49 protein-coding genes and 1 tRNA gene (1 of these 50 running past the window's edge) are annotated in these 57,671 nt (G+C 42.5%); 30 read left to right on the top strand and 20 right to left on the bottom strand.

All coding sequences use genetic code 11. The features are described from left to right. From I3252_RS10530 to I3252_RS10515, 4 genes are all read right to left on the bottom strand, one after another. Positions 1 to 455: the 5' portion of a MipA/OmpV family protein gene (locus I3252_RS10530; protein WP_060491661.1), read on the bottom strand. The gene continues 358 nt to the left of window position 1, outside the view; 455 of the gene's 813 nt are visible here — the first part of the coding sequence; it begins with the start codon at positions 453 to 455; the stop codon falls past the left edge of the window. Between the two features lie 229 nt (positions 456 to 684). Continuing rightward, positions 685 to 1,659, bottom strand: a complete 975-nt coding sequence (locus I3252_RS10525) for a rhomboid family intramembrane serine protease (protein ID WP_238035153.1) — start codon at positions 1,657 to 1,659, stop codon at positions 685 to 687. A gap of 300 nt (positions 1,660 to 1,959) precedes the next feature. Then, positions 1,960 to 3,147, bottom strand: coding sequence for an alpha-hydroxy acid oxidase (locus I3252_RS10520; RefSeq protein ID WP_275949302.1), 1,188 nt, complete (start codon positions 3,145 to 3,147; stop codon positions 1,960 to 1,962). A gap of 23 nt (positions 3,148 to 3,170) precedes the next feature. Next, positions 3,171 to 3,506 (bottom strand): glutaredoxin family protein, encoded by a 336-nt coding sequence (locus I3252_RS10515; RefSeq protein ID WP_238035152.1) that lies wholly within the window; start codon positions 3,504 to 3,506, stop codon positions 3,171 to 3,173. A gap of 227 nt (positions 3,507 to 3,733) precedes the next feature. On the opposite strand from I3252_RS10515, the gene mtgA reads away from it, so the two are divergent. The 6 genes from mtgA (at position 3,734) to I3252_RS10485 (ending at position 8,522) form a co-directional block, all read left to right on the top strand. Beyond that, the gene (gene mtgA / locus I3252_RS10510; RefSeq protein WP_238035151.1) at positions 3,734 to 4,420 is read left to right on the top strand and encodes a monofunctional biosynthetic peptidoglycan transglycosylase; all 687 of its coding nucleotides are present in this window, start codon (positions 3,734 to 3,736) and stop codon (positions 4,418 to 4,420) included. 250 nt (positions 4,421 to 4,670) lie between these two features. Continuing rightward, the gene (ppk1, locus tag I3252_RS10505; protein WP_238035167.1) at positions 4,671 to 6,878 is read left to right on the top strand and encodes a polyphosphate kinase 1; all 2,208 of its coding nucleotides are present in this window, start codon (positions 4,671 to 4,673) and stop codon (positions 6,876 to 6,878) included. A 354-nt stretch (positions 6,879 to 7,232) separates the two neighbouring features. Next, positions 7,233 to 7,403 (top strand): hypothetical protein, encoded by a 171-nt coding sequence (locus tag I3252_RS10500; protein ID WP_238035150.1) that lies wholly within the window; start codon positions 7,233 to 7,235, stop codon positions 7,401 to 7,403. 75 nt (positions 7,404 to 7,478) lie between these two features. After that, complete coding sequence (locus I3252_RS10495) at positions 7,479 to 7,730, top strand: hypothetical protein (protein WP_238035149.1); 252 nt, start codon at positions 7,479 to 7,481, stop codon at positions 7,728 to 7,730. A gap of 115 nt (positions 7,731 to 7,845) precedes the next feature. Then, entirely contained in the window at positions 7,846 to 8,238 is a 393-nt protein-coding gene (locus tag I3252_RS10490; protein ID WP_238035148.1) for a hypothetical protein, read from the top strand. A gap of 80 nt (positions 8,239 to 8,318) precedes the next feature. Then, entirely contained in the window at positions 8,319 to 8,522 is a 204-nt protein-coding gene (locus tag I3252_RS10485; protein ID WP_055125155.1) for a hypothetical protein, read from the top strand. Positions 8,523 to 8,677: 155 nt separating this feature from the next. Here I3252_RS10485 and I3252_RS10480 read toward each other — a convergent pair whose 3' ends face one another. After that, positions 8,678 to 9,430, bottom strand: coding sequence for a tRNA-(ms[2]io[6]A)-hydroxylase (locus tag I3252_RS10480; protein WP_238035147.1), 753 nt, complete (start codon positions 9,428 to 9,430; stop codon positions 8,678 to 8,680). Between the two features lie 632 nt (positions 9,431 to 10,062). On the opposite strand from I3252_RS10480, the gene I3252_RS10475 reads away from it, so the two are divergent. From I3252_RS10475 to I3252_RS10425, 11 genes are all read left to right on the top strand, one after another. Then, positions 10,063 to 12,261: a malate synthase G gene (locus I3252_RS10475; protein WP_238035146.1), complete on the top strand. Its 2,199-nt coding sequence runs from the start codon at positions 10,063 to 10,065 to the stop codon at positions 12,259 to 12,261. A gap of 733 nt (positions 12,262 to 12,994) precedes the next feature. Further along, positions 12,995 to 14,077, top strand: a complete 1,083-nt coding sequence (locus I3252_RS10470; RefSeq protein ID WP_060491653.1) for a porin — start codon at positions 12,995 to 12,997, stop codon at positions 14,075 to 14,077. A 195-nt stretch (positions 14,078 to 14,272) separates the two neighbouring features. Then, entirely contained in the window at positions 14,273 to 15,907 is a 1,635-nt protein-coding gene (locus tag I3252_RS10465; RefSeq protein ID WP_238035145.1) for a CTP synthase, read from the top strand. Between the two features lie 229 nt (positions 15,908 to 16,136). After that, on the top strand, positions 16,137 to 17,012 hold the full coding sequence (kdsA, locus tag I3252_RS10460; protein ID WP_109589412.1) for a 3-deoxy-8-phosphooctulonate synthase: 876 nt from the start codon (positions 16,137 to 16,139) through the stop codon (positions 17,010 to 17,012). A 30-nt stretch (positions 17,013 to 17,042) separates the two neighbouring features. Next, the gene (locus I3252_RS10455; RefSeq protein ID WP_060491650.1) at positions 17,043 to 17,297 is read left to right on the top strand and encodes a cation transporter; all 255 of its coding nucleotides are present in this window, start codon (positions 17,043 to 17,045) and stop codon (positions 17,295 to 17,297) included. A 248-nt stretch (positions 17,298 to 17,545) separates the two neighbouring features. Further along, positions 17,546 to 17,770, top strand: coding sequence for a cation transporter (locus I3252_RS10450; protein ID WP_011280902.1), 225 nt, complete (start codon positions 17,546 to 17,548; stop codon positions 17,768 to 17,770). Between the two features lie 219 nt (positions 17,771 to 17,989). Then, complete coding sequence (locus I3252_RS10445; protein ID WP_238035144.1) at positions 17,990 to 20,350, top strand: cation-translocating P-type ATPase; 2,361 nt, start codon at positions 17,990 to 17,992, stop codon at positions 20,348 to 20,350. A 320-nt stretch (positions 20,351 to 20,670) separates the two neighbouring features. Continuing rightward, positions 20,671 to 21,987, top strand: a complete 1,317-nt coding sequence (gene eno, locus I3252_RS10440; protein ID WP_055125148.1) for a phosphopyruvate hydratase — start codon at positions 20,671 to 20,673, stop codon at positions 21,985 to 21,987. Positions 21,988 to 22,111: 124 nt separating this feature from the next. Next, a complete protein-coding gene (locus tag I3252_RS10435) occupies positions 22,112 to 22,420 on the top strand; it encodes a septum formation initiator family protein (protein ID WP_055125147.1) in 309 nt (102 codons plus the stop codon). A 150-nt stretch (positions 22,421 to 22,570) separates the two neighbouring features. Continuing rightward, positions 22,571 to 23,362 (top strand): 2-C-methyl-D-erythritol 4-phosphate cytidylyltransferase, encoded by a 792-nt coding sequence (ispD, locus tag I3252_RS10430; protein ID WP_238035143.1) that lies wholly within the window; start codon positions 22,571 to 22,573, stop codon positions 23,360 to 23,362. 387 nt (positions 23,363 to 23,749) lie between these two features. Continuing rightward, positions 23,750 to 24,382 carry a BLUF domain-containing protein gene (locus I3252_RS10425; RefSeq protein ID WP_238035142.1) on the top strand — a complete coding sequence of 211 codons (633 nt, stop codon included), beginning with the start codon at positions 23,750 to 23,752 and terminating at the stop codon, positions 24,380 to 24,382. 373 nt (positions 24,383 to 24,755) lie between these two features. Here I3252_RS10425 and I3252_RS10420 read toward each other — a convergent pair. The 4 genes from I3252_RS10420 to pyrC all read right to left on the bottom strand — a co-directional run bounded on the left by I3252_RS10420 (position 24,756) and on the right by pyrC (position 27,401). Beyond that, a tRNA-Glu gene (locus tag I3252_RS10420) sits at positions 24,756 to 24,831 on the bottom strand. Between the two features lie 53 nt (positions 24,832 to 24,884). Beyond that, complete coding sequence (locus I3252_RS10415; protein ID WP_238035141.1) at positions 24,885 to 25,082, bottom strand: hypothetical protein; 198 nt, start codon at positions 25,080 to 25,082, stop codon at positions 24,885 to 24,887. A gap of 297 nt (positions 25,083 to 25,379) precedes the next feature. Then, positions 25,380 to 26,039: a ribonuclease T gene (gene rnt, locus I3252_RS10410; protein WP_201600334.1), complete on the bottom strand. Its 660-nt coding sequence runs from the start codon at positions 26,037 to 26,039 to the stop codon at positions 25,380 to 25,382. 291 nt (positions 26,040 to 26,330) lie between these two features. Further along, the gene (gene pyrC, locus I3252_RS10405; RefSeq protein WP_238035140.1) at positions 26,331 to 27,401 is read right to left on the bottom strand and encodes a dihydroorotase; all 1,071 of its coding nucleotides are present in this window, start codon (positions 27,399 to 27,401) and stop codon (positions 26,331 to 26,333) included. 327 nt (positions 27,402 to 27,728) lie between these two features. Here pyrC and I3252_RS10400 point away from each other — a divergent pair, with 327 nt between their 5' ends. Further along, positions 27,729 to 28,967: an argininosuccinate synthase gene (locus I3252_RS10400; RefSeq protein ID WP_238035139.1), complete on the top strand. Its 1,239-nt coding sequence runs from the start codon at positions 27,729 to 27,731 to the stop codon at positions 28,965 to 28,967. 145 nt (positions 28,968 to 29,112) lie between these two features. Here I3252_RS10400 and I3252_RS10395 read toward each other — a convergent pair whose 3' ends face one another. Continuing rightward, positions 29,113 to 30,411, bottom strand: coding sequence for a hypothetical protein (locus I3252_RS10395; protein ID WP_238035138.1), 1,299 nt, complete (start codon positions 30,409 to 30,411; stop codon positions 29,113 to 29,115). 146 nt (positions 30,412 to 30,557) lie between these two features. On the opposite strand from I3252_RS10395, the gene I3252_RS10390 reads away from it, so the two are divergent. Together I3252_RS10390 and I3252_RS10385 are read left to right on the top strand one after the other, a co-directional pair. Further along, positions 30,558 to 31,097 (top strand): L,D-transpeptidase, encoded by a 540-nt coding sequence (locus I3252_RS10390; RefSeq protein ID WP_238035137.1) that lies wholly within the window; start codon positions 30,558 to 30,560, stop codon positions 31,095 to 31,097. Between the two features lie 214 nt (positions 31,098 to 31,311). Continuing rightward, positions 31,312 to 31,926, top strand: a complete 615-nt coding sequence (locus tag I3252_RS10385; protein WP_238035136.1) for a nitroreductase family protein — start codon at positions 31,312 to 31,314, stop codon at positions 31,924 to 31,926. Between the two features lie 334 nt (positions 31,927 to 32,260). On the opposite strand, the gene I3252_RS10380 is transcribed toward I3252_RS10385, so the two are convergent. Continuing rightward, positions 32,261 to 33,958, bottom strand: coding sequence for a CYTH and CHAD domain-containing protein (locus I3252_RS10380; protein ID WP_238035135.1), 1,698 nt, complete (start codon positions 33,956 to 33,958; stop codon positions 32,261 to 32,263). Positions 33,959 to 34,209: 251 nt separating this feature from the next. On the opposite strand from I3252_RS10380, the gene I3252_RS10375 reads away from it, so the two are divergent. Continuing rightward, entirely contained in the window at positions 34,210 to 35,442 is a 1,233-nt protein-coding gene (locus tag I3252_RS10375) for a DUF4349 domain-containing protein (RefSeq protein ID WP_238035134.1), read from the top strand. 137 nt (positions 35,443 to 35,579) lie between these two features. Here I3252_RS10375 and I3252_RS10370 read toward each other — a convergent pair whose 3' ends face one another. After that, the gene (locus tag I3252_RS10370; protein ID WP_045444527.1) at positions 35,580 to 37,166 is read right to left on the bottom strand and encodes an isocitrate lyase; all 1,587 of its coding nucleotides are present in this window, start codon (positions 37,164 to 37,166) and stop codon (positions 35,580 to 35,582) included. Between the two features lie 690 nt (positions 37,167 to 37,856). Between I3252_RS10370 and I3252_RS10365 the strand changes: the two genes are divergently transcribed. After that, entirely contained in the window at positions 37,857 to 38,846 is a 990-nt protein-coding gene (locus I3252_RS10365) for a LysR family transcriptional regulator (protein ID WP_045444529.1), read from the top strand. A gap of 419 nt (positions 38,847 to 39,265) precedes the next feature. Next, on the top strand, positions 39,266 to 40,648 hold the full coding sequence (locus I3252_RS10360) for an NAD-dependent succinate-semialdehyde dehydrogenase (protein WP_238035133.1): 1,383 nt from the start codon (positions 39,266 to 39,268) through the stop codon (positions 40,646 to 40,648). Between the two features lie 150 nt (positions 40,649 to 40,798). On the opposite strand, the gene purN is transcribed toward I3252_RS10360, so the two are convergent. Both purN and purM read right to left on the bottom strand, forming a co-directional pair. Next, complete coding sequence (gene purN / locus I3252_RS10355) at positions 40,799 to 41,491, bottom strand: phosphoribosylglycinamide formyltransferase (protein WP_201502676.1); 693 nt, start codon at positions 41,489 to 41,491, stop codon at positions 40,799 to 40,801. Next, entirely contained in the window at positions 41,491 to 42,540 is a 1,050-nt protein-coding gene (gene purM, locus I3252_RS10350; protein WP_201502675.1) for a phosphoribosylformylglycinamidine cyclo-ligase, read from the bottom strand. The genes purN and purM overlap by 1 nt, the downstream gene beginning before the upstream one ends. A gap of 341 nt (positions 42,541 to 42,881) precedes the next feature. On the opposite strand from purM, the gene I3252_RS10345 reads away from it, so the two are divergent. The 3 genes from I3252_RS10345 (at position 42,882) to I3252_RS10335 (ending at position 45,889) form a co-directional block, all read left to right on the top strand. Beyond that, positions 42,882 to 43,988: an AI-2E family transporter gene (locus tag I3252_RS10345; protein ID WP_238035132.1), complete on the top strand. Its 1,107-nt coding sequence runs from the start codon at positions 42,882 to 42,884 to the stop codon at positions 43,986 to 43,988. 332 nt (positions 43,989 to 44,320) lie between these two features. Continuing rightward, the gene (gene hda / locus I3252_RS10340) at positions 44,321 to 45,124 is read left to right on the top strand and encodes a DnaA regulatory inactivator Hda (protein ID WP_060491634.1); all 804 of its coding nucleotides are present in this window, start codon (positions 44,321 to 44,323) and stop codon (positions 45,122 to 45,124) included. A gap of 75 nt (positions 45,125 to 45,199) precedes the next feature. Continuing rightward, on the top strand, positions 45,200 to 45,889 hold the full coding sequence (locus I3252_RS10335) for a DUF2057 family protein (RefSeq protein WP_238035131.1): 690 nt from the start codon (positions 45,200 to 45,202) through the stop codon (positions 45,887 to 45,889). A 95-nt stretch (positions 45,890 to 45,984) separates the two neighbouring features. On the opposite strand, the gene I3252_RS10330 is transcribed toward I3252_RS10335, so the two are convergent. Next, positions 45,985 to 46,461 carry a Dps family protein gene (locus I3252_RS10330; protein ID WP_045453127.1) on the bottom strand — a complete coding sequence of 159 codons (477 nt, stop codon included), beginning with the start codon at positions 46,459 to 46,461 and terminating at the stop codon, positions 45,985 to 45,987. Positions 46,462 to 46,836: 375 nt separating this feature from the next. After that, complete coding sequence (locus tag I3252_RS10325) at positions 46,837 to 47,496, bottom strand: YcxB family protein (RefSeq protein WP_045453124.1); 660 nt, start codon at positions 47,494 to 47,496, stop codon at positions 46,837 to 46,839. A gap of 433 nt (positions 47,497 to 47,929) precedes the next feature. Between I3252_RS10325 and serS the strand changes: the two genes are divergently transcribed. From serS to I3252_RS10305, 4 genes are all read left to right on the top strand, one after another. Then, positions 47,930 to 49,216: a serine--tRNA ligase gene (serS, locus tag I3252_RS10320; RefSeq protein ID WP_238035130.1), complete on the top strand. Its 1,287-nt coding sequence runs from the start codon at positions 47,930 to 47,932 to the stop codon at positions 49,214 to 49,216. Positions 49,217 to 49,497: 281 nt separating this feature from the next. Beyond that, positions 49,498 to 51,495: a transketolase gene (tkt, locus tag I3252_RS10315; RefSeq protein WP_238035129.1), complete on the top strand. Its 1,998-nt coding sequence runs from the start codon at positions 49,498 to 49,500 to the stop codon at positions 51,493 to 51,495. A 128-nt stretch (positions 51,496 to 51,623) separates the two neighbouring features. Then, positions 51,624 to 52,280, top strand: a complete 657-nt coding sequence (locus I3252_RS10310; RefSeq protein ID WP_055125127.1) for a LysE family transporter — start codon at positions 51,624 to 51,626, stop codon at positions 52,278 to 52,280. 75 nt (positions 52,281 to 52,355) lie between these two features. After that, a complete protein-coding gene (locus tag I3252_RS10305) occupies positions 52,356 to 53,396 on the top strand; it encodes an NERD domain-containing protein (RefSeq protein WP_238035128.1) in 1,041 nt (346 codons plus the stop codon). A gap of 171 nt (positions 53,397 to 53,567) precedes the next feature. Here I3252_RS10305 and I3252_RS10300 read toward each other — a convergent pair whose 3' ends face one another. The 4 genes from I3252_RS10300 to I3252_RS10285 are packed head-to-tail and all read right to left on the bottom strand — an operon-like array spanning position 53,568 to position 57,498. Then, the gene (locus tag I3252_RS10300) at positions 53,568 to 54,521 is read right to left on the bottom strand and encodes a DUF4424 family protein (RefSeq protein ID WP_238035127.1); all 954 of its coding nucleotides are present in this window, start codon (positions 54,519 to 54,521) and stop codon (positions 53,568 to 53,570) included. A gap of 10 nt (positions 54,522 to 54,531) precedes the next feature. Then, positions 54,532 to 55,503, bottom strand: coding sequence for a peptide ABC transporter ATP-binding protein (locus I3252_RS10295; RefSeq protein ID WP_238035126.1), 972 nt, complete (start codon positions 55,501 to 55,503; stop codon positions 54,532 to 54,534). Beyond that, positions 55,500 to 56,582 (bottom strand): ABC transporter ATP-binding protein, encoded by a 1,083-nt coding sequence (locus tag I3252_RS10290; protein WP_238035125.1) that lies wholly within the window; start codon positions 56,580 to 56,582, stop codon positions 55,500 to 55,502. Before I3252_RS10290 ends, I3252_RS10295 begins: the two co-directional genes overlap by 4 nt. A 1-nt stretch (position 56,583) precedes the next feature. Then, positions 56,584 to 57,498, bottom strand: coding sequence for an ABC transporter permease subunit (locus I3252_RS10285; protein ID WP_193008727.1), 915 nt, complete (start codon positions 57,496 to 57,498; stop codon positions 56,584 to 56,586). Positions 57,499 to 57,671: the final 173 nt, after the last annotated feature.

Below are 57,671 nucleotides of genomic sequence, written 5' to 3'. Positions count from 1 at the left end.
GTCGCGATTTGAGCACGGAAACCACCGACGGGCGTGCGACGCAAATAAGTCAGGCCAGCAGCGACTGATGCTTCACGCTCATCAAGACCTTGTAATGCGCCTCTAGCATCATCAGGATCGAAATCGTTGCCAGCGAGCTGAGCATAAGCCGACAGCTGATTTTTGCCATCATTAATGATATAAGCACCCGCTTGGGCGCCGCGCACATAGAATCTATTGTTGTCATAAAAAGCGCCCGGCAACACACGTACATCGAGGCTGTCTTCCATATCGTAGGCTGAGTTGACGGCTATGACGTTGACGCCCACGCTTAATACAGCGTCTTGGTCAGTAGGTAAATTGTCCTTAAAAAGTGCAGCATTGGACATACTGGCGACACTAAATAACGCGGTAGCCGTTAATGCGCTAAGCATGACGCGCGTAGAAATATGAGGTAGCGCTACAGGTTTAAACATAATAGAGTCTCGTGAATGGATGAAATAATTGGGGGCAATTGTGTATAGTCAAGGAATTTTAGAATCGCTACAAGGCGACCGACCGCAGATAGTAAACTGAGTACATCTAGAGCGGGTAACACCGTAGCGGTTTAAAAGTGCTCTGACTGTAGCAAGAAGCGAGTAAGGAAAACCTAACCAATAAGCTGTTATCATGAACTATTTAGCAATGATAAATAACTATGAAAGTTTACTCAATGGTTTTTAATACTTGTAGTATTTGATCATGAATATCTTGCCACCACCAAATAAAGCCAATGCTAATCAGTAGCATCATTAGCCATGGTAGTAATTGCCAAATAAGGATAGATTTGGTCGGTGTTTCTTGTTCACTAAGGTGGCTGTGATTAGCATGAGTATTTAAGTGTGAGTTTACAGCAGAGTCGGGGTGGAAACTGCTGTTATTGTCAAAATCAGCATTATTAAAGTGCTCATTATTAGCAGAAGAATCAGTATCGCTGCTTACTGGAAAATTGATATAAGTCGTTCGATAATGGTCTTCATAAGTAGCTGGGTTAGGCATATTCTGTAGCGCTATTGTCATACGCTGACGGTAGGCGATTGCGAATGCCAGGGCAATCACTAAGCCAGTCACCGCGCCGCCAATATGCCCCGCATTATCAATACCCGGTACGGCAAAACCATAAACAAGGTTAATGCCCATGATAAATATCAAGCTCTTAAGGTTGAGTACCATGCCATTGACCGATATTTTAAACAGCGCAGCTATTAATAATGCCGCGCCGATACCCATGATGCCACCTGACGCCCCAGCCGATAGACCCGGTTGACCAGTTCCTTCTACAATACTATGCCACGTGACATAGTTATTCAGTAAGTTGCCTCCGATCGCCGCCAGTAAAAACAATGCCAAAAACTTGGCTGAGCCAAACATCGGCTCGGCAATCTGCCCAAAGAAATACATGGCAAATCCATTGAACAATAAATGCATCAAGCCAATGTGTAAAAAGGCACTGCTGACCAAGCGCCACGGCTCATCGCCCATGGTAAATGGCAATGCATTGGCACCCCATTTCAAGAGCGCCTCAGTCGATGGATTATTGGCATCGACGCCTGTCAGTACTTGCATGATGAATAACCCAATAAAGCTGGCTAGTAATAGGGTGGTGACAGGGGCTGTTTTTAATAATTGTTGAATGGTCATAAAGGTGAGATATCATTAGAATGTTATAAATAGAGTATAAAGGGTCTGGTCAAATAATGTCATACATCTGTATGACATTATGATTTGATGAGTAGGGCATGTCTTCAATTCAATCAATTACTCTCTAAATAGGCTAAACATGGCTAAATTTTGTTAAACATCGTCAAATAGCTTATCAATATCTCGATATTAACTGTGCTATCTTCCTTGTTTGACGGCAATTTATCTCATTTTTATCACCATTTTTAAAATGAGGATGCGCCCTAGTACTCTTAATAGTGGATAGTTTTAATGACAAATTTAACGATTAGCAACTTTGAGGTTCTCATAAGTGCATTTTACCAATATATCAGTGGTGACCTTATTGATATCGGTATGACCACAGAACGCCATCGATAGATCGCATTCTTTATGGATGATTTCCAGTGCACGGCGCACGCCATCTTCGCCATAAGCGCCCAGACCGTAAAGAAAAGCGCGACCAATCATCGTGCCTTTTGCACCCAATGCGCGCGCTTTTAGCACATCCTGACCCGAGCGAATGCCGCTGTCTAACCACACCTCGATATCGCTATTTTCAGCATGCACCGCTTGTACGATATCAGATAGCGCCGAGATGGAGGAGAGGGCGCCATCTAATTGACGACCACCGTGGTTTGAGACGACCAGTGCATCGGCACCGCTACGAGCAGCCATAATGGCATCTTCAGGTTCCATGATACCTTTAATAATTAATTTGCCACCCCACATATCTTTGATGCGTGCCACGTCATCCCAGCTCAAGCGCGGATCAAATTGCTCTTCCGTCCAAGCGGTGAGAGAAGATAAGTCGTCCACTCCTTTTGCATGACCGACGATATTGCCAAAGCTATGACGTTTGGTGCCCAGCATATTCATACACCACTGCGGCTTGGTCATCAAGTTGACGATATTGGCAAGTGTAGGTCTAGGCGGTGCAGACAAGCCATTTTTGATGTCCTTATGGCGCTGTCCCAGCACTTGTAAATCCGCGGTAAGAATCAACGCCGAACAATTGGCGTCTTTTGCCCGTTGAATGAGATTGGCAACGTATTCGTGGTCACGCATCACATATAGCTGAAACCAAAACGGCTTGCTAGTATGGGTGGCGATATCTTCGATAGAGCAGATACTCATGGTCGATAGCGAAAACGGCACGCCGAATTTTTCTGCTGCCCGCGCTGCATGAATCTCGCCATCCGCCCACATCATACCGGTAAAGCCAGTGGGCGCGATGGCGACGGGCATTTTTACCTCTTCACCAATCATCTGGGTTGCTAGACTGCGATTGTCCATATCTACCAATACCCGTTGGCGTAACTTGATACGGTCAAAGTCGGTTTCATTGCTACGATAAGTCGTCTCAGTCCATGAGCCTGAATCGACATAATCATAAAACATACGCGGTACTTTACGTTCGGCAACGCGGCGCAGGTCTTCAATTTCAGTAATTTTGCTCAAATTTTTCATTATGTTCTCACTACATCGTTTTTTTATTGTTGGTTTGCTATGTATGATTGCATGAAAAGTTGCTGCAAATCCATGACTGAAAATGGATAATTTAATCGTGTTGATGGTGTCAAAATCACCGGAATAGTGGTGGCAAATTCCATCATCAATGGTTCATCGAAATGAGCGATATCGACCTGTTGATAGGCAATCGGCTGTACGGCTTGAAATTGAGTCAGCACTTGCTTCGCGATGTCGCACAAATGACAGCCAGACGTTCCAAGTAGCCACCATTTATCATTATTTTCAGCATAACCAAGATCGGGGTTTGCAGCAACCATACGTTCCCGTAAGGCTTTTATATTATTATCATCGTACATATTTATTCTCTTGTCTTAATACTTGTCACAAAGTTTCGGTTGTTAGGACTTCGATTGCCAGCATAAATACTGCCTGATCTTGTTTACGTAGACTCTATGGCATGATAAAGAAGTGGGGTAAATAATGACAGCGATTGTGAGATTAGGTAAGATGACCTGCTGTTTTTAATTACTGGCTCTTCAGCTCATCTTATCTTATTACCTTTTCAATCACTTGGATATCGCGCATGGCAAGTTTTGGCAAATTTTTCAAACGATTATTGATGGCAATCATGCTATTGGTCGTCGCATTTCATGTATTAGTCGCTGGGCTACTATTAATTTGGAAAACGCAGCCGATTAATAACAGCATGTTTATGCTGACTCATCGTTTGACGGGTGGTACTGTCACCCAGACTTGGGCTGAATACGATGCCATCGCAAAATCTGCCAAACAAGCCGCGATAGTGAGTGAGGATTCGACATTTAGTCAGCACAATGGTTTTGATTTCAAAGGCATTGAAGCGGCACGTAAGAAAAATGAAGAGACGGGTAAGATGTCCGCTGGTGGTTCAACGATTACCCAGCAGCTAGCAAAAAACTTATTTTTGACCTCGCATCGCTCGTATGTTCGTAAAATTGAGGAAGCGATTATCACTGTCATGATTGAAACATTATGGGACAAGCAGCGTATCTTGACCGCTTATCTCAATGTGGCAGAGTTTGGCAATGGTATTTATGGTATCGAAGCAGCAGCTCAGCACTACTTTAATAAGTCTGCTGCCAAGCTGAACCGTGATGAATCAGCCTTACTTATTGCTATGTTAACCAATCCAAAATACTACGAAGACAATCAGGGTGATAGACGTTTACGCAATAAACAACGTATTATCAAAAAGCGAATGAGCAATGCGGTGTTACCACAATCAGCTTAATGGATTGTACCTAATACTATTTAACAAATAGCGCCGTGTTTTTGAATGATAGTTTTAAGTGACGGTTTTAAGCGATAGTTTTAAGTGATAGTTTTAAGTGATAGTTTTAAGTGATAGTTTTGAATGGCAGTTTCGAGTAGTAATGAATGAAGAAAGAACCCTGATAAATTTCTTAGTGAAAAAGCAATTATAAAAGACAATTGGTATTGAAGATGATGGCATATCGATAACGCAAAGGAGTAGTGACGTGATGGATGTGAATAATAAGCAGGACACTGATAGCAATAATACAGTGATAGCAGTTGATAATAAAAGCCATACAGAGAGTCGCAATGACAATTTAACTGAGGTTGCATGGCAGCGTTCAGAAGACGGCAGCTATTCACCCAGCAGTTATATCAATCGCGACTTATCTTTATTACAGTTTCATTTACGTGTCTTAGCGCAGGCGGCAAGTCCTCGTCATCCGCTACTTGAGCGCTTGTTTTTCTTGATTATTTTCTCATCGAATATCGATGAGTTTTTTGAGATTCGTGTCGCAGGTATTATGCAAAAGCTCAATATGGGTGATGTCTCGACCAGTGTTCATGGCATGCGTCCCAGTGAGGTGCTGAATGAGATATCCACCGTAATGCACGATGCCATCGCTGAGCAGTATCGTATTCTCAATGAAGATATCTTACCAGCACTGGCGCTTGAGGATATCCGTTATCTAAAACGCGATGAGCTAAATGCTGAGCAATCGGCATGGATGAAGCGCTACTTCACTGAGCAAGTATCGCCAGTGTTGACACCGATTAGTATCGATCCAGCGCATCCGTTTCCGCGTTTGGTCAATAAGAGCTTAAACTTCATCGCTACCTTAGAAGGTAAAGATGCCTTTGGTCGTGATATCAATCTAGCGATTGTGCCCGCACCGCGCAGTTTGCCGCGCGTAATTCGCCTGCCTGATGAGCTGACAGGTGGCAAAGAACACCATGTCATGCTCTCAGCTATTATCCATGAGCATATCGGTGAGCTGTTCCCTGGGATGAGTGTGACTGGCTGCCATCAGTTTAGACTGACGCGCAATGCCGATTTAGATTTGGCTGATGATGTTGAAGATATTGCTAAGGCTCTGGAGGGCGAGCTAGAAAACCGCCGCTTCGGTGATAAAGTGCGGCTAGAAGTCACAACCGATTGTCCAACGCCTATCAGTGATTATTTGCTCAATGAATTTGAGCTGCATGACAATCAGCTGTACCGCGTCAATGGTCCTGTCAACTTAACGCGCTTATTGTTTGATTTCAATATTCCAGCGCTGCGCTATCAGCCCTTTACCCATGTAGTGCCAAAAGAGTTCCGCCGTGAGATGGATAAGCTGGACAAAGCAACCAGTATGTTTGCCGCCATGCGTAAAAGCGATGTGCTGGTGCATCATCCTTTTCATGCATTTTCACCGATTATCAATCTGCTTTGGCAAGCGGCGAGCGATCCAAAAGTGTTAGCGATTAAGCAGACATTGTACCGCTCAGGCACCAATTCAGAAATCGTTAAAGCATTGGCTGCTGCTGCTCGTAATGGCAAAGAAGTGACTGCCGTCATCGAGCTGCGTGCGCGTTTCGATGAAGCCTCTAATATCGCCGTCGCCAATTATTTGCAAGAAGCGGGTGCGGTCGTTGTTTACGGGATTGTCGGCTATAAAACCCACGCCAAGCTGATGCTTATTGTGCGCCGTGAGGATGATAGAATTCGCCGCTATGTGCATTTAGGGACGGGCAACTATCATGCCGCCAATGCCAAAGTTTATACCGATTATGGTTTATTTAGCGCAGATCCTGATATCTCAGAGGATGTACATAATATATTTCAAGAGCTGACGGGAATGGGTAAGCCTGCCAATCTCAAAAAGCTGCTGCATGCGCCTTTTACCTTGCATGATAAGTTGATAAGCTTTATCGATGATGAAATTGCTCATGCAAAAGCCGGCAAGCGCGCTCATATTATCGTTAAGGTTAACGCTTTAACCGAACGTCGATTGATTAGCAAGTTATATGATGCCTCGCAAGCAGGCGTCAAAATCGAGCTCATTTTACGCTCCATGTGTTGTTTGCGTCCGCAAGTAAAAGGTCTGTCAGAAAACATTACTGTACGCTCTGTTATCGGGCGTTTTTTAGAGCATACGCGTGTTTATTATTTCTATAATAATGGCGACGAGCGCTTATATTGTGGTAGTGCAGACTGGATGGATCGTAATTTATTCCATCGCGTCGAAGTGGCGTTTCCAATCGAAGACAAAAAACTGTTTAAACAAGTATATCAAGACGGTCTACTTAACTATCTGAAAGACAATACCCAAGCGTGGATACTTAGCGGTGATGGTGTTTGGCAGCAGCTGCAACCAGCCGCAGGTGAAACGCCGCATACTGCTCAAGAGTATTTATTAAAAGTGATTAATGGCGTTGACGCATCAAGCTAGCTTAATATTTCAACGACATCTTCAAAGCGGTAAAGACGTTTTTACAATCAATAAATATCAAGCAAAAAACCAAGTATAGAGTATTCTCTATGCTTGGTTTTTTTTGGACAAACGATTTGTCTAAGTTACAAACTGTCTTGTAACCTCACATTTATTCACATATTGATACGGCAGCACACTGGTGCAATCCGTTATCTCATCCTTATAATCAAGGTCAGCCCTTACGCTATTATTAAACGGATTTGATGGTTTAATAAACCATTAGCACTCTAGTAATTCATGCAAAATTGATCGTATGACGATAAAGAGCAGGGACTGCATAAATCAGCGAATTATAAAAATAGGAAACACCTTATGAGCAATACCGATAACGACACATCAGATATCAAAAAAGCTGCTGAGCAAGCAGATAGTCAGCAAATTGCGCGGAATCTCAAAGATAATAAAGGGGTTGATGTGCCTGAGGCATTAAATAAAGACGAGCAAACTTCTTTTATTGAAGATGATTTACGTACGGATAAATGATAAATAAGCTGTGACATGAATATTCGGATTAACTTATTTTATCTATTAATGACATATTGATGCGAGGGATCTGCAATGCCAAATAATACCCATCCAAATCACGAAGAAGCGGTACCAGTTCGCGATCCAGCCGCCTTACGCCCAGACAATGCACAAGACAGTTATGAAGGTCGTAAGCACGAACCTAATATCGATGGTCCACAACAAGAGTCGCAAGAAACCGACGAGATATATGTTGACCCTCGTAAAGAAGAGAATTTACCCGCTGGTGGCAAGAACGTCGCAGATTTGAATGCCTATGACCTAAGCCAAGAAGGCAATGAATAGTATAAATTGCCGGCTAGGTTGAGATGGGTATTAAATTAGTCTCACCATTTGCTAAACCGCCATCAAAACTTTAAGCAGTTGCCAAAACACGAATAACAATAATAAGGAGATAGCCATGCAAACCAACGATCCAGCACTCACCAAGACACGCATCAGTGAAAATGATGACTCAATCAATAGTCATGATTCTGCTAATAGCTTCTCTAGTAGTCCTACTTCTAATGAGCATAGTGATGCTGATAGTGGCATTGAAAAGAACATCACTGAAAATAAAGGAACGGATACTTTTAAAGAAGGCGTCGTCAACTCAGAGCATATCAATGATAATGACAACCCTGCACGTCAGCCTGGTCGCCGAGACCAAGAAGGTAACGCCTTTGATGATGGCGTGAATGAGCATACGATGGTTAGCGAGACATCCAAAAGTGAAGGTATTAACAACATGAATCGTTATGCAAATATCGATAATGCCCAAACGCGAGTGTTAAATCCTGATGAAAAAGATTAATAGCTTTTTATGAAAAATTGATTAAATACAGATTTTTTATCTTTATAGAATGATTATGATGATAATAATAAGGAGTAATGATGAATACGCCAGATGACAAGGCTGTCAACCAAGAAGACCGTCAGTTAAGAGATGCGAACGATAACCATGGTATCGTACCTGATGATGCGCTACAAAAAGTCAATCCAGCAGCAGCAGAAAGGGCAACCGATGATCACGATCCTCATCATGTTGCGAAGGATAGTAAACAGTATGACAGCTCATTAATGAAAGATGATAAATAACCATTCATTTTTCTATAACGAAGTTCAAATAAAAGGCTAATAAGTGAATTAGAAGACCAGAGGATGAAGCTTGGTTAGTTACTTCACTTATTGTCTGTATAATTTTTATTGTATAAGAGAGTATCTAATCGAAAATGATACCTAATATTATGTATTTAAGCAGGTGTGCCGCTATGAAAGCGTAGCTCATGATCTGGGCTAGAAATTAGTTCTGCTTCTACTTCTTTGAAAAATGCGACACGCTCGTCAATATCATCCTCAGACAGTGATTGAGCCAAGGCTAAATAATCCTCAAAGTGACGACTCTCCGACTTAAGTAAGTAGCGATAATACTTTGCCAAACGTTCGTCGTCGATGACCTCAGCAAGGGCGGCAAAACGTTCACAAGAGCGTGCTTCGATAAATGCGCCAATTATCAATACATCAACCATCGCTGCTGGCTCATAAGTACGTTTGTGTTTTAGCATGCCTTTGGCATAACGTCCGGCACTCAGATATTTCCATGCCTGACCACGGTCATTCATAATACCTAAGACCTGCTCATAATGCAGCATTTCTTCACGTATCAATTGCGCCAATTTACGCTGCAAATCATAAGAAAACTCATAGCGGAATATGAGATTCATGGCAGTGCCAGCGGCCTTTTTTTCGCAATTGGCATGATCTTGAATGATCAGCGGCACATTCGCAATCGCCGCATCAACCCAAGCTTGTGTTGTGCGCGCACCCAAAAAATTATAAACAGCAGATAGGTCAACCTTAATCGGGGTGCGTAGCTTTGCGATATCGACATCGTCCTCATCTATCTCGTCTTTTACTATACTAGGTTCTTCTATATTGCTGTCTTTCATAACTTTGTCGTTACTGTTCTTGGTTCTTATATCTTCTTTATTCATAGTTTTTGCCATAATCGAACGTTTAAAAGGTCTTTTTCTAATATTAAATAGATAACAGTTAAGCATAAATCCGTGAGGTAATGATTACTGACAGTTTGTCTATGCGATATCAGGTACTAATCAATGAGTACTAATAAAGCCTCTTAGCGCCTGTGTCACATAGGTTATCATTATAATACAACCCCAGTATTTATTTAATGAATGATGTTTTCTTGTTTATTTCTTTATTTGATAGTAGGATGATATTTTGCTTAAGCGCTATTTTGCCTTACTATTGATGTGTCGCTATATTGTGTTGTCGCAGTGATGATGCTTGCCAATGTTATGCAGTTGAAGCCGTTTACAGTAGGTGCAAGGCAACCGAGCTCAAATCATACACTGAGCACGTTAAGCAAGGTTGATACCATCATCCGTTATAAATGCTTTGACCATGCTAATGGCTAATGGCTAATGCGGCAAGAATATAGGTTAATAGCATAGCATAAATAGTTAATTCGCTATTCACCACAAGCTTGTATGATATATCAGTAGGTTTGCTTAGTATTTCATCTAAATTTGGAATAGATGTCTAAGACCGACAATGTGTAATCATTGCGGTAGCAACTTCGTATTCACACCCCTCACGAACAGATAAGGATAACAACATGAGCCAGTCTTCTAACGCTAATCGTATTCAAAAAGGCATTCTTGCCATCGACCAGCAATTGTATGACTTTATTGAAAACGAAGTGCTGCCGAAAGTCGGTGTTGATTCAGATAGTTATTGGTCAGGTTTTGAAAAAGTCATTAAGGAGTTTACGCCGCGCAATAAAGCATTGCTTGCAACTCGTGACAAGATTCAAGCGCAGATTGACCAGTGGCACCTGCAACATCCTGCCAAAGACGGCAACATTGATTATCCTGCTTACAAAGCATTCTTACAAGAGATTGGCTATCTGTTGCCAGAAGGCGATGATTTTAAAGTTAGCACAGAAAATGTCGATGACGAGATTGCTCATATTGCAGGCCCGCAGTTGGTCGTACCAGTACGTAATGCGCGCTACGCATTGAACGCAACCAACGCTCGTTGGGGCAGCTTGTATGATGCTTTATATGGTACTGACGTTATCAGTGACGAAAATGGTCAAGAAGCAAAAGGTGGTTACAACCCAACTCGCGGTGCTGCTGTCGTTGCTTATGCCAAACAATTCCTAGATGAAAACTTTGCCTTGGTGTCAGGTTCATATAACGATGCAACCGGCTTTAAAGTGGTCGATGGTAAGCTTGAAATTGTCCAAGGTGATAGTAGTACTGAGCTAAAAGATGCCGAAAAATTCGTTGGTTTCGTCGGTGATGCAGAAAGCCCAACGGGTATTTTATTAAAAAACAACGGTTTGCATGCAGAAATTCAAATAGATGCCAACCATCCAGTCGGTAAAGACGACCCTGCACATATCAAAGATGTGTTGCTAGAGTCAGCTATTACGGCAATTCAAGATTGTGAAGACTCAATCGCTGCCGTCGATGCAGAAGAAAAAGTGGAAGTGTATCGCAATTGGCTTGGTCTCATGAATGGTGACTTGCTAGAAACCTTTGAAAAAGGTGGCAAAACCCGCACACGTCAGCAAAATCCAGATCGTGAATACACTACCCCAGATGGTGGTAAGCTTATCCTGCCAGGTCGTTCGTTATTGCTGATTCGTAACGTCGGTCACCTCATGCAAAACCCTGCAATATTGGTCGACTTGGGTGATGGTCAAGAACAAATATTTGAAGGCTTAATGGATGGCTTGATTACACCACTATTAACGCTCAATGACCTTAAAGGTAAAAATGCGCTATCGAATTCACGTAAAGGTTCAATGTATATCGTTAAACCAAAAATGCATGGTCCTGAAGAAGTCAAAATGGCCAACGATTTATTCAATGCAGTAGAAGACTTATTAGGATTAGAGCGTAATACCATCAAAATCGGTATCATGGATGAAGAGCGCCGCATGACAGTCAACTTGAAAGAAGCCATCCGCCAAGCGAAAGAGCGCGTCATTTTCATTAACACAGGTTTCTTAGATCGTACCGGTGATGAGATGCATACCAGCATGAATGCAGGTCCATTTGTACCTAAGGGTGAGATGAAGTCACAAGCATGGCAGCCAGCCTACGAGCAGTGGAACGTTGATATCGGTTTAGAGACTGGTTTACAAGGTGTTGCTCAGATTGGTAAAGGCATGTGGGCGAAGCCTGACGAGATGAAAGAGATGATGGACACCAAAGCTGCACATCCTAAGTCTGGAGCCAGTACCGCATGGGTACCGTCACCAACAGGGGCAACCTTGCACAGCATGCACTATCATCAAGTGAGTGTTGCTGATGTTCAAGACAGCCTAAAATCACGTGAGCGTGCCAGCTTAGACGACATTTTGACCATTCCATTAGCAAAAAATACTAATTGGACAGATGAAGAGAAACAACAAGAGCTTGAAAATAACGCTCAGGGCATCTTAGGATATGTTGTGCGTTGGGTAAACCAAGGCGTTGGTTGTTCTAAAGTACCGGATATCAATGATGTTGGTCTAATGGAAGACCGTGCAACTTTACGTATCTCAAGCCAACACATTGCCAACTGGTTGCATCACGATGTTGTGAGTGAGCAACAAGTGATGGATACGATGAAGCGTATGGCAAAAGTAGTTGATGAGCAAAATGCAGGCGATAGCGACTATCAGACGATGGCAGATAGCTTTGACCACTCTTATGCATTCAAAGCGGCCTGTGACTTAGTGTTTAAAGGTCGCGAGCAGCCGAGTGGCTATACTGAGCCATTATTACATCAGGCACGCCTTGATCTAAAAGCAGGCTGCTAATATTGCGCAGGTTAATATTAGAATATGGCATACTTGACATTCTATTATGATACTGTCATGACTAAATGAGGCTTCTTCTTGGCTTTTATACTTAATAAGAAGTCTGTGATAGCCATTGACTAAGGTTATAGTCTGGACACAAGAGCAGTGAAAATACCTTTTTTACTGTTCTTGTAGCAATTTTTCGATCTCAATTGTGACTGTCAGTATGTCATAAACCACATTTATTATTTTTTATTAGCCGTACTTGTTAATGAACAAGTACGGCTTTATTTTTGTTAATCAAAGAGTATTCATTACGATAGTTTCAAGTTCTTGGTAATTATATTAATCAATAATATCTTTATCTATTTGAGCAGATAGGGATTTTTTTACAATGAACCACATTCTATAGTAGATATGGTGTTCAACAAATACTGGGTTTAAAAATCTAAAAAAAATGTTGCAAATTATGTCAAAGTTGTTATGCTTGTATTCGAAGTATGAGTTTGGTAACGGATGTTACGCAACGGAGCGATAAAGACCTAAGATTACATGGCATTTACTTTTTAATCCCAGTTATGTAAGTCATTGTTTTTTTCATCTTACTGTAATAGAACTTCGCCACACTTGTTTCTGACTAATCTCGGTAGCCAGTTACACATTATATCTTTGAGGATTTGTGACGATACCATTATGAGCACCAGCTAATAATAGCTAGCTTATTACTAAAATTGTAAAGTGGAGATACCCCATGAAAAAACTACTTTTAGCTACAGCAGTTGCTGCCTTATCTGTATCTGCAGCCAATGCAGCACCAACTGTTTATGGTAAAGCATTCTTAGCTGCCGACTACGTTAATGCTGAATATAATTCAGTTGGTAATGTAAATGACTTTGATGAAGATACAATAGAAATCAACTCTCATTCTTCACGTTTAGGTTTCAAAGGCTCTGAAGCCATGACTGCTAATACTGATGTTATTTATCAATTAGAGTATGGCACAAGCATCGATGGTGATAATGATACTTTCTCTAACCGTGATACATACCTAGGTATTAATAACAAGCAATTCGGTGAGTTCCGTGTTGGTAAAAACCAATCTAGCCTAGACAAAATTAACAACGTTGTTGTTAACGAAGGCTATTGGGATAACATGGGTACGAATGAAATGGAAGACGACGTTGTTGAAGCGTTGAATATGGCTGATAGTGGTCGTATTAATAGCTCAGTGATCTGGGCTGCACCAAAATACAATAACCTACCATTAGAATTGTATGCTATGTATAGCTCTGATGATGATAATTTCAACAATGATGCGGGCTTCGGTGTTGCAATGATGTTTGACCAAGGTACAGGCTTCACTGCTGGTGTGGCTTATGATAAAGACCAAAACATCAATGGTGATATCATCCGTGGTACGGCCACTGTAGACTTAGGAAAATACATCGCAGCCCCTATAACACTCGGTGCTTTGTATCAGGTTGCAGATTATGACTTTACTGGTTCTGAAAAAGAAAAAGGTCTAGTTGTGAGTGCTCAAATGGCGCTAGCTAACTTTGCACGTCCAGCTTCTATTTACACTCAGTACAACAAGACTGACAATCTAGCTGGTATTGATAACGCTGAATCAGATCAGATCGTTGTTGGCGGTAAGTACTTCTTTAAAGACAATATCATCATGCATGCCTATGCTGGTATGAACAATGCTGATAACGTTAATACTATGTATAACACTGGTGTTAAAGATCCTATTACTAATAAAGACATACTTGCCAAGGTAAAAGGCGATGCTGAAGTATTCGTAGTTGGTACTGGTCTAGAATACAAATTCTAATCTAAGCATTAGAATCTGATTATAAAAACTCATCCTTCGGGGTGAGTTTTTTTTGTTATATCCTTTTTGAGTGGGTAGTGCGTTATAATAGCTAAGTACTAAAACTTGAATGTTTCAAAGAGTTTATGCTTTTGCCCTATATTTTTTGACGTATTTTTAGTAAAATCCTTCTTTACCAATTACCGACAGAGTACTATGACCAAGTTTATATTTGTGACCGGTGGGGTAGTGTCCTCACTAGGAAAAGGTATCACCGCAGCCTCTCTTGCAGCGGTCTTAGAAGCCCGTGGCGTGACCGTCACGATGACCAAGATGGATCCGTACATCAACGTCGATCCAGGTACGATGAGCCCATTCCAGCATGGCGAAGTATTCGTCACCGAAGATGGTGCAGAGACTGATTTAGATTTGGGTTACTATGAGCGCTTCTTACGCCATTCAAAAATGAGTAAGAGCAATAACTTTACTAGTGGTCGTATCTATCAAAACGTCTTGAATAAAGAGCGCCGTGGTGAATATCTTGGTGGTACAGTACAAGTTATTCCACATATCACTGATGAAATTAAGAGTAAAATCTTAGCCAGTGGTGAAGGTTATGATATCGCTATTATTGAGATTGGCGGTACGGTTGGTGACATCGAATCGTTACCATTTATGGAAGCCGTCCGCCAAATGCAAGTAGAGCTTGGTCGCAATAGAGCCATGCTGATGCATTTGACGCTAGTTCCTTACATTGCTAGTGCAGGCGAAACCAAAACCAAACCAACGCAGCATTCAGTAAAAGAGCTACGTTCTATCGGTTTGCAGCCTGACATATTGATTTGCCGCTCTGATCACCACATCTCGCAAGACAACCGTCGCAAAATAGCGTTGTTCACCAATGTGGAAGAGCGTGCAGTCATTATGTGTGAAGATGCGCAAAGTATTTATCAAATACCACGCACGCTTCATGAGCAGGATCTTGATGATTTGATCTGTGAGCGTTTTGGTTTAGATGTACCAGAAGCAGATTTGAGTGATTGGGACAAAGTGGTTGAAGCGCAGCTTAATCCTGAAATGAGCCTTACGGTAGCGATGGTTGGTAAATACGTCGAGTTACCTGATGCTTATAAGTCGATCAACGAAGCACTGCTGCATGCTGGTATCACTCATAAAGCCGATGTCAAAATTGACTATGTTGATGCTGAGCGTCTAGAAGACGATGATAGCTTATTGGCGCAGCTATACAATGCCGATGCCATCCTAGTACCGGGTGGTTTTGGTGAGCGCGGTACCAATGGTAAGATAAAAGCCATCACTTATGCTCGTGAAAACAACGTGCCATATTTAGGTATTTGCCTTGGTATGCAGCTAGCAGTGATTGAATACGCGCGTAATGTACTCAAAATCGATGCCAACTCTTCTGAGTTTGATCGCAAAACGGCAGAGCCTATCATTGGTCTCATCACTGAGTGGTTAGATGAGCGAGGCGAATTACAGATTCGTAGCGATGACTCTGACCTTGGTGGCACTATGCGTCTAGGCGCGCAGCAAGCCGAACTGGTTGCTGGCAGCAAGCTTAGCCAAATCTATGGTGCCAAAAATATCACTGAACGTCATCGCCATCGTTATGAGATGAACAATCGCTATATCGAGCCATTAGAGCAAGCAGGCATGACCATATCTGGTTATTCTGCCAAGCAGCATCTAGTAGAATCGGTCGAGATTGCTGATCATCCTTGGTTTGTCGCCGTACAGTTCCATCCTGAATTTACCAGCTCGCCACGCGGTGGTCATCCACTGTTCAACAGCTTTGTAAAAGCGGCTAAGAACTATAACGAAAACAAATAATCGTTAACGTATAAAAATTTACATTTATAAAAAAGACTGATCTTCGGATTGGTCTTTTTTTGCGTTTAATTTTATGACTGTGGCTATGAATAAGATTGTTTTTAAGCAATAAACATGACAATTTTTTTAATGGTTGGTCAGCAATTACGCTTAACCCCTTTTTTTACTGAGTCTATCGGTTACAATATGGGAGAGAAATATTAATAACAATAAAGAGGGCAACGACTTCATGGAACATTTATCAACAGCGCAATCACATATCAAACTTACTACGCCAAATGGCAATACTCTTAATATCGGTAACGACCAACCATTTGTGTTATTTGGTGGTATGAATGTTTTGGAATCAAAGGAATTGGCGTTCGAGATTGCGGAGCAATATGTCGAAATATGTCAGCGTTTGGGCATTGGCTATGTCTTCAAAGCCAGTTTTGATAAAGCCAACCGTTCAAGCCTGCACTCATATCGAGGTCCTGGATTAGAGCAGGGTCTTGATTGGCTGGGCCAAATCAAAGAAAAATATCAAGTCCCTATTATCACGGATGTCCACGAACCTTATCAAGCGGCACCCGTCGCTGAAGTCGCAGATATCATTCAATTACCAGCATTCTTATCACGTCAGACAGATTTAGTACACGCTATGGCGAAGACAGATGCGATTATTAACATCAAAAAAGCACAGTTTTTAGCGCCGCATGAGATGCGTCATATCGTTAACAAATGCCTTGAAGGCGGTAACGATAAGTTGATCCTTTGTGAGCGCGGCAGTGCCTTTGGTTACAATAATTTGGTCGTTGATATGCTTGGTTTTGATACCATGAAGCAGATGGATATCCCCGTATTTTTTGATGTGACGCACAGTTTACAGCAGCCAGGCGGCCGTAGCGATAGTGCGGGTGGACGCCGTGAACAAATCACAACCTTGGCACGAGCAGGGATGGCGACAGGATTGGCAGGGTTGTTTCTAGAAGCGCATCCAAGCCCAGAGACTGCAAAATGCGATGGTCCGTGTGCGCTACGTATGAGCCAGTTAGAGCCGTTTTTGCGTCAGCTGAAGCAAATTGATGATTTGGTTAAAGGCTTTGAGGTGTTAGATACCCATTAATGTATTCACAGACAATAAGAGGCTGAGATCATGGCGATGCAAACAGCAACAGTCAGTATCGAAAATATCGATGATGATGAAGGGTTAAAGAGTGTGATGACAGCGCTGAAAAATATCACAGGGGTGACGGCCATCGAGCTTGATCCTGATAATAATGTTGCCACCATACGTTATGAAGATACAGACACCAGTATCCATGCGTTTACGGCGGCAATCAGTACGGTCGATTATGTGACCCAGCCGTTTCCTCTTGATGCACCGCAAAACCCACGTCATGATGATTAGACGTTATTCTAAAATAAGCGCTATTGTCTGTCACTTAGGCATAAATTCACGGTTCTATTATTTACGGTTCTATTAATAAAGTGATAATCAAAGAGCCTTGTTGTTAACCGTGATAGGGCTTAAGCTGGTTGAGTGCTATTTTTATAACGTCTTAAAAGATAGCCGTCTTAAAAAGACAATTATAAAAGCAATTCTTTAATAAAAGTATTTACCTATAAAAACTCAGTTACAAAAATAAGGAGCCTCTCATGGCAAACCAAACACGTATTATTAAAATTGATGGCATGACTTGCGGTGGCTGTGTGGCCAGTGTGCATAACGCTACTGCCGATATCGATGGCTTAGACGATATCAGTATTGAGCTGGCAGATAATCAAGCGACGGTTACTTTTGATGATAGCAAAACCAGTGTAGAGACAATTGCTGCTGCTATCGACGATGCAGGCTTTGATGCCACTGTTGCTAATGCTTAACCTGCTTCATTTGTATTAAAAAACCGGCTATCAAGGCTGGTTTTTTAATGGTTAAAAATTATTGATAGTAGCGTACTCATTATTCAGTACGACCATACCAATATCAAATTTTAAAGTGTGCTATTTGTTTGACTTAGATATTCCATCCACTGAGTTGCTGTCCTAGCTCAGACGACTTTATAACGCCATAACGCATAAACGCCATACCGAGTTTTATTTATGAATGATATTACCCAAACCGACAATCATGACGCCTACGATGTAAAAACTGACATTCAATCCAATACGCCGCTCGCGCCGCAGCGTGCACACTTGCAGCTAGCAATTGAGGGGATGACGTGTCAAGCCTGCGCCTCGCGAATTGAGAAGGTGCTCAACAAAAAGCCGTCGGTATACGAGGTGAGTGTAAATTTCGCTGGCGAGACCGCGAATGTTGATTATGATCCGACCCAGACAACGCCTGAACAAGTGACAGAATGGGTAAATAAAACAGGCTTCGTTGCCAATTTGCAGGCGGCCGATAGTTTGTTTGCAAAAACAGACGAAGATACCGCGACTCAGTACCCATGGCGCTTGATTGGGTTATGGGTTTGTTTGGTGCCATTTTTAGTTGGTATGGCAGGCATGCTCGTTGGTCAGGGTATGGCGTGGATGCCGCCGATTTGGACTCAATTTATATTAGCGACCATTGTACAGTTTGGATTTGCTTTACCATTTTACAAAAGCGCTTGGGCGTCGATTAAAGGTGGTCTTGCTAATATGGACGTGCTAGTCGTCATCGGTACCGTGACTATTTGGGCGTATTCAACATATCTGTGGCTGACCCATGGCGATGGCACTTTAAACAGTTTGCTGCAAAGTGGTCATGCTGGTGGTCAAGGTGCGGATGGCAGTCCTGCGGTGTATTTTGAAGCAGGCGTCATGGTCATTGCTTTTGTGCGTACGGGTAAGTATCTAGAAGAGCGCACCAAAAAACACAGCCTAAATAGTATCGATTTATTATTGTCCTTAACGCCCGATGAAGTCGAACAACAGCAACCTAATGGTGATTTTCATAATGTTGCTCTTAAAGACGTGCAAGTTGGTGATATTTTGCGTGCCAAGCAAGGCAGCCGCGTCGCAACGGATGGGATAGTTATCGATGGTGCTGGCTGGTGTGTCGAGAGTCATTTAACCGGTGAGTCGGTACCGCTTAAAAAAGAAGTGGGAGATAAATTATTGGCAGGGGCGTTGGTTGAAAATGGCAGCTTGTTATACCGCGTCAGTGCCAAAGGTAGTGATACAAAGCTTGGTGATATGGTACAAGCCCTCAGCGATGCCCAAGGCTCAAAAGCCAATTTAGCCCGTCTTGCCGATAGAGTGACGGCAGTATTCGTCCCAGTCGTCGTTGCCATTGCGCTTATCACCTTTGGGGTGACGTGGTGGCTGACTGGGATGATGGATACTGCCTTGATGCATGCCGTCTCGGTGTTGGTCATTGCATGTCCTTGTGCCCTAGGTTTGGCAACGCCAGCCGCTATCATGGCTGGTATGGGCGTTGCTGCTCGTCATGGTGTCTGGTTCAAAGACGCACAAAGCCTTGAAGCGGCAGGCAACATCGATACAGTAGTGCTCGATAAAACAGGTACTTTGACCATTGGTAAGCCGACTATCGTGGACCATGTGATGGTGGATAAATCGATCGCAGTCGATGATGTGTTACAAATTGCCGCAAGCGTTGAAGCACATGCCAGTCATCCGCTAGCAACAGCATTGGTTAACGCGGCTACTGAGCGAAATTTGCCGTTGATGAATATGACTGATATCAGTGTCATTAAAGGCGCTGGTATACAAGCCAATATTGAAGGTTTGGGTGTGGTAAAAGTCGGTACCGCAGAGTTTGCTAATTTAACACTGCCTAAGCTGATGCCAAAGGTATGGCAAATTGCCAGTACCGTTGCCGTTAGTATTAATGAGGAAGCTTTGGGTGCTTTTGCCCTAGCTGATGACTTAAAAGTAGATACTCCAAAGGCTATTACTGCGCTGCAAGACGCAGGTATTAATGTCATTTTGATGAGTGGTGATAAGCAGTCTGTGGTCGATCATGTGGCAGGGCAGCTGGGTATTGAGCAAGCTTATGGTAAAATGAGCCCACGTGATAAGGCCAGTCAAATTGCCTTGTTGCAAACGGCTGGTCATAAAGTTGCAATGGCAGGTGATGGTGTCAACGATGCGCCAGCGATGGCAACTGCCGATGCAAGCTTTGCCATGTTTGAAGGCACAGATGTCGCCCAGCATAGTGCGTCTGCCCGCTTGATGGGTGAGTCACTGATGCATATTGATGCCGCGCAAAAAATCGCTAATGCAACAGTGCGCAACATCAAGCAAAATCTGTTTTTTGCTTTTATTTATAACTGCTTGGGTATTCCGCTGGCTGCTTTTGGTTTCTTAAACCCTATGATTGCCGCCGCTGCGATGGCGCTCAGCTCTATTTCAGTATTAATGAATGCGTTACGTTTGACCCAATTTAAAACAAAGGTTGAGCTGGATAACACAGTATCTGGCTCCCACGCTAAAACAGAACGTCTAACAAAAGCATAAGGGTCATATGGCTTTTAATATTATAGGTGCTGAGACAAATCCATAATTGGTAATTTGTTTATCTAAGTGTGATTTTATCAGCGCCAGTCAGTGCAAGATAAGGGAAGTTTGGCAAAATTTATGCTATGATGCCAAGCACTATAGCTGACGATTAAAGTATTAAAACCACCTTTAATCTTGCTCAAAACTTGCTGACTATATAGATAAACAAAGCTGGTTTGAGCATAGCACTATACGATATTTTGCTTTATCTTTTTTGTATTCTAGTTGCCGTTATTTATCCCACAAACTTGGCATGACCAAAGGAATTAACAGACATTATGTACGCTGAAGAAACCACCAACGTCACCGCAATTAAAGACATTCGCGCCCGTGAGATTTTAGACTCGCGTGGTAACCCAACCATCGAAGCTGATGTAATCTTAGCTGATGGCACTATCGGCCGTGCTGCTGCGCCAAGTGGTGCATCAACTGGTTCACGCGAAGCGCTTGAGCTACGTGATGGTGACCAAAGTCGCTATATGGGTAAAGGCGTCAAAAAAGCCGTTGCTAACGTCAATAGCCAAATTCGCAGCGCGTTGATGGATAAAGACGTCACCGAACAGCAAGGCATTGATGATGCAATGATTGCGCTAGATGGCACAGAAAACAAAGATAGCCTTGGCGCTAATGCCATGCTAGCGGTGTCTCTTGCCACTGCAAAAGCCGCTGCCAAGTCACAAAATCTGCCATTACATCAATATATTGCAAACTTGCGCAATCAGACGTCGCTGACGATGCCTGTACCGATGATGAACATCTTGAACGGTGGTGAGCATGCGGATAACACGGTTGATATCCAAGAGTTCATGATTGAGCCTGTTGGTTTCACCAGCTTCTCAGAAGCATTGCGTGCTGGTACAGAAATTTTCCACAGCTTGAAATCTGTGTTGAAATCACAAGGCTTAAATACTGCGGTTGGTGATGAAGGTGGTTTTGCGCCAAACCTGCGTAGCAACGAAGAAGCCATCACCGTTATTATGCAAGCGATTGAGCAAGTCGGCTACAAAGCGGGCGAAGACATTCATTTGGCGTTAGACTGTGCGGCTAGTGAGTTTTATAAAGATGGTCAATATATCTTGGCAGGCGAGGGCAACAAAGCATTTGATAGCCAAGGATTCTCAGATTATCTAGTCGGCTTGGCGCGTCAATATCCTATTATCTCTATCGAAGACGGGCTTGACGAGTCTGATTGGGATGGTTGGAAATATTTGACTGAGCAGATTGGTGATAAAGTTCAGTTGGTTGGTGATGATTTGTTTGTGACCAATCCTGCTATCTTGCAAGAGGGTATTGATAAGCATATTGCCAATGCAATTTTGATTAAGTTTAACCAAATCGGTACTTTATCAGAAACGCTAGATGCGATCTATCTAGCGAAGAAAAATGGCTATGCAACTATTATCTCACATCGTTCAGGTGAAACTGAAGACAGCACCATTGCAGATTTAGCAGTTGGTACTGCTGCTGGTCAGATTAAAACTGGTTCTCTATGCCGTTCAGACCGTGTCGCAAAATACAATCAGCTGCTACGTATCGAGCAACAAGTACGTGCAAGCTATCGTGGTCGTGAAGAGTTCATCGGTCTACGTGGTTAACAAGCCAGATTTCTTGCTACAGCTAGGCGATATGTCATCATTAATATGGTGATATATCGCTTAGCAAGCTTAGCTGGTTTTTTATTTTTATTATTGTCTCTATGTTGTTCGGCGTTATTATCTTATGAAATACTTTAGCCAGTTTATGCTACTTGCTCTAGCCGTTGCCGTCCTTTTGGGATTGCAATATCAGTATTGGCTGGGCGAAAATGGTCGCTTTGAGCATAATAAATTGCTGACTCAAATCGAAGAACAACAACGCTTAAACGAAAACCAAGTGGCAGCAAATAACTTATTGCGTACTGATGTGCATGACTTAAAAACTGGTCTTGAGGCAGTGGAAGAGCACGCTCGTTTAGACTTGGGTTTGATTAAGCCGAACGAGACCTTTGTACAAGTATCTACGGCACCCACGACGCATAGCCGTTATTAATTGCTCTTAACTGTCTAAAATTATGATCTTCTATTGTCTATAATAGAAATCTTATTCACCTGAAATTCGTTACTTCTCTTATTCCTCGTCTATCCCTAGCAATACTATCATGGGCTCTAACCATGAATACTACTTTATGAATATTGCCTTATGAATATCACACCTAATGTACATGCCATGATCGTCGCTGCGGGTCGCGGTAGTCGTTTTGGTGCCTCTATTGCTAAGCAATATACGATGTTGCAAGGGCAAACCTTGCTACAGCATAGTGTGGCACGGCTTGCTAGTAGTACTTATATTGATAGATGTTTATTAGTCGTCGCAGCAGATGACAGTACAGCACAGACGCTTAATTTTGCGCTACCCATACATTATGCCATGGGCGGCGCTGAGCGCTGGCAGTCCGTACAGGCAGGGGTAAAGGCGATTATTGAGGCGGGAGCCGACGACTCAGATTTGGTTGTTATTCATGATGCTGCGCGTCCTGCGGTCCCCAGTCATGATATTGAAGAGGTCATCGAAGCGGCGATGCTAGAGCCCTATGGCGCTATCTTAGCGACACCGGTGGCTGACACTTTAAAGGAGTCTTATCCCCAGTCTACCGCTCAATCTGAGCTTGTAGGTGAGACGCCTGTAGTTAACCTGACAGTGAGTAGCAGCCCACATTCTTACGCTAAATGTACTATCGATCGTCGTCATATGTGGCAAGCACAAACGCCGCAAGTGTTTCGCTTAGGTCAGCTGCAAAAAGTATTAACTTATGTCGCTGAACACGAGCTCACCATTACTGATGAAGCCAGTGCATTTGAATGTTTAGACCTACCCATTCGCCTCGTGACTGGCAGTCGCCAGAATATCAAGCTCACCTATCCTGATGATGCTATCTTGCTCGCAGCGATTATGAATGCCCAGTTCTGTTCTGAGCAGACTAAAAATAATTAAACACTCGTAATAGATATCAGTCTGTATCAATCTCATTAATGAGCCAGTGGTCTTATCGCTCATTGGTGACGATTTTTATCATCACTTTCCCCTCCCATATTACCTATTTGTCCTATCGCTGCCCATAAACCACAGTGCAAGTTCTCAATATAAATAATTACGAATTATTGTTTGGTTTTTTCAATTAATGATATAAGATAAACATATATTGCTTTGATGACTAAACTAGCCTATGATGTAACCAACTTAATACAATTAATATAAACATTTATAAAATCAATAATATACCAAGCCTATTTGATATTTTCAAAGATCTTGTTTCTATGTTTTTTCTAAATTTAGTATGGTTGTCTTAGCTACATTTACCTAAAAATAGGGAGAAGCTGATTGTCAACAATCAACGATTCGACAAATCCAGTGACGACAGATCTCTGCCAGCTTATATATATAAGCCAAATTACTTCGACTGGTCTTTCAAGCCCCAGCACGCTTAACGACATCTCAGAGGTCGCGATTGAGCGTAACCAAGCCGATAATGTTACGGGTATTCTTTGCTATGGCAATGGCTACTTTTTTCAATGTGCAGAAGGGTCAGAACAAGATTTAACCAATCTAAAGAATCGCTTATTATTAGACGATCGACATAAAGAATTAAAAATCTTAGATTTTTCAGAAATTACCGAACGCCGTTTTTCGAACTGGTCTCTACGCTCCATTACACTTGAACGTTGGATGACCAAAGAGCCTGAGCTGAAAAAACTCATGCCATTTAAACCCTATGATTGGGGCTCTAACGCATGGCGCGAATTTTTAGATATCTTACAAGGGTATTATGAGGAACAAGCAAGAACTGGCAATATTGACACGCCACCTATCAAGTACAGCACGTTAGGGGTGACGTTAAGTAAGGTTGTTGGTCAGCATCAAGCATTCTTCTTGATTCAAACGGTACTCGGTATCATGATCGTGATGACATTGTTGTGGCTAATGCTATCAGATAAGATTTGGTGGTTTTTGTAAAAATAGACTGTTTGATTTAAAAATCCATTATTCAATGCTGGATTTTTTTGCTTAAATTTATGGTGAAGAGTTCAATAAATAAACAAAATATCAAGCTAAGTATAGAAACTATGGATAGCGACGCTTAGTAAATATACCTTAATATCTTGAGCGAACTTAATAACGAAACTTATCTATAAAATTAATTAGGCTTCATTTATGAAGTAAATCGGCGATGACGAACTGAGTGCTAAGGTATCAAGAACCTCATGATATAAAAAAAAGCATAAAAAAATCCCAATCACAATAGTATGTGATTGGGATTTTTGGTGGTACGCTTATTAGTCTTATCAGATGCTTTACAGCAAACTTGCTAACAAGTGACGCCAAATAGTGGCGTCCCCAGGGGGATTCGAACCCCCGTTACCGCCGTGAAAGGGCGGTGTCCTAGGCCTCTAGACGATGGGGACTAGTAACACAACACCTCAGCTGCTTTCACCTTTATGCTGAAGTGGTGCGTATTCTAATAGCGTCTGTGCTTGCTGTCAAGCCTTTTTCTTCTTCTTTTTAAAATTAAGTATCTTTTTTTGATCGCACGGCGAGGATGTAAGTCATTACGCTTTAAATGATAGCGAATCCATAGAGAAGTACAAGCACTAATAGTCAATGCGAGCAGCATATAACCGAGGATGGTTCCCCATAACTTAAGCTGTGGATCCATAATAGAGTCCCTCCTATTACGCCTCGATAGCATGAATCGTACGGGCTATCGAGACAATGTGGGCAACTTAAACCATCTATAGGATATAACGAGACGTTCTAATGTTAGTAATTACAACAACTTATCTGTTTTTGAATTGTTTTACACAATATGATATTCAACGGTTAGACAAGTTGCTGATTTATTGTGATATCAATCATATCCCTATTGATTGTAAAACCAAGATGTTAAAGTCATCAAGTATTACAAATAGCACTATTATGGGTAGTTGGCAATATAGGATATGTGATAAATGGATTATTTGTGACTACTCTCAGTCGAATCCTCTTTATTTTCTTCAGTATGCATCGCATTAGCCAGCATAGGATAATGGTTTAGGATATGACAAAACAGCTCAGCAGTCTTTTGTGTATCGTATAGGGCAGAATGTGCATCATTACCATCGAAATCAAGCCCCGCTGCCTTGCAAGCCCGTGCTAGTACTGTCTGACCAAATGCCAGCGCAGATAAAGTCACTGTGTCAAAAACTGAAAAGTTATGAAACGGGTTGTGACTTTTGTTATTGGTACGCAGCACTGCCGCATTCAAAAATGCTAAGTCAAAATGGGCGTTGTGCCCAATTAAGACGCACTGGCGGCAGTCCTCAGTACGGCGTACTTCTTTTAACCCTTTGAAGATACGGCGTAGTGCTGTTTTTTCGTCTTCGGCAATGGCTTTACGCATTGGATTGTTGGGATCAATGCCAGTGAAGGCAAGGGCACTTGGCTCAAGATTCGCGCCTTCAAAGGGTTCGATATGAGCATTGAATGCTTCCCCAGGATAAAACACACCTTGCTCATTCAGTAGTACAGGAATGCAGGCAATCTCTAGTAAAGCATCGGTTTGCGCATTAAAGCCGGCAGTTTCCACATCAACGACGACAGGCAGAAACTTACGAAATCGGTCTTTTAGACGCATTGGTGCTAGCTCGTCTGCTGCGGCATCTTCTGTGTGACTATTTGCTGGGCTCTTAATGCTATTATCTACAGGGTTTGATGGGTTTTCGTCAGGTAAGGCGGCATCGTTTGGAGTGGTCATATCTGGTTAAATCGCTTTTATCAGTCGTACTGTTATATTGAATTAAGACATTAAATGAAAAATAAATAACCTATGATACAAATCACACTGCTGGTTAGCAGATGTCATTCTTATCATAGGGCTAAACTTCTCAAGTTAAAATAGAATACAGATGGTTTTGCTTAGTGAGTTTTATGCTTTGATAGACCAAGGCAGTGTCTCGCCTGCCATAAGCGGGGTCAATGATGAGCCATCAAAATAAGGATAGGCTGCTGGCACGTGCATAGGCGTATTGACAAGCGTAATCGTGCTTTCATTGACTGGTAATCCATAGAACTGAGCCCCAAAACGACTGGCAAAGCCTTCTAACTTGTCTATTTTTCCCACGCTATCGAAAGCGGTGGCATACAATGGCAAGGCAGTTGCGGCGCTATAGCAGCCAGCACAGCCACAAGCGGCTTCTTTTTTATCCGTCGCATGCGGGGCTGAATCCGTGCCTAAGAAAAACTTAGGATTGCCACTGGTTGCCACATCTAATAATACTCTTTGATGGCTTTCACGCTTCAAAATAGGCAAGCAATAAAAATGTGGCTTGATACCGCCAACCAATAGATGATTGCGGTTAAACATTAAATGCTGCGGGGTAATAGTGGCGGCAATGTGATTGCCTTGTGCTAAGACAAAATCAGCGGCATCACTGGTAGTAATATGCTCGACGACAATCTTTAATGTAGGGAATTTGACAATGATTTGCGCCAACACTTCGTCTAAAAAGCGCTTTTCACGGTCAAAGATATCCACATGATCTTGCGTCACTTCGCCATGTATCAATAGTGGTAGGTTGTACTTTTCTAATGCTTCAAAAACATCGACACAGGCGTTAATATTGGTGACACCATCAGCCGAATTGGTAGTCGCGCCAGCAGGATAAAGCTTGACCGCTTGGACGATACCTGATTGTGCTGCCATCTCGATATCTTGGGCAGTGGTTTTGTCAGTGAGATATAAAGTCATACGTGGATCAAATGCAGTTTTGCGCTCAGCACTCAGCTCACTGGCTACTAAGTGCGCCATGATACGGTCGCGATAGGCACGCGCATCGTCAGTGTTCTTAACAGGAGGCACTAAGTTTGGCATACATATGACACGGTTAAAGCTGTTTGCTGCGTGCGATACAGTAGTGCTCAATGCTTTGCCATCACGTAAATGGATATGCCAATCGTCTGGCTGAAGGATGGTCAATTCTCTAATCGAATCAGTCATAATGTCGTCGCGCTCTATATCGTCATATACGGAAATAAAAGGAAGGGATACTGTACCGCTATCATAACAGATTTGCCTACTTGACTAAATATGCGGCTAAATATCTGTACATAATACAAGGGTTGTTTTTTAATTTACGGCAGTTAATTGTCAACTATATGTGAATAATTGAAATCTATCGACTCAAAATTTAAATCAAAAGCTTATGCCATGGGGCAGTTGCACTTTTGCCTATAGTAAATATGATGTACACTGAGCAAGTAATTTATCTTTTGATTGAATCTTAACGCTTTTCCTAACACTAAATGCTCACAATAGGAGTTCTTCATGGCTCAACTTGATCCAAAAAATATTAATAAAATTGTCTTGGCCTATTCAGGTGGTCTTGATACCTCCATTATCGCTAAATGGCTGCAAGAAACCTATGATGCAGAAGTGATTACCTTTACTGCTGATATCGGTCAAGGCGAAGAAGTTGAGCCAGCACGCGCCAAAGCTGAAGCTATGGGCATCAAACATATTCATATTGAAGACTTACGTGAAGAGTTCGCCCGTGATTATGTATTCCCGATGTTCCGCGCTAACGCTATCTATGAAGGCGAGTATCTGCTAGGGACTTCTATCGCCCGTCCGTTAATTGCCAAGCGCTTGGTTGAAATTGCTAAAGAACACAATGCCGATGCGATCAGTCATGGCGCGACTGGTAAAGGGAATGACCAAGTCCGTTTTGAGCTTGGCGCGGTTGCTTTATCGCCTGACGTGGTCACCATTGCCCCTTGGCGTGAGTGGGACTTGTCTAGCCGTGAGAGCTTGATGGAATATGCTAAAGAGCATAACATTGCGATTGATTATGCGGGCAATAAGAAAAAATCTCCGTACTCAATGGACGCCAACTTACTACACATCTCTTATGAAGGCGGTATTTTAGAAGACCCTTACGCCGAAGCAGAAGACGATATGTGGCGCTGGTCAGTCAGCCCAGAAGAAGCACCTGATGAAGCACAATACTTAGAATTAGAGTACGAAAAAGGTGATATCGTTGCCATCGATGGTGAAGTACTTAAGCCGTACGAAGTCATGATTAAGCTAAATGAGATTGGCGGTCAGCATGGTATCGGACGTTTGGATATCGTAGAAAACCGTTATGTTGGCATGAAATCACGCGGTTGCTATGAGACGCCAGCAGGTACCATTATGCTAAAAGCGCATCGCGGTATTGAGTCATTGACACTCGATCGTGAAGCCGCACATTTAAAAGATGAGCTGATGCCACGCTACGCTAAAACGATTTATAACGGCTATTGGTTCAGTCCTGAGCGTATGATGCTACAAGCATTGATTGACAAGTCACAAGAATATGTCAATGGCACAGTACGTGTGAAGTTATACAAAGGTGCTGTGAGCGTTGTTGGTCGTAAGTCAGATGATTCATTGTTTGATGAAAAAATCGCAACTTTCGAAGATGATGCAGGTGCTTATGATCAAAAAGACGCTGAAGGTTTTATCCGTCTAAATGGTCTACGTTTGGCTATCGAAGCTAGCCGTGGTCGTGATTTATCAAAGTAAGTATGCTTTGCTAGATAAAGCATGAATAAGATACATGAATAAAAAAAGGCGCTATATGAATAGCGCCTTTTTTTGTGGATTTTTTGAAGGTTTGTACGATAATTTTTTGCTAATTAAGAAGTTCTGTCTTCAGAGCTTTTATTTATTATTGAGACGCCTCTGTTTCTTCAGCCTCGGGCTCATCATCGTCCACCATGACAATAGCCACATCCTGCTGTTGACGTTCTTCGATAATATCTTGTTCTATGACCTCTTCTGTCGCCAGTAACACACCGTCAGATTTTTGGCTTTGATACTTGAGCGCTGCAAGCCCGCCAAGTACACCGATAACAGCAATAATAATCAGGATAACCGGATTTTTCCAAAGGGGTATGGATGCCTCGTATTCAATGGGCTTTTCGCTGGTGGTGGTCGGCGTATTGTCGTTATGACCACCAATTAAACCTAAGCTTACCAAAGGCGGTTTGGGTGCGCTGGCAGGTTCGGAGGTAATACGTAGGCGATTACGACTGAGATAGATATCTGAGATTTTTGCGAGCTGTAATAGCCAGCGTTGGTGTGGCAGGGCAATGGCTTGCATTTCTGTAAAGACTAGCATGTCGTTATGGCGACCTTGCTGCAGGTTATCAGGTGAGCGCCCAATGGCTTTTAAATAATTGCCAGTTGCCAACTGCATATCTTGCACAGGCTCATGACGTTCAGGCTTAAATGTCGTCAACTCATGCCAGTAAGGATTGAACGCTGGTGGGGTGTCAGCGAGCTGCTCTGTACTTAATAAGGCACGTTCTGTATGAGGATGGTTTTCGGATTCGGCTGCTGCCTTTGTTTTTACTGTCGAGTCTAAATTGATCTCTGATGCTACGACTAGACTGTTATCTTCATTTACCTCATTCAATTTAACAGAGACAGACGCTGGCTCATTGATGGCAAAGCGAGCAGCTGATAAAAACTGTGGCTGTAAAGCGAACCACTTATCCATCTCGTCGTTATCAAGTTGGCTATAGTCGGCTAAAATAGCCAGCTCACGTAAGACAATCACGCATAAGGACGTGAGAAGTATCTGTACTTGCTGCGTTGTTGCGTCAATCTGCTGAGCAATATAGTCACTCGCTTTAATCACGCGAGCATTATCATAAAATATCGCATCCGCTGCTTCATGGCGGTGATATAACGTCGCATTCATGGTCGAAAAATTCATCGAATTATATTGGCGTAGCTCTTTAACAGCGCCTCGACTAAATAGCTTTTTGCTCACCGCTTGTCCGTCATTGTGCTGCTGGTAAGCAAGCAAGGCACTGATAATGGCCTGCAAACTGGCATCCATTGCCAATCGAGCTTGTGGTAATGAAAGCTTGGCGGCATCTGCCAATAAAGATGCCATTGGCTTAGTATCTTGATAGAGAAAATCATACATCGACACACGTGTCGGTGAAATAGTCGTCATAATCTGCTAGCATCAAAAAGTGTGCCCCTATATTACGGTGCCAAAAGCCTTGATACAATCCCTTAATAATAGAAAAAATCAATCCACTTACTTATCACGCGGTCAATAATGATATCTATTGGGTAAATGACTGTTGGAAACATTCTATGACAAATAACGAAAGCTATAACGAGAAAAATAACGAAAGTTCTGATGTGCAGTTGGTGGTTAATATTGCTAAGCAAACATTAACGCTCTACCAGCATAATAGAGAATTGGCTCAATATACGGTGTCTACTGCTAAAAATGGCATTGGCAGTCAGCAAGATAGCGGCTGCACACCTCTTGGCAAACACTTTATCGCTAAAAAGATTGGCGCAAATGAACCCATGAATGCCGTGTTTATCGGACGCCTCCCTACGGGCGAGAGATATAGTACTGAGCTTGGTGAGCGACATCCTGAACGCGATTGGATATTAAGCCGTATTCTTTGGCTAAGTGGTGTGGAAGAGGGCTTTAATAAAGGCAGTAATAGTCAAGGTGGCTGTGATACTTATCAGCGTTATATTTATATTCATGGTACGCCAGACAATGAACCGATGGGTGTGCCACTCTCGCATGGCTGTATACGTATGCGTAATGAGGATATTATTGAATTGTTCGACCAAATTGCAGAGGGCATATCGGTGACGATTGTTGCTCATTAACCATTCTTAGCCCATTTAGGTACTTTCGTTCAGGCTCAGGATACGCCCTAAGTAAAACAGAATAATGTTATAGAGTGATTGATAAAATAAAATTTATAGAGTCTAGATATTATTTAGTATATTGATATAATAGCTTGCTTATGAATGATCGACTTGTCATGCTAAACATGGCTCGTTTGACCTATATTTTATGATAATTATAAGGATAATATCGATGTCTAAAGAAAGTTTAGTCACTTTACAACAAGCTTTTGATGAGCGCCGTTCAATATATGCATTGGGTAATGAGCTGCCAGTAGAGCCACAAGCAATTGTCAATATGGCAGAACGTGTTTTATTGCATACCCCTTCTGCTTTTAATTCACAATCTTCGCGCTTGGTCGTACTGTTTGATGCCGAGCACCAGAAATTGTGGGATATCGCTGAAGAAAAACTGCGTGCAGCCGTCGGCGATGGCGACTTTTCTGGCACTAAGCAAAAGCTAGATGGCTTCCGTGCGGCAGCGGGTACGGTACTGTTTTATGAAGATAAAAACGTGACTGAGTCACTGCAAGAGCAGTTTGCGTTATATGCAGATAGATTCCCAGTTTGGGCTCAGCAAACCTCAGCCATGCATCAGTATGCGATGTGGACAGAGTTACGTACTTTAAATGTTGGTGCCAACTTACAGCACTACAATCCGCTTGTGGATGAAGACGCAGCTAAGGCTTATGCTATCCCAGATAGTTGGGAATTGGTGGCACAAATGCCATTTGGCAACATTGTTGAGCCTGCTGGCGAGAAAACGTATCAGCCAGTTAGTGAGCGTATGAAAGTTTTAGGTTTATAAAATACTTAAGCTTACAAACACGCTAGATGTAGAAAGCGGATAGTAATTTTTGAAATATGCTTAACTCAGTTGAAGTATTACGTTTTCCAAATGGCTGAGTTTAAGGATTCAATTAAAAAAAGCACCTCAAAGCAAGCGCTTAAAAAAAGACAGCCCATATAAAGTGAGCTGTCTTTTTTATTCCAAGCTTGGCTTATTTTAAGCTTGGTTCATGCTGCTATAGTCGATTCAATTTAAAAGTAGTACAAGGCAACCGAGTGTAGATGTATATTAAATACTTCAAGCGAGGCTAACGCTGTAATGCTTTTATAGTCGAATGACTATAAGAGCATTTTTACCGAAATACTGAGCTGTCTGTCACTTTCGCCAAGCGTTTTTCTGTGCGCTTATGATCTCTTGTTAGCATGGCGGCAAACCAACCAGCGCCATATAGGGCATTGCTATCTGTCTCTGATTTCAACTGATAGCGCTGTTGGTACATTTTATGATTATGATATTTATTCAAAGTCTTTTGCGCTTTTGCTAAGTATTTTAGCCAGCGTTTGCTTTCCTTTTTCGCTTTTTTCTTTTTTGACTTTTTCTTATCTAATAATGGCGTGGCAAACTCACTGATATAAAGTAAGGTGGTTAACTGCTCATGCACCTCATGCTCTGCATTATTATCGTCTAGATCAATATTTTCTATATCGTCACTTTTTGAATCTACGTTTTCTAAGTCACTATCGTCTAAGTCAACACTTTGTAAATCATCATCTTTTAAATCATTGCTTTCTATATTAATGTTATCTGAGCCAACGTCTTTTTTACTCTGTAGCTCTTGTACTGCCTTGCCAAGCTTTGCCTGCTGTTTGGATAAGGTTTTTGCCAGTTTATCGACGGCGAGTTGATCAGCTTGCGGTTCAAGGCTTGGGTCGCTCATGGTAAAGGCGATCAGCTCAAGTAAGGTCAGCTGAAAATCGTTGGCACTGACGGCATCTTTCGGAGTAATCTTCAGCGCATCCATATCTGTTGCCCAATTGACAGTAGGTGCACCATGCTGCTGTAAGTTAGGCTCTATATGTGAGGCAAGATGGGCAAGCTCTCGATATTCATCCAATAATGTGGCTGTTTGTTTTAGTATCGGCAGCCAGTCTGGATTGATTTCGTCAGAATAGCCGGCAAATGCTTGCAGGGCAGCTTGTAAGCGGACAATACCAATGTATAGTTGTAATGCATGGTCGTCGTCTTCGCTGCCAGCGACGATAGCGCTGCTATTGGGCAGTATTTGCAACAGACAGTTATGTACCGCTGCGCGCACAAAAGCAGGCATGCTAATTTTTTTATCTATATTTAGCTGGTCAAGGTCAGCGTGGGCAGCTGGACTATGCTGCTGTTCTGTGATGAGTAAACCACCGCGCTCAGCTTTTGTCACCGTAGACAAACAAAGCTTGTAGCGCTTACACCAAGTTTTGGCGGTTGCAAATAAAAAATCGATATCTCCTGATACCAGCTCAAATTCAATCTCTTGAATAGCATCACGCTGAGTATCATCATTACCGTGAATAATTTCTCCATAATCGTACGCAATCTCGACATGGTTATTCGTATCATTGTCACCATCACTACCACTATCATCCACTAGCAATCGTGTGGTGCGCTCTACATCGGTCACATATAACCGTGTGAGATTTTTAGCCAGTTTTTTTAGCTTAAATTCAGCCAGAGCAGGGGCGACAGAGGTGTTTTTATAAATGGTTAAATCAGGCATGAGCGTATTATTATCGAGCATCGCTTGTACTTGTTCATTATCCAGTACCGCATTATGCTCTAGGCGTGCTGCAATGCCATCGCCGCCCGCTTTGATGGTCTGTACCCAAGCATCGCCTTCTTTACGGATACGCAAGCCAATGCCTGCCTCTGCAAGCTGTTGGTCTGGGGTATCATAATAATGGGCAGCCAGTTGTGTCACCTCAGAAGATTTGACTCGTGCTTGGCGCATCAAACCTTTCAGTCGCGACTCTGGTACCAAAAACTTTAGCTCTATCTCTTGCATGATGGCTCCCGATTATTTTAATAAATTTGAATGACTACCATCGTATGAAAGCTATCGGCGAATAACAAGCAAAATTTTTTCTATAAATAATCTGAGCCAATATTAGAGATATACTTTTAGTAAGTAATCATTATAATTAACGTTAATTATTAAACAAAAGTAGGATAAAGGTGGTTGGCTTTATAATAAAAGCTAAAATATTTTTATCCAATATGTTTACCATATCTCGTAAAATGCCGGATTATAAAATAATGACGCAATGCACTCAAAAGAAGTATGACACTCAGCAGTCTCATTCAATATTACTGCCTAAAGCCTTGTTTCCATCAGTTTTATGTCTACCAATAATGCTTGGGTCTGTGTTATTGATAGGCGGCTGCGATAGCTCTTCTGAATATGCAGAGAGTAGCGCTGATATGGAGTCGGTTCAGTCTGCAACGGAGGAGGTTGTTAATAGTGAGATGGCTGGCATCATGTCCGATGCGGCAGTCGATAACGCATCCAATGGCTTAGAGGTTGCAAACCTATCGAGCACTAGTGAACAGACCCTTGGTAGTCAGGCAGCAGACATTAAAATTGCGGGCAAAGCGCTATTGATAACTGCCAGTGCTGATTTTAAAGTTGAAGATGTCGTCAAAACTAGTGATGCTATTGAGAGTTTGACACGGCAACAGGCTGGTTATGTGGTACTTAGCAATATTAGCAATCATCCACGTGATAGTCGAACCTTTGTACAAGGCAATAAAAATATCACGATTACAACCTACACTCGTCAAGCTGACATGACGGTTCGTATTCCTCGCGCCAATGTCAGTAAGTTCCTAGCGCAATTACAACAGCAAGTCGCATTTTTAAATGGGCAGCAGTTTAGTGCTCAAGATGTGACATTAGATATTTATCGTGAACAGCTAGCGAGCCAGCTAAATAGTGATATGGCAAGCGAGCTTAGCCAAGAACGCCTGAGTAGTAAAAATGATAAAGACCAAGGTAGCAATGTTGATGCTATTACCGCGACTTATGCGGCACGTCGTCAGCAAGAGCTTGCCAAGCTTGAGCAACTGGCTATTGCTGATAAAGTTCAATATAGCACCATTAACCTGACCTTTATGCAGCCAGATATCAGTTATAAAGAAACCACACAAAATCTAGATGTGCTATTAGATGCTGAGCAGCCAAGTTTTAGTAGTCAAGTGAGTCAAGCATTTAAAGATGGCTGGGAGATACTTAGATCAGTAGCGCTTGGATTGATACAACTGTGGTGGCTGCTTGTACTTGGCGGTATTTTTTATCTAATTTACAGAATGATAAAAGCAATCTATCGTAAATTTTTTAAACATGATCCCCGTATAAAAAATATGAAGCGTGAGCTGATGGGTGAAAATCCAAAAAGCCACGATTCAGTCGGTATACAGAGCAGTCAGGTAGAGGATAATAGCAATAATATGAAAGATGCTGATAGTAAGGATAATAACCACTCAAATTAAGAATTAACAAGCTTACAATGCTCAAAATCTTACAATAATAGAGTGCAAATAAGCAGACATAAAAAAGCCGCCCTACAATATAGGACGGCTTTCTCTATAACTGGTACTTACGAGATGTACTTATAAGTGGTCGGTGATTAGAACTGGTTCATCGTGTTCTTGCCGCCACCAGCTTTAAGGGCGTTTTCACCAGAGAAGATCTCTTTGTGATCATCGCCAAGGTCAGAGCCAGCCATTGCTTGATGCTTAACACAAGCGATGCCTTCACGGATTTCTTTACGTTGTACGCCAGCAGCATAAGCAAGCATACCATCTTCACCGAAGTAGCCTTTAGCAAGCTCATGCACGCTAAGCGCAGTGGTGTGATAAGTAGGTAGCGTGATTAAGTGATGGAATACACCTGCTTCACGTGATGCATCACGTTGGAAGTTTCTAGCCGCTTCGTCAGCTGCGGTATCAAGTTCAGTACCATCGTAATCAGCACTCATCAAGTCATCTTTATTGTAGGCAGATAGGTCTTTGCCTTCTTCTTCCCACTGAGCGATGATTTGCTTACGGAAGTTAAGCGTCCAGTTAAATGATGGGCTGTTATTGTATACAAGCTTAGCTTTTGGCTGTTGCTCTTTAATACGATCAACCATCATTTTGATGTGTGCGACGTCTGGAGTCGGTGTTTCGATCCATAGTAGATCAGCGCCGTTTTCTAGAGCAGTTACACAGTCAAGTACAACACGGTCGATGTTCGTTTCTTCACGGAATTGATATAGACCATTTTGAAGACGAACTGGACGTACTAATTTGCCGTTATGCTTAAGCAAGCTGTCGTTTTCTTTGGCGTTTTCTAGCGTGACTTCTTCCATCTCGATAAAATCGATGTACTGAGAAGCAAGGTCGCCTGGCTCATTTGATACTGGAATTTTTTGCGTGAGTGACGCGCCTTCAGAGTCAGTACGAGCAACGATAACGCCGTCTTCAACACCAAGCTCTAAGAATGCATAACGAATAGCGTTGATTTTTGCGATATAGTCTTCATGCGGTACAGTGACTTTACCTGCTTGGTGACCACATTGCTTCGCGTCAGATACTTGGTTTTCAACCTGAATAGCACAAGCACCAGCTTCGATCATTTGCTTAGTTAGCAAGTAAGTGGCTTCTTCGTTACCGAAACCTGCATCGATGTCAGCAATGATTGGCACAACATGTGAATCAAAGTTTTCGATTTTTTCTAGGATGGCTGAGGTATCTTGACCCGCTTCTTCTGCAGCATTTAGCTCACGGAAGTAGTCGTTCAATACTTTAGCATCAGCTTGACGTAAGAAGGTATAGATTTCTTCGATTAGCTTAGGTACAGAGGTTTTTTCGTGCATAGATTGGTCAGGAAGAGGACCAAACTCAGAGCGAAGGGCTGCAACCATCCAACCTGATAGGTAGATGTAAGTTTTAGACGTAGTACCAAAATATTTTTTCTTAGCGTACATGGTTTGTTGAGCCACAAAACCATGCCATGCACCTAAAGACTGCGTGTACTGAGACGTATCATTGTCATAGTCTTCCATGTCTTGACGCATGATTTTTGCAGTATATTTGGCGATATCTAAGCCCGTTTTAAAACGGTTTTGTGACATCATACGTGCCGCATCGGTTTCGCTGATATTCTGCCAGTTACCGTGCTTTTGCTTTAATTCACGTACTAAGTCGATCGCTGATTTATATGCAGTTGACATCTATGTCTCCTTGGGGTGGTGAAAATTAGTAACTTAGAAAATTACAAGTATTGAGGTAATTTTGATATATGTAGAAAGATGCTGGCAGAAGTGAAAATCTAAAATATAAACCTTGTGCGTTAGCAATCTCTACTAAACTATAAGAAAATTATGATAAAAGCAAATAAAACCTGTCGAATTGGTCAGCTTTTATTATTGGGTCTTTCGTTTTAGGTTGAATGCGCTTTTTTATAAGCCTTTTTTGACTGTTAAAGTGCTTATTGCCCTAAAAAGTGCCAACTACTAATTCAAGCTTAAAAACAAATGAGAGCAAAAAATTAAGTTTGCGTAATAAAGGTTATGTCCGTATTTCCGCATGAAAATGCGATAAAATACCTGTGGTCGTCAATCCATCAAAACGCACGGCGACTGCCTAATATTAAACAAGGACTGATTAAGCGCTTGCTAGCCACTATAGCTAGGTTGCCTTGATTTATCTAGTTTATGATTATTATCTTGGGTATTTAATTTTATGATAGTACATATAAAACAATGACTTATGATGAATGATTTCAGTTATAATAAGCGTATATCAAAATAATTAATATAAAATTGTCCTTGTTTCATGCTGTTATAGATGATTTATACTAAATAACAGGGCAAAAAACGCCGCGTTTGTAGTGGTATTTATTTTAAGGTAAAGAGACATATATGAATTTGCAGCGGGTAGATTTAAATTTATTGGTACATCTAGATGTGTTGTTACGAGAAAAAAACGTCACTCGTGCAGCTGAGCAGCTTGGCATTACCCAACCTGCGATGAGTAATATTTTGCGCCGGCTGCGTAAGCTATTTAATGATCCATTGTTGGTACGCTCATCCGAAGGCATGACGCCAACTGAGCGTGCGCTTGAGCTGCAACCACGCATTCGTGAGATACTGGCGGATTTGACACAAGTATTAGAGCCACGCACAGAATTTCGTCCTTATAGTACCTCGCGCGTTTTTCGTATCATGACCTCAGACTATGCTGAAGCGACATTGGTACCAAAATTGGTCAAAGCATTGCGTTCAGAGGCACCAAATGTCATCTTGGATTTCTTGACGCCATCGGACGTCTCATATCGTGATATGGAGCAGGGGCGAGTGGATTTGGCGATTAACCGCTTTAATGAAATTCCGCAAAGTTTCCATCAAGTTTTGGTCTGGCGTGATACTTTTAGCTGTTTATTGTCCTCTGACAGTCCTTATGCTCATCGCTTTAATCTAAAAAATTATCTTAAGGCGCAGCACGTTTGGGTCTCTAAAACTGGTATGGGTGTGGGATTTGGTGTCAATCCAGAAAAATCTGGTGGCCTAGGTTCAATTGATCAAGCACTGCAACGTTTAGGTCAAAAACGTCAAATCAGTGTTTTTACCCGCCACTATCAAATGCCAGCCATGCTTGCAGCCAATAAAGATTTGGTTGCAACTTTGCCTACGCGTGTGGCAAAAATGCAGGCTAATAACGACAGTATCATGATGGTCGAGCCACCATTTTTTATCCCTGAATTTGAGCTAACAATGGCGTGGTCGCCTTTGTTGCAGCATCATCCCGCTCATCGTTGGCTGCGTCAGCTTATCATGCATGTGGCTCGTCAAATTGTTGACGAAGAAGAGAATCCACCACAAGAAATTCCTGTGATGAATCATTTGTTTTAAGCCATTTGTTTTTGGTTATCGATTGCTTATTTATTAAACCAGCCCAAGCGCTGGTTTTTTTATTGGCGTAATTTTGCTGAAAAATATCGTCCAATATTCCGACCCAATAAATCAGTCAGTCACATTCTTAACATCTTACGAACACTTCTTTATAACTTGTAAAACTACTCGTTGGACATTTTGCTATGATAAATCCCACTTAAGAAAAAAGACAAATACATAGCCTATTGTTAAGTTATACGACAGTATCGGATTTCATAAAATCGTTGAAGAAGTTGTTCAATCTAACCAGATGCGTTTATAAAAATGACCATTCTTGGTTTATGTGTTTCTAAGGTTTATGTGTTTCTAAGTTTTCAGATGTTTAAGCGATCAATTTTTAAACCAATAAAATAGTTGAATAAATAAGGATAATAATCATGGCAGATATTACTACTATAAACCCAGCAACGGGCGAAGCGATCAAAGAATACGATTATATGAGTAATGATGAGGTGAACAAGATTGTTGAATCCTCACACCAAGCATTTACTGAATGGCGTAAAACCAGCCATGAAGCGCGTGCAAAAGTCATCAATTCTATCGGTGAGACATTGCTCAAGTATAAAGAAGAATTGTCTGAACTCATGACTGAGGAGCGTGGCAAGCTCTATAGTCAGAGTTTGCAAGAAATAGATTTGTGTAAAGCAATTTGCGACTATACCGCAGAAAAAGGGGTGGCTGCACTTGCTGACGATGAACGTGATATTGAAGGCTTGAAAAAAGGTATTGTGACCTATCAGCCTATCGGTGTCATCTATGGCATGCAGCCATGGAACTTTCCTGCTTACCAAGTATTCCGTTATACCATCGCAAATCTGATGGCAGGTAATAGTATTTTACTCAAGCACGCGTCAAACGTGACTGGTTCAGGCTTGTTAATCGAAAAAATCTTCCATGAGTCAGAGTTACCAAATGATTTGTTCCGTACGATTTTAATCGATCACGACCAATCAGAAGCATTAATCGGTCATGACAAAGTGCGCGGTGTCACACTGACAGGTAGCGACGGCGCTGGTAGCATTGTGGGTCAGCAAGCAGCAAAAGCCATTAAAAAGGTGGTGCTAGAATTAGGCTCAAACGATGCCTTTATTGTCTTAGAAGATGCTGATGTAGAGTTAGCGGTAGAAACTTGTACCCAAGCGCGTCTCATTAATAATGGTGAAACTTGTGTCGCCGCTAAGCGCTTTATCGTTGTTGATAGCTTATACGATGATTTCCGTGAACGCATTGTCAAAAAGTTTGCAGACGCTAAATCTGGCGATCCGATGGATGATGCCTCTGATCTTGGTCCATTAGCCCGCAAAGATTTACAAGAAAAATTGCATGAGCAAGTAGAAGACAGTGTGGCAAAAGGCGCAACGATTGCTGTTGGTGGTCAATTGCCAGAAGGTAAAGGCAGTTTTTATCCAGCAACTATCTTGGAGAATGTCGAAAAAGGACAACCTGCCTATGATGACGAATTATTTGGTCCTGTCGCCTCATTAATACGAGCCAAAGACCAAGATGATGCATTACGCATTGCCAATGACAGTCGCTACGGTTTGGGCGGTGCTATCTTCTCTAAAGACGAAGACAAAGCCATTCGCCTAGCGCGTGAAGAGTTTGATACGGGCATGGTCTATATCAATGGTTACGGTCTTGCAAATCCAGCGTTGCCATTTGGTGGAGTGAAAAACTCAGGTCATGGTCGCGAGCATGGCGGTTTTGGTATCAAAGAATTTGTAAATATTAAAGGGTTACATGTTCATAAAAGTCAATAATAGCTGACGTCTTCGGGATTAATATGCTTTAGAAGATTTTAAAGATAGCTATTAGAAAGCCCAGTCATTCATTGAGTGACTGGGCTTTTTTATGCGAAGAGTTTAAGTTTGACAGTTAGTGCCTGATAATTTGTGACTGTCGCTATTTACTCAGTCGTTCAAATATAGTTTTAATGGTAGCATTGGTAAAGACATACTTTGTTGATTGGCTGCTTGAGCATGGTCTAGCGAGAGTGCGCCTTTGGCCAATAATAAAATCGTCCAAGGGAGCAATTGATGCTCAAGCTTTTGCACGCGTGCTTGCAAGCTATCGGCAGTGTCTTTTTGATGTATCTCTAACAGCGCTTGGGTCAAAACAGTACCCGCGTCGAGCTCAGCGGTGACGACATGAATACTACAGCCATGATGTCGCTCACCTGCTTGTATCGCACGCTGATGGGTATCAAGGCCTTTATAGATAGGTAATAAAGAGGGGTGCAAATTAATCATCGGCGCTGGTGCATTATCGATAAAATCTGCACTCAAGACACGCATAAAACCAGCTAACACAATGAGATCTGGTTGCCATGATGCTAATTGGCTGCTGGCATGAGTCTCAAAAGTCTTGATTCCCATGCGTTTGCCGCTAGCAACATGTGACAATACTGCCACTGGAATGTCAGCGTCTTTTGCACGGGTGACGGCATAAGCATCCTCGCGGTTGCTAATGACGCCAACAATCTCAACCGGCAGCGCGCCAGCTTGCATCGCATCTATCAGTACTTGCAAGTTGCTACCACTACCAGAGACCAGTACAGCAATCCGTAAAGGGTTATTATCAATTTTTTTTTGACTGTCTAACATTAACGGTACACCACTGCGTCCGCTTCACGCTTCACCATTTCGCCTAATTGCCAAGCTTTTTCACCAGCCTCATTTAAAGTGCTAATGGCCGCATCTGCTTTATCTTTAGGCACGACAATGACAAAACCAACGCCGCAGTTAAAGGTGCGGTACATCTCGCTTTGTTCAATATTTCCTTGGGTTTGTAACCAAGTGAATAGTTCTGAGAACTGCCAGCTAGTCGTATCAATGCTAGCAGCTAAATTCTCTGGTAATACACGTGGTAAATTATCGGTTAAGCCGCCACCAGTGATATGTGACATTGCATGCAGCGCTGAGCTACCAAGAGTATCTTGTAGCGCTTTAATCGCTTTAACATAGATGCGAGTAGGGGCCATTAACGCGTCTTGGATAGGCTGACCATCTAATTGCTCATCGCTAGTAGTCACATCAATGCCGCTGACTTCGATGACTTTACGCACCAATGAATAACCGTTTGAGTGTGCACCACTTGAAGCAAGAGCGATCAATACATCGCCTTCTGCGACGTTTTCGCCAGTGATGACTTCCGCTTCTTCGACCACACCGACACAAAATCCAGCCAAGTCATAATCGTCGTCTTGATACATGCCTGGCATCTCAGCCGTTTCGCCGCCGATCAGCGCACAGTTTGATAACTTACAGCCTTCACCAATACCTGTGACTACAGTCGCTGCTACATCAATATCAAGCTTGCCAGTCGCATAGTAATCTAAGAAAAATAATGGCTCTGCACCGCACACCAATAAATCGTTGACGCACATGGCGACCAAATCAATGCCGATAGTGTCATGACGATTCAGTTGTAATGCCAGCTTGAGCTTAGTACCGACGCCGTCAGTGCCCGACACGAGTAGAGGAGAGGTGTAACCAGTTGGTATACGACAAAGCGCTCCAAAGCCGCCAAGTCCGCCCACAACCTCAGGACGAGAGGTGGCTTTTGCCACTGATTTAATACGTTGTACCAACGCATCGCCAGCATCAATATCAACACCAGCATCTTTGTAGCTTAAAGAAGGCTTGTTACTCATGGTCATCTCACAAATTTTATAGGGAATGAAGGTCTGTCAGTAGAAAATCGAGTTGGTCGTGTTAATTCTGAATATAGTGCGCACATTATACCCAAAAATGACCCTTACTCGCAAAGCAACTTGCGGATATTTGGCGGATATTTCACGAAGACTGACTTTAAGTGGTAAATAAAAAGTTAAGAAACAAAAAATGACGGATTTTTTGCTGTACTCTGCGATAATAGAACGCTAAATTTATTGTCGATAACAGTTCGCTATTACACCGTTGTTGTACGATAAGACGTATCATTTCTTTCAATTATGCTCCCATCTTAAATCAGCCTATCATAGGATTCCTTGTCATGATGAACCAACCAATAGATCCTTTTTTTCGGCGCTTATTTATTGTCGTTGCGATGGTGGTGGGTATATTATTACTGTATTTGATGATGCCAGTCATTATACCGTTTGTCTTTGCTTTCGTACTGGCTTACTTGTTCAATCCGTTGGTCAAACGCTTATCGAAGTATATCAAACGCTGGGTGGCGATTATCATTGTCTATTCCACCATCACTTTAGGAATGGTGCTACTGCTTTGGTGGTTTATACCGACTTTGTGGCATCAGTTGCAAGCGGCGTGGGAGTATCTGCCTAAGGTCTTAACTTGGTATAATGAAGTCGTACGTGAATGGTTCGTTAACAACAGTCGTATCAATCTGCCAGAGTTGGAGTCTAAAGGGTTTTCTGAGACATTGGTTGAATACATGCAGACCAATTATAAGTTTGAAGATGCCAGTACCATGATGAACCAAATATTGGTGTCGAGCATGAACTTCATCAATAATGCAGGACTCATTGTGCTAGTACCGATTCTTACCTTTTATTTCTTATTTAATTGGGATCAGCGTCTGCAAACATGGAAGCTGGCGATTCCCGCTGCGTATAGTAAAAAAGTCATTCAGATTGCTCGAGAGTGTGACCTTGCATTGATGGCATTTATCAAAGGTCAGCTATTGGTGATGGTATTATTGGGTGCTATTTATGCGGTGCAATTACAGCTTATTGGGCTTGAGCTTGGGCTTATTATTGGTATGGTTGCCGGTATTGCTAGCTTTGTTCCTTATTTGGGTTTTGGCATTGGTTTTATCGCTGCCATTATCGCCTGCCTGTTCCAGTTTGGGCTAAATTGGACGTATTTGTCGCTGATCGTCGGAGCGTTTTTAGTTGGGCAAGCCGCCGAAGGTTATATTCTACAGCCGTTACTATTGGGTGATAAGATAGGTCTATCGCCGCTTTGGGTGATTTTTGCCGTATTGGCAGGCGCAAGCTTATTGGGTTTTGTTGGTATGCTCATCGCACTGCCAGTGTCTGCCGTGCTTAATGTACTGTTTCGCCATTTATACATCTACTATCGTTCGACAGATTTTTATAAAGGTCGTAAGCAATTGGCTTTGTTTGAGAAGAGATAATAACTTTATCGTTAAATTGATAGAGCCATGGGGAATTAATAGTAAATGGTGTGAGGGATAAACAGTGATGGATAAGGCTTAATAGGTAAAAGACTTGTCAGTCATTTTGCAAATATGTTATATATAGGCGCAGTATTGACAGTATCAGCCGTTATCCAGTTGGTCGTTAACAAGATGACTTTCGATTAGGTGATTCTCAGATATATTCCTGATTAAAATGACGAGATGCTAACGCAGCACGTTTATATCAGGTAGTATAAGAGTACCTCAAAGACAGTTATTAATAATTTATCCTTTTATTTATTGCATTACGCAAAACGAGTTGATGATTCATGGCAGAAGCACAGCTAAGTCTCAATCTGGACATTAAGCATGATGCAAGTCTAAGTGACTTCGCCGGTCCTGGTTGGATGTCGATTATTGATGCAGTGCGGCAACTACATGTCGGCCTGATCGGTCAGCTGTACCTATTTGGCAGTCCTGCTACGGGCAAGTCGCACTTATTATCTGCTATCTGTGAGTCATTTATTGAGATGGACAAGTCCGCGATTTGTTTGTCACTCAATGAGTTGATTCATACCGATGTGCACGTCCTCTCCTCTCTAGAAAACTTCGATCTAATCGCGATCGATGATTTAGAGGTGCTGGAGCAAAGCAGTCAATGGCAAGAAGCCTTATTTCATTTGATTAACCGCAGTCGTGAAGGTCAGCGTCAATTGTTGTTTGCAGCCAATAAGCCTGCTGGTGATTTGCCCTTTCAATTGAGGGATTTGCTGACTCGTTTGGCACAAGCACCTACGTTTAAAGTACCCAATGGTCATGACTTAGCTGACCGTCAGGCGTTATTACAATCTATCTTGCGTCGACGAGGTTGGCAGTTTGATGATCGAATTATTGATTATTTGCTTACTGAAGGACCACATCGCATCGGTGCGATGATGGAAGTACTCAATTATATTCAGCCGATGTTTTCGAACCTTGGGCGTAGCAATATATCCAAAGCAGTCATCACTGACGCATTGCGTACCATTGATGAGCAGACACTAGCAGCAGAGCTTGCTGATATTGCGCAAGAGACACAAGTAGATAACGATTCAGCGGAACAAGATCAACATACGATGCCACTCGATTTTTAGCATTAACAACTAAAGTCTTTTATCCAAAGCGCTTTTACTATTGCCAAAACGTTTTCACTATTAATGGAATCACTTATGAAATCCAATGTTTCTTTGCTAAAAAAACTGACCATCAGCACGTTGCTTATTGGTGCAGGCTCGGTCTCTATGCTGTCGCATGCTGAAGTAACGCTACTGGTTGATGACCATATCAAAGTCACGGCTATCAATGGGCAAGAAGTGCAGCAGAGCGCTTTTCAACCATTGACTAAAAAGTTCACGCTTCAGCCGGGTCAACATGCGATTACTGCGAAGTATGACCGTTTATATGACTTGCGCCGTGATGAGCATGATTATTTGCGTTCGGGTAATGTGAGCGTGACGGCAGAATTGGCGGACAATCAAACCTATCGTCTGACCATGCCGAATCAGCCAGAAGAGTATGCAGCAGCTAAAGAATATGCCAAGCGTCCGATACTGGCAGTAGAGAAAAACAATACTGTGATTGCAAGTCAGCAAGGTATCGCTGGTAATCAAGGTGGATTGTTATCAGGCTTAGGCAAGGCGTTCGGCGGTGTGTTTGGCGGGGCAGGTGATGCAGAGCTACAGAATCAGCGTGCGATTGCCGCATTAGATCAACCAAATGTGAATACGGGTACGGTAGCGACTACTAAGCAAACCACTAGCGTTAATTCATCTGCTAATACCTTAGATCAATTTATGCAAATTTGGTTACAAGCCACGCCTGCTGAGCGCGAAAAAATGCGTCAATGGATGCAAAAGTAAGGTTTCATTAGCAACAGCAAGCACAAAAAAAGCACCTAAAGTAGGTGCTTTTTTATGATCTAGATTTTAGTGATGTACTGTTTCATTAGTAATGATTAACCCAAAAAGGCGTTATACATCCAGATGAGCTTTTCTTGCTCTTGTACATAGGCATCTACGAGGTCAGCTGTCCCTTGATCTTCGCTGTCTGCTGCTAGAGCAGATACTTTACGCTGCTCTGTAATTAAAGCTTGTAAACCAGTTACCACACCTTTCACACAAGCATTGCCATCTTTGACGTTTTTATCTTCTTGAATGCTAGTATGCTGAGTAAAATCGCTATAAGCGTGCAGCGGTGTGCCGCCCAAAGTTAAGATACGCTCAGCAATTTCATCAATTTGTAATTGTAGCGCAGTATACAATTCTTCAAATTTTGGATGCAAGGTGAAAAAATGCTCACCTTTTACATTCCAGTGATAGCCACGGACGTTTAAATAAAATACGTGGTAAGTTGACAATAAATTGTTTAGTTGTGCAATGACTTCGCTCATGTCAGCTTTTTCTAGACCGATTTGATTAGTAGCGTTACTCATAATATTATCCTTATAGTTTGAGTGTTGATATAAAACATTAAATGAAGAAGATGAGAAGTGTAGCAACTCGTGTGCTACATTACTATGCTCTTTAATATATTAACGCTTTTCAGCCTTAAAAAGTAACAATCTTAGAAAATAGTATGATAAAACTGCCATATAGAATGGCGTCAGCTTAAGCTAAAATCATAACTATACATTCATATAATTTAGAGCAATTATCACCTTACTTTTGATAGCTATTATAATAGCAGAGCACTATCGATAAGTTAATTTCAATAAATTTATAATTATGATCGGTTTTATAAAAAGTATTTTTTATTGATCATTTCTTTATCGCTCATATAATAAGCGATAAAGAAGTCTTCTACTATTTTATGCTGGCGGCTGTAAGTTTTCAGGATTTAAACCTTTAACGGGGATAACTTCTTGCAAATGCTGACGTACCGTATCGATCGGAAACTTCTGTGCTTCTAAGCGTTTTGGCACAATTTGGCTGCCTTGTTGACCTTTCATCTCAAACATCATAAAGATATAGTCGTCCGTCTCATCCCAGCTTTTGACAGCTGACCATGGAATGACGGCTTGCTGGGTCGTGCCTGCTCGCATTTGCATGCCGCGCATTTGGTTGTTATTAAATGTGTCAGGCTGATTCACTGGCATCGCCATGACGAGGCCATGCTTTTGTACGCCCAATTTCATCTGACGCATCTCGTCTGGCATCTCTTGATCGGCCACCTGCTTGTCAAACTCTCTTTTCACATACCATTTAAAGCCAAGGGTACGAACCAGTAAATAAATGACAACTGAAACTAGCATCAGCCAAAAGATAATGGTTGAGTAGCCTGTCACAAAAACCAACCCTGCGATCGCTAGTACCACGGTTACCGCCATAATGATCCATTCTTTCGTTTTGATACTTTTTAGACCGAAAGAAGGGCTGGCACTGGCAAATAGCTCGTATTGTGCTTGGTGAAATTCTGCCTCAGTTAGGTTTAAGGCGACAGGTTGTAGCGTATAGGGGTACAAGGCCATAAAGGTTTCTCAAATACTTGTATTGAAAGTGTTGGGTTTAAATCGACAAAACGTAGCAGCTACGTCGTACTTGGCTAGAAGTCGAATAAAAGGTATGCGCTTATCTTACCGAAAAGTACCCCTAAATGAAACATATAAGCCGCTCTGTTCGTTGATAGAGGTGATATTAATGGTTTTAACAAAGATGGGCGAGGCTTATTGAGGTAAGCTGAACTTTAAGAGACGCATTTAAAGCAAATGTAACTGGCTACGGATAATGAAAGTAATAAATGAAAATTCAATCAGCAGAGGTCAAAACATGGTCAAATCTGCTGTGTCTTGGTATTATAGCGGCTATCACTTATTTTGATAAAATCAGCACCTTTAAAAACAGTATCTTTAAAAATAACACTTTCGAACCTCTTCCTCACTTCTAGCGTTACAGGCAACTATTATGATTGATCCAAAACTCTTACGCGGCGATTTAAGCGATTTACAACAGCAACTGGCCACTCGTGGTTATGCACTTGACATAGATTTTTGGCAAACGGTTGAGTCAGAACGTAAATCTTTGCAGATCAAAACCGAAGAGTTGCAGTCGAGCCGTAATGCGGGTGCTAAGCAAGTGGGTGCTTTGAAAAAGTCAGGCGAAGATGCCAGTGCGCTATTGGCTGAGATGCAGAATGTCAGCGGTGAGATTAAAACAGCCGAAGACGAGCTGCGCACTTTACAAGAGCGTATCAACAAAGCTGCTATGCAAATTCCAAATATTCCAGCAGCCGATGTGCCAGTGGGTACGTCAGAAGATGATAACGTAGAAGTGCGCAAGTGGGGCACGCCTCGTACGTTTGACTTCGAGATTCAAGATCACACTTATATTGGCGAGACACTTGGTATGCTCGACTTTGAAGCCGCGACCAAGCTGACTGGTAGCCGCTTTAATGTACTAAAAGGACAGTTGGCGCAAATGCATCGCGCCCTGATTCAGTTTATGCTCAATACCCATACCATGAAGTACGGCTATCTTGAAACGTACGTGCCTTATATTGTGAATTCAGACAGTCTCAAAGGTACAGGACAGCTGCCTAAGTTTGAAGATGATTTGTTTAAGCTCAAAAATCATACAAACAATGAAGACATGGACTTTTATCTCATTCCAACTGCTGAAGTGCCAATGACCAACTTGGTACGTGGCGAGCGTTTGGACATCAGTGAATTACCGCTTAAGTTTACCGCGCATACGCCTTGTTTCCGTAGTGAAGCGGGCTCTCATGGTCGTGATACTCGTGGTCTAATTCGTCAGCATCAGTTTGAAAAAGTTGAGATGGTCAATATTGCCACGGCTGAACAGTCTGATGATTTATTAGAAGCAATGACTGGACAAGCCGAATACATCTTGCAGCAATTGAACCTACCATACCGCACCGTTCAGTTATGTACGGGTGATATGGGCTTTGCAGCACAAAAGACTTATGATATCGAAGTATGGTTACCGAGCCAAGATACCTATCGTGAAATCTCAAGCTGCTCTAACTGTGGCGACTTCCAAGCGCGCCGTATGGGTACGCGTGTCAAGGATGGCAAACAAACCAGCTTAGCACACACGCTAAATGGTTCAGGCTTGGCAGTGGGTCGTACGCTGCTTGCCGTGATGGAAAATCATCAAAATGCTGATGGTAGTATCACCATTCCAGAAGTATTGCGTCCGTTTATGGGCGGTGCTGAGATTATTTCAGTTTAATAAATGGTCTGTAGGTAATGAGCTGCTTGCCGTTTAGGTCGCTCGCAGCTTGTTACTTATCACTTAAATCAAAACCTATCACTGCTTATAGTTTAACAAAACTGATGTGAGTCATTGCTAAATATAAACGGTCTTGTCACCGCATTCTTAGCTAGCCTCATAGCAAATATGTTAATATTACACTTTGATTTTATAGTCTATAACTTAGGGGCGCATTTGGCGTCCTTATGCTTATACTCCTTTGAGTAAACTCTCCTCTTAGCCCAATACTAGGACACTCTATGCCAGCTCCAATTAGCGAACGTAAATTAGCCAATGCCATCCGTGTACTGTCGTTTGATGCGGTTCAAAAAGCCAACTCTGGACATCCAGGCGCGCCAATGGGTATGGCTGATATTGCCGAAGTTTTGTGGCGCAAGTTTCTGAAGCACAACCCAACCGATCCACAGTGGCACAACCGTGACCGCTTTGTATTATCGAACGGTCATGGCTCGATGCTTATTTATTCATTGCTGCATTTATCTGGTTATGATGTCAGCGTTGATGATCTAAAAGGTTTCCGTCAGTTGCATTCAAAAACCCCTGGTCACCCTGAGCTTGGCTACACACCAGGTATCGAAACCACGACTGGTCCACTAGGACAAGGTATTGCCAATGCCGTTGGTTTTGCGATTGCAGAAAAAACTTTAGCCGCCCAGTTCAATCGTGATGGCCACAACATTGTTGACCATAATACCTATGCGTTCTTAGGCGATGGTTGCTTGATGGAAGGTATCAGTCATGAAGTTTGCTCACTAGCTGGCACGTTAGGTCTTGGCAAGCTGGTCTTCTTCTACGATGACAATGGCATCTCTATCGATGGTAATGTCGAAGGCTGGTTCACAGATGATACGCAAGCGCGCTTTGAAGCGTATGGCTGGCAAGTTATCAAAGTCGATGGTCATGATGCTAATGCGATCACGCAAGCAACTGAACAAGCGCTTAAAGAGACTACTAAACCAAGTCTTCTGATTTGCAAAACCACGATCGGCGCGGGTAGCCCGAACAAGCAAGGTCTAGCAGCCAGTCATGGTGCACCACTAGGTGATGATGAAATCGCCTTGACTCGTGATGCATTGTCTTGGAAGCATGCCCCGTTTGAATTAGATGATGAAATCTATGAAGCGTGGGATGGCAAAGCCAAAGGCGACGTACAACAGAAGAACTGGGATGCTGACTTTGACGCTTATAAAAAAGCCTATCCTGAACTGGCATCTGAGTTATTGCGTCGTTTAAATGGTGATTTGCCTGCTGACTTTGATAGCCAAGCACAAGCCTACATTCAGCAAACTCAAGAAGCGGGCGGCGATGTTGCCAGCCGTAAAGCCAGTCAAAACGCCATCAATACCTTACAGCCATTATTACCAGAATTGCTAGGCGGTTCAGCGGATCTAGCTGGCTCGAACCTCACGCTATTCAAAGGCGCTAAAGGCATCGAGAAAGATGCTGACGGCAACTATATCTATTACGGTGTACGTGAGTTCGGTATGACTGCGATTGCCAATGGTATTGCATTGCATGGCGGTTTTATCCCTTACGTCGCGACGTTCCTAATGTTTATGGAATACGCACGTAACGCTGTCCGTATGGGCGCATTGATGAAGCAGCGCGTCATCCATGTCTATACGCATGACTCTATCGGTCTGGGTGAAGATGGCCCAACGCATCAGCCAGTTGAGCAATTGACTAGCCTACGTACCACGCCAAATCTACGCACATGGCGTCCTTGTGATGCGACCGAATCTGCCAGTGCTTGGGTTGAGGCCATTAAGTCTGAACATAATCCATCAGCATTGATTTTTAGTCGTCAAAGCTTGCCACATCAAGCCCGTGATAGCGAGCAAGTAGCGAACATCACTAAAGGTGGTTATGTACTGGCAAAAGAGCAAGGCGAGCTACAAGCCATCATCATCGCTACTGGTTCAGAAGTTGGCCTAGCGATGGAAGCGTATGAAGCACTAAGCGCAAATGGTGTTGGCGTACGTGTCGTTTCTATGCCATGTGCAGAGATTTTCGTTGAGCAAGATGCTAGCTATCGTGAAGCGGTATTGCCTGCCAATATCCGTGCCCGCGTTGCAGTAGAAGCGGCACATGTGGATTACTGGTATAAGTTCGTTGGTCTAGATGGCAAGGTCATCGGTATGACCACTTATGGTGAGTCAGCGCCAGCAGATGAGCTGTATAAAGAGTTCGGCATTACCACTGATGCTGTGGTTGATGCGGTGAATAGTTTAGTGTAATCCGTTAGAAAAGTTATAAATAAAAAAGCTGCTAGAGAAATCTGGTGGCTTTTTTTATTGGCTAAATAATCAGTGTATTCATAGTGGTATTTAGTCCATAATTAAAAAAAACAGAGTACGGACTAATTATGAACTGGGATTTGTTGAGTATTTTTATCACGGTTGGCTTGGCGCATTTTCTTGCACTATTGAGTCCTGGACCGGATTTTGTATTGATCGTAAAGAGTGCGATTAAGAACGACAGTAAAGACGCAATAGGGGTTGCGCTCGGTATCACCTTTGCTAATGCAGTGTACATCGGTCTATGTCTAATTGGTGTTGGCTCAATTTTAGCCGCCTCTGCACCTATTATGATTACGCTAAAAATCATTGGTGGGTTGTTTTTAATGTATCTTGGTATACAGGCGTTACGCGCACGAAAAGATGCGTATGACCAATTTCAGGTAGCCCAATCAGCCCATTCAAATATACCTAAGACAACTTTTTTAAAAGAATTTACTGCAGGGTTTTTGTCTGGAATATTTAATCCTAAAAATCTACTCTTTTATCTCAGTTTATTCACTGTAGTGTTGACACCAGAAATAAGTTTTGTGTTCAAATTGGGCTTAGGTATTTGGATGACTGTTGTGGTATTCGCGTGGGACACTGCTGTCATATTTCTATTGTCGACTCGCAAAGTACGCGCTAAATTTACCCAAGTTGCTTATTACATCGATAAAGTTACAGGGGCATTGCTTGGCGTCATTGGTTTAACTATCGTCAGAACAGCAATTGTAGATCGGTAATTTTAACCAAAAGTAATTAGTATATTGATATTGAACGTTATTTATTTTTTCATAACCACTTTCAAGAAAAAAACCATGTCCCTCAAATCCACTTTCAAAGGCTTTCTAGGCGAGACCGTTATCAATGTCGCCATGTGGCTAAAACTTGAAAAAGATGTCTATCACCGATTAAACGGTATTACCTTGCCAAGAGCCAATGGTGGCAGTACCCAAATCGATCATATTATCGTCTCTGTATACGGCATCTTTGTCATCGAAACCAAGAATTATAAAGGCTGGATATATGGTAGCGAGAAGCAAAAGCAGTGGACGCAAGCTTTCCCAAATGGAAGTAAGTATAAATTCCAAAACCCATTACGCCAAAATTATCTGCACATTAAGACGCTCGCGGATCTATTAGGGTTGGAGCTGAGCTACTTTCATTCGATGATTGCTTTCATCGGTGAGTGTGAGCTGAAAACTCGTGATGAGTTGCCTGAACACGTATTGACAGGTGGGATGGTCTCTTATGTGAAGAAGAAACAAGATGAGATACTGACTGAAGACGAGGTCAAGTCTATCGTTGAGCAGATTAATAGCAATAGATTTAGCAAATCTTGGCGCACCAATAGAGAGCATAAAGCCTATCTAAAAGACAAGCATAGCCTCTCAAACAAACAGCCTAGCAGTAACTCCACTGATAAAACAATTGCTAAAACTGCCAGTAAGCCTACACTCGAGCCGGTAATAAAAGAAACCGCTAAACGAGCCACGCTGAAAAGCAGAGAAGTACAGCGCTGGTCTGGTCAAACTGAGATTGAATCTAGCGAGTTACTAACTAATAGTATGAATACTCAGCAGATAAGTACGCCATATGATATGGGTGATAAAGTGTTTCTTACACCGTTTGAGATTGTAGAGTCTGAGCTATTGCGCAATGACCTTAAAACTAATGAGCGTGAGACGACCAAGTCTAGTGCAACCAATCATACAGTTGTTCCAGAGCAAGTACCTACCTGTCCAAAATGTCATGGAGAAATGGTTGAACGCACTGCAAAAAAAGGCGAACGCCAAGGACAATCCTTTTATGGGTGCGCGCAGTTTCCAAAGTGCCGAGGTGTAGTAAATATTGCTTAGCCTTTAAAGAACACCGACCCATGCTTCGCATATTTCCCCACTTTTAAAGCATCAGATGCTGAGGCTAATATTTTTGTTTTTTTGCTTGGTTTTGTTCACGAAAACCCAGCGACAAGATGACCGTCGAAACAAGTTTTATCGATGCGCTGGGTACACTCTACAAACTAAACTTTACTTCATAATAAAAGCTACATCAAAATCGTGCGTTGGCACAAAGTTAGTCTCTTTAATCTCAAACGTTGTTGCGCTTACCTTTTTGACTTTACCCTTTCCTTTCCAGCAAAACGATACCAATTCATTAGGATCGCGTTCTACGGTAAGTTTGAAATTGCTAATCGGTTTGGCCCAGTTAGCCCCCGTAGTCAATATATAGCTTAAGGCATGATAGGGACGACCACCACCCTTGTGAAATCCTCTCTGAGTTGAACTGTCTACGCAAAAATCTGGGAATTGTTCTTCACCTAGATGAACTGAGCCACCCACAAGCGGTGTATATGAATGCTTGATTTTGGTCGTCGCATTGGCTTTGAATTTTTGCTCCCAACTATAGATAACCTGCGAATCCCAAGGTATATAAAGACTTTCTCTATCATAGATGAATCTATCTAGTGCCTTATTATTACAATCTAAAAGCTGTTGATTGACATATTCAGTGTCAACTTGATACGTCCAAGGTCCCATCATATCAGCCTCGTTAAGACCACAGGATTTAAATATTTCAGTCGTATCAATAGAGGTGTCTGAATAGGTTCTATCGCCATCTTTGACGACAATTGGCCGCATAAAAGTACGGACATGCTGATTAGGAATGATAGGCTTACCATTTATCCAAACTTCAAAGTTGTCATAAGTGGCATTAATATCAGCAAAATCTGAGTCTGTAGAGCTGGGGACAGCTGGCATAGGAAATAAAACGGTTTCGGTAATATCCTTATTGCTTAAGTTTTTAAACTCATAATTGACGCGTACTTCATCTTTGGAGATGTATAAATCTTCACTATGCATGCTGATATTTTTATTTTTAAGATACTCAACACCGCCTGCACCGACATAGCCAGTAGAGTCATTGGCTTGGGCAGCCGTCATCGCTAGCAGAACAGCGCAAGCTAATTGGCTGCTACACATAAAATATCTCTTAACCATATATTTCTTCCAAGCGTAAACAAGCAACCAATCGACCGTCCCATTCGCGCAGTTGTGGCTCTACTTCGCTGCATTGCTGTTTGGCATATGGGCAGCGTTTATGTAGGGCGCAGCCACTTGGTGGATTTAGTGGACTTGGTAGCTCACCTTGTAGGGTCAAATCATTTTTATGACCGTTTACCGTTGGTGCCGCAGCCAATAACGCGATGGTATAAGGGTGTTTTGGCGCATTATAAATCGCTTCTTTCGGGCCGTGCTCGACCGCTTGACCTAAATACATCACCATCACATCATCAGCGACATGACGCACGACTGATAAGTTATGCGAGATAAAGACATAAGCAGTACGATACTCATCCTGTAAGTCCATAAACAGATTCAAGACTTGCGCTTGAATCGATACATCGAGCGCGGAAGTAGGCTCATCAGCGACGACAATCTTAGGATTGAGCATCATGGCGCGGGCGAGGGCAATACGTTGGCGCTGACCCCCTGAAAACATATGCGGATAGCGGCCAGCATGTTCGGGGCGCAAACCAACATTTCTCATCATCTCGTTTATCTTGTCACGCTTTTCTTCTTTGGACAGTTTGGTATGGATATCTAATGGCTCAGTCAACTGATAGCCAATAGTATGGCGCGGATTTAAGCTACCATAAGGGTTTTGGAAGACCATTTGGATTTCGGTACGCAGATCTTTTAGCGCTTTTCTGCTATAGCCAGTGGTGGCTTCATCATTGATAAATAACTCACCATCAGTAGGCTCTTCGATGAGTGTGAGCTGGCGGGCAAGGGTAGATTTACCGCAGCCTGATTCACCGACGACGGCCAGTGTCTTGCCAGCCTCAAGCTCAAACGACACACCATTCAATGCTTTAACGTAAGCTTTTGCTTTACCCAACCCTTGCGATACTGGGTAGTGTTTATGTAGATTGTCTGCTTTCAGGACCACTTTATTACTCATACTTGTGACTCCAAGGTAGCGGCGTGAGAAGTGGATAGGTGAGAAGGTGCGCTCGGTAATTCTGGATGAATACAGCGCACTTTGCCATTAGGAGTATCCAATATGGGCGGCGGTACTTCACAGGCAGGCTCTTTGTACGGGCAGCGAGGAGACAACAAGCAACCACTCGGGCGATCGTATTGGCTGGGTACGACACCGGGTAAGCTGTTCAGACGGTCTTGACCGATAGCCAGCTCTGGGATGGCTTGTAGCAATGCTTCGGTATAAGGGTGCGCAGGATGTTGGAAAATCTCCGGCACGGTACTGGTTTCAACCACTTGTCCGGCATACATGACCGCGACATCACGCGAGTTTTGCGCGACCAAACCCAAGTCGTGGGTAATCAGTACCATAGCCATTTGTTTTTCGCGTTGCAATCGGCTTAGCAAGTCCATGATTTGCGCTTGTACTGTGACATCGAGCGCGGTGGTAGGTTCATCGGCGATGAGTAGTTTGGGCTCACAAGCAATTGCCATCGCAATCATGACCCGCTGACTCATACCGCCTGATAACTGATGTGGATAAACCTTGAGTCGGTTTTGAGCATCGGGCATTTCGACCAACTCTAACAGCTCTAAGATACGTGTCTGTACGGCTGAACCACGCAAACCAAGATGCTTACGTAAGACTTCGCCCAGTTGCATCTCAACCGTGAAGCTTGGGTTTAAGCAAGACATGGCATTTTGAAAAATCATAGAGATGTCTTTGCCAATGATGCCACGCTTTTCTTTGGCTGGCATACTGAGCATGTCTTTATTATCAAACACTACTCGCTGAGCGCGCACAGTCGCAGAGGGTGGTAGTAGCCCCATCAGTGCCATCATAGTGACCGACTTACCCGAGCCAGATTCACCCACGACTGCGATGACTTCGCCTTGTGTAATCTTTAACGACACATCATCGACTGCACGAAAAGCGCGCACCCCTTGCCCGAAAGTAACCGAAAGATTTTCAATATCTAACAACAATGGTGATTCTTTTTTTGATGCGTCATTCATAGAAGTGTGAGTGGTAGGCATTTTAATTAATGGTTCAGTCATCTTAGGTCACCTGCTTTAATTTGGGATCTAGCGCATCGCGTAGGCCATCACCAGTCAAGTTAATTGACAATGCGGCTAAGAAAATAGCGACACCGGGCCAAATAGCGAGCCAAACATTACTCTGAATATATTGACGTGCTGTACCGAGCATCGCGCCCCATTCTGCATCGGGTGGCTGTACACCAAAGCCTAAGAAACCAATCGCACCTGCTTCTAAAATAGCAGAAGAGAAAATCATCGTCGCCTGCACGATGAGCGGTGCCATACAGTTGGGCAAAATGGTGATAAATAACAATCTAAGCACACCAGCGCCCATCACTTGTGAAGCGATAAAATACTCACGCTGTAGCTCTACCATCGCAGTTGCGCGCGTCAGACGAATAAAAGGTGGCGTACAGACCAAAGCGATGGTAATAATCGTATTGGTCATAGAAGGCCCTAAGATAGCGGCAATGATGATCGCCAACAGTAAGCTCGGGTAAGACATCAAAATATCATTGACCAGCATGACCGCTTTGCCCCAAACCTTGGGCCAAAATGCAGCACTAAGTCCTAATGAAACACCGACTAACATGGCAAGAGTCGTCGCGCTCAGACCGATAAATAGAGAATAACGCGCGCCATACATCACCCGAGACAAGGTGTCTCGTCCAGCATCATCCGTGCCTAGCCAAAACATGGTATTGCCGCCATCCAGAAAGGCAGGCGGCAACTGCTCTTGACCAGTAAATAACTCGTAAGGGTCATGGGGCGCAATGGCAGGCGCAAGGATGGCAATAATGACCATCAATGCCAGTACAATAAAACCAAGCACCGCGCCTTTATTTCGGCAGAATGTCGATAAAAATAGCTGCCAAGATGACGGCGGTGTGGCGGCCATAAGATTGATATCAGAGGGAAGAACAGAAGGCTTCATGAGCAGTTCCTATAGTGGCTAACGCGTTACAAGTATGTAGAGTTCCATTTCTAGCAATCATTTAAAATGTGCTAAAACTCACTCAAGACCATACAAACACCAATAACCACTATTTATAATATAGTCAGTTCAAAATAAAATTGTTATGTTTAGGACAAACATCATAAAACAAT

The sequence above is a fragment of the Psychrobacter sp. Ps4 genome (assembly GCF_022129285.1).
Taxonomy (GTDB): domain Bacteria; phylum Pseudomonadota; class Gammaproteobacteria; order Pseudomonadales; family Moraxellaceae; genus Psychrobacter; species Psychrobacter immobilis_A.
This window is presented reverse-complemented; position numbering and strand designations above follow the sequence as displayed.

Excerpts from the sequence above, each read along its gene's own strand:
- I3252_RS10455 (WP_060491650.1), top strand. The coding sequence starts at position 17,043 with ATGGCGATGCAAACAGCAACAGTCAGTATCGAAAATATCGATGATGAT.
- mtgA (WP_238035151.1), top strand. The coding sequence starts at position 3,734 with ATGGCAAGTTTTGGCAAATTTTTCAAACGATTATTGATGGCAATCATG.
- I3252_RS10470 (WP_060491653.1), top strand. The coding sequence starts at position 12,995 with ATGAAAAAACTACTTTTAGCTACAGCAGTTGCTGCCTTATCTGTATCT.
- I3252_RS10445 (WP_238035144.1), top strand. The coding sequence starts at position 17,990 with ATGAATGATATTACCCAAACCGACAATCATGACGCCTACGATGTAAAA.
- I3252_RS10330 (WP_045453127.1), bottom strand. The coding sequence starts at position 46,461 with ATGAGTAACGCTACTAATCAAATCGGTCTAGAAAAAGCTGACATGAGC.
- I3252_RS10305 (WP_238035128.1), top strand. The coding sequence starts at position 52,356 with ATGTCCCTCAAATCCACTTTCAAAGGCTTTCTAGGCGAGACCGTTATC.
- I3252_RS10480 (WP_238035147.1), bottom strand. The coding sequence starts at position 9,430 with ATGGCAAAAACTATGAATAAAGAAGATATAAGAACCAAGAACAGTAAC.
- I3252_RS10310 (WP_055125127.1), top strand. The coding sequence starts at position 51,624 with ATGAACTGGGATTTGTTGAGTATTTTTATCACGGTTGGCTTGGCGCAT.
- rnt (WP_201600334.1), bottom strand. The coding sequence starts at position 26,039 with ATGCGTCTAAAAGACCGATTTCGTAAGTTTCTGCCTGTCGTCGTTGAT.
- I3252_RS10525 (WP_238035153.1), bottom strand. The coding sequence starts at position 1,659 with ATGACCATTCAACAATTATTAAAAACAGCCCCTGTCACCACCCTATTA.
- I3252_RS10290 (WP_238035125.1), bottom strand. The coding sequence starts at position 56,582 with ATGACTGAACCATTAATTAAAATGCCTACCACTCACACTTCTATGAAT.
- ispD (WP_238035143.1), top strand. The coding sequence starts at position 22,571 with ATGAATATCACACCTAATGTACATGCCATGATCGTCGCTGCGGGTCGC.
- I3252_RS10500 (WP_238035150.1), top strand. The coding sequence starts at position 7,233 with ATGAGCAATACCGATAACGACACATCAGATATCAAAAAAGCTGCTGAG.
- eno (WP_055125148.1), top strand. The coding sequence starts at position 20,671 with ATGTACGCTGAAGAAACCACCAACGTCACCGCAATTAAAGACATTCGC.
- I3252_RS10435 (WP_055125147.1), top strand. The coding sequence starts at position 22,112 with ATGAAATACTTTAGCCAGTTTATGCTACTTGCTCTAGCCGTTGCCGTC.
- I3252_RS10390 (WP_238035137.1), top strand. The coding sequence starts at position 30,558 with ATGACAAATAACGAAAGCTATAACGAGAAAAATAACGAAAGTTCTGAT.
- I3252_RS10335 (WP_238035131.1), top strand. The coding sequence starts at position 45,200 with ATGAAATCCAATGTTTCTTTGCTAAAAAAACTGACCATCAGCACGTTG.
- I3252_RS10300 (WP_238035127.1), bottom strand. The coding sequence starts at position 54,521 with ATGTGTAGCAGCCAATTAGCTTGCGCTGTTCTGCTAGCGATGACGGCT.
- tkt (WP_238035129.1), top strand. The coding sequence starts at position 49,498 with ATGCCAGCTCCAATTAGCGAACGTAAATTAGCCAATGCCATCCGTGTA.
- I3252_RS10400 (WP_238035139.1), top strand. The coding sequence starts at position 27,729 with ATGGCTCAACTTGATCCAAAAAATATTAATAAAATTGTCTTGGCCTAT.
- purN (WP_201502676.1), bottom strand. The coding sequence starts at position 41,491 with ATGTTAGACAGTCAAAAAAAAATTGATAATAACCCTTTACGGATTGCT.
- I3252_RS10485 (WP_055125155.1), top strand. The coding sequence starts at position 8,319 with ATGAATACGCCAGATGACAAGGCTGTCAACCAAGAAGACCGTCAGTTA.
- I3252_RS10385 (WP_238035136.1), top strand. The coding sequence starts at position 31,312 with ATGTCTAAAGAAAGTTTAGTCACTTTACAACAAGCTTTTGATGAGCGC.
- I3252_RS10475 (WP_238035146.1), top strand. The coding sequence starts at position 10,063 with ATGAGCCAGTCTTCTAACGCTAATCGTATTCAAAAAGGCATTCTTGCC.
- I3252_RS10495 (WP_238035149.1), top strand. The coding sequence starts at position 7,479 with ATGCCAAATAATACCCATCCAAATCACGAAGAAGCGGTACCAGTTCGC.
- I3252_RS10380 (WP_238035135.1), bottom strand. The coding sequence starts at position 33,958 with ATGCAAGAGATAGAGCTAAAGTTTTTGGTACCAGAGTCGCGACTGAAA.
- I3252_RS10395 (WP_238035138.1), bottom strand. The coding sequence starts at position 30,411 with ATGACGACTATTTCACCGACACGTGTGTCGATGTATGATTTTCTCTAT.
- purM (WP_201502675.1), bottom strand. The coding sequence starts at position 42,540 with ATGAGTAACAAGCCTTCTTTAAGCTACAAAGATGCTGGTGTTGATATT.
- I3252_RS10285 (WP_193008727.1), bottom strand. The coding sequence starts at position 57,498 with ATGAAGCCTTCTGTTCTTCCCTCTGATATCAATCTTATGGCCGCCACA.
- I3252_RS10375 (WP_238035134.1), top strand. The coding sequence starts at position 34,210 with ATGACGCAATGCACTCAAAAGAAGTATGACACTCAGCAGTCTCATTCA.
- pyrC (WP_238035140.1), bottom strand. The coding sequence starts at position 27,401 with ATGACTGATTCGATTAGAGAATTGACCATCCTTCAGCCAGACGATTGG.
- I3252_RS10365 (WP_045444529.1), top strand. The coding sequence starts at position 37,857 with ATGAATTTGCAGCGGGTAGATTTAAATTTATTGGTACATCTAGATGTG.
- I3252_RS10370 (WP_045444527.1), bottom strand. The coding sequence starts at position 37,166 with ATGTCAACTGCATATAAATCAGCGATCGACTTAGTACGTGAATTAAAG.
- I3252_RS10465 (WP_238035145.1), top strand. The coding sequence starts at position 14,273 with ATGACCAAGTTTATATTTGTGACCGGTGGGGTAGTGTCCTCACTAGGA.
- I3252_RS10515 (WP_238035152.1), bottom strand. The coding sequence starts at position 3,506 with ATGTACGATGATAATAATATAAAAGCCTTACGGGAACGTATGGTTGCT.
- I3252_RS10415 (WP_238035141.1), bottom strand. The coding sequence starts at position 25,082 with ATGGATCCACAGCTTAAGTTATGGGGAACCATCCTCGGTTATATGCTG.
- I3252_RS10490 (WP_238035148.1), top strand. The coding sequence starts at position 7,846 with ATGCAAACCAACGATCCAGCACTCACCAAGACACGCATCAGTGAAAAT.
- I3252_RS10325 (WP_045453124.1), bottom strand. The coding sequence starts at position 47,496 with ATGGCCTTGTACCCCTATACGCTACAACCTGTCGCCTTAAACCTAACT.
- ppk1 (WP_238035167.1), top strand. The coding sequence starts at position 4,671 with ATGGATGTGAATAATAAGCAGGACACTGATAGCAATAATACAGTGATA.
- I3252_RS10295 (WP_238035126.1), bottom strand. The coding sequence starts at position 55,503 with ATGAGTAATAAAGTGGTCCTGAAAGCAGACAATCTACATAAACACTAC.
- I3252_RS10450 (WP_011280902.1), top strand. The coding sequence starts at position 17,546 with ATGGCAAACCAAACACGTATTATTAAAATTGATGGCATGACTTGCGGT.
- serS (WP_238035130.1), top strand. The coding sequence starts at position 47,930 with ATGATTGATCCAAAACTCTTACGCGGCGATTTAAGCGATTTACAACAG.
- I3252_RS10360 (WP_238035133.1), top strand. The coding sequence starts at position 39,266 with ATGGCAGATATTACTACTATAAACCCAGCAACGGGCGAAGCGATCAAA.
- I3252_RS10345 (WP_238035132.1), top strand. The coding sequence starts at position 42,882 with ATGATGAACCAACCAATAGATCCTTTTTTTCGGCGCTTATTTATTGTC.
- I3252_RS10520 (WP_275949302.1), bottom strand. The coding sequence starts at position 3,147 with ATGAAAAATTTGAGCAAAATTACTGAAATTGAAGACCTGCGCCGCGTT.
- hda (WP_060491634.1), top strand. The coding sequence starts at position 44,321 with ATGGCAGAAGCACAGCTAAGTCTCAATCTGGACATTAAGCATGATGCA.
- kdsA (WP_109589412.1), top strand. The coding sequence starts at position 16,137 with ATGGAACATTTATCAACAGCGCAATCACATATCAAACTTACTACGCCA.